Below are 57,671 nucleotides of genomic sequence, written 5' to 3'. Positions count from 1 at the left end.
CACGTTCATGCGGTCGGTATCGGTGACCTGTGCCTGAAAGCCGTTACTCTCCAGATGATCAACCCACTTCTGGCAGCAGCCGCAATTTGGGCTCTTGAACACCGAGATATCGGTTTCAGCCAGGGCAACGCCCGAGCCCACGGACAGGCTGATCATCAACATCAGCTTTGAAATCACACCCAAAAGTGTCGCGGCGGTGTTTTTGGCTTGTACAGTTAACATAAAAAAATCACTCATCAGATTACGGTTGTCGTAGGGTACGATTGTCTCAAACTGCTATTTTCACGGACTATCCCTTAATACGACATGAATACAGGGCGAGCTGCCTTTATAAAGCAGCCTCCAAACAGGGTCAACTCGTCAGTCGGACTTGTCCTGTGGTGACTCCCCCCCGGCTTTCGCCTCGCTGTTTTCGGAGTCAGGGTCCACAGACTCAGAGCTTTCTGACTCACTGTTAAAATCCAGAATAAAGATCTGCCAGAAGGCGATAAACAAGACCGCCACCAAGGGGCCGATGACAAAGCCATTCATACCGAACAGCGCAAATCCGCCCAGGGTCGACAACAGCACCAGATAATCCGGCAGCTTGGTATCCCTGCCCACCAAAATGGGGCGCAACAGGTTGTCCACCAAACCAATAATCCCGGCGCCAAAGGCTGTCAGGATCAATCCCTTCTCCCAGCTGCCCACGGCAAACAAATAGATCGCCACCGGCCCCCAGATAAGACTGGCCCCCACCACAGGGATCAGCGACAACAACACCATGACCGCCCCCCAGAAGACAGCGCCCTTGATGCCCAGCAAGGCAAAGATAATACCCCCCAGACTCCCCTGAATAATGGCCACCACCAGATTGCCCTTCACCGTCGCCCGGGTCACCTCGGCAAACTTGTTGAACAGATGCCGCTCCCGCTCGTCCCCCATCGGCAACGCCCGGATCAGCAGATCGATCAACATGGGGCCGTCGCGAAACAGGAAAAACACCAGATACAGCATCAGTGCCAGACTGACAAAGAACTGCAACATATTCTGCCCGATGGACAAGGTATTCTGCGCCGCCCAGCGACTCACCGTGCCAGCACTCTTGGTGAGTGTTTCCTTGATCAGCGACAGGTCGATATTAAAGCGGTCCAGAAACCCCTGCACAAACGGGAACCCCTCACGCACCTTGTCCAGATACTTCGCGGGGTCCAGCTCGCCGCTCTGCACCAGCTGATACACTTCCTGCCCCTCGCCCACCATGGCCTTGATCAGAAATAGCATCGGCGCCACACCGACCACAATGCATACCGCTAACGTCGCCAGCGCCGCCAGATTGCGGCTGTTCCAGCGGTCCTGCAGCAGCTGATACAACGGATAAAACAAAATGGTAATCACACACGCCCAAAACACCGGACTGAAAAACGGCTTGAGCAGAAAAAAGAACAGCACAGAGACAAGCACCAGCATCAGCAGAAAACTGCCCTGCTCCAAACGACTGTAACCTTGTGAGGCTGACATCAAATACTCCTTTTGCATCATCTGTTGGCGGTGCCGGGGACGGATCAATCGGCAGGGGCTATTTATATCACCTTAGCATTACTGTTGTGAGGTGTGATTTTTGTTGGCGAGGTGGGGAGGTCTAGTCGGAAATTGGGGTTACAGTCACTGATTATGTTGCCTTCTTCTTACGTACATCTTTTACCAGATAGGAATTGCCAGGGCCACGTTTGAGTTCAAACAAATCTATAGCCTTAATGAGGCTGCTTAAATTCTTATAACCGTAGTTTCTGGTATCAAAAGAAGTCTTATTTGATATATGTGAGCCAACAGGCCCTAAACCAGCCCACCCATTATCTTCAGCTGTTGCTTCGACTGCCTGACGCAGTAAATTGATCAGTTTGGTGTTGGACTTGATGTTTGTTATCTTTGCTTGGGTCGTTTCACCATTGTTAGACTCCTGATCCAAAAACAAAAACTTGGAGCATGCATTAACAAATGGCGAGGGAGTCTTGCGCTCACCGAATCCCAAGACCACCTTACCCTCTGCCAGGGCTCTAGTGACCATGGGTGTGAAATCACAATCGGATGATACAAAGCACATTACATCAATGTCCTTCGTATACATCACATCCATCGCATCAATGACAAGTGCAATGTCTGATGCATTTTTCCCTTTTGAGAGGTCGTATTGCTGTACTGGTTGGATAGCATACTCATGCAGCAGATCCTCCCAAGGTTTGATAGATGGCTTTTTCCAGTTGCCATAGGCTTTTCTGATTGTCACTACGCCATATTTAGCGACTTCACTAAGCACATCCTCAAACTTGTTTGCCGGTGCATTGTCTGCATCTATAAATAACGCAATTTTCTGTTTTGATTCGTCCATTTAATTTCTACCCCTCCTGGGCAGCAACAGCCACTCATGAATATTATGTGCGAACAGCTTAAGCGTTTCACGACTATTGGAGACTACTAATAAACGCCTCTGATTCAGCAATGGACTTTTCCATTTCTGCAATCAACTGGGCAACATTCGTTTCTATACTACTCAACTCACCTTGTAGTGAGTCAATGGCTCGCGCATTCAAATTATGTTTTAAATACAGGACCTGATCCTGAAAGGCCAGCAATACGGGTTGTGAACAAGCGGGATCAGATTAACATTTTGGCGACCAAAGCATTCTCCTAAAACATCGCTCATCTTAATGCATTGGCACTTAATCGAAGGATTAATCTCAAAAAAATATTCATACAAGTGTCATAATGCTTATCTGATCCCACTCATTATTAGGCAACATTTTCTCACTACACTAATTACGAATACCTTTTATCTCCCGCATATTTTAATTCGGCTCAATAAAAATAGAAAAACACAGACCAGTAATAAGAGTAAAAACTGAGAACCTCACACTCCACCAAAAGAATACGAACACTAATTTTTTCCTTTTTGATACATCATCAACAAATGCACTGTTAGGTAAGAGAAATAGAAAGGCTCCTTTGGCCAGCCACCAAGTCTTCTCGTTGTACTCTTTTGATATATGTCCTCTTAATGACTGATCTATAATTATACTTACGAAAAACAGTCCTATAGTTAAAAACCACAAAGCCCATATAATCTGCTCTAAAACATGCATCTAAATATTTTTCGCCCAACAGATTTTTCTACGTCACAACGACGCGTTTAAACACATCGCCCTGACATACATCCCCATGGAGAAAAGTAATCAGAGCCCTTTAATTTCTGCTCATCCCAGAGCAGCAACAGTCACTCTTAAAATATTATCTGCGACCTGTCGCAAGCGTTTCACGACTACTGGAGGCTACTGATAAACGCCTCTGATTCAGCAATGGACTTTTCCATTTCTGCAATCAGCTGAGCAACATTCGTTTCTATACTACCCAGCTCGCCTTGTAGTGAGTCAATGGCTCGCGCATTCAAATTATGCTTTAAATACAGGACTTGATCCTGAAAGGCCAGCAATACGGGCTGCATGCGTGCTTCTGCGCTACGCATCGCCTTGATGAGTTTTTGGTATTGCCTTTTGGTCTGGCCCAGCTTGGCTTGACTTTTTCTCTTGAGTTCAGCACTGCTGTACAGGTCAATTTCGTCTTCCCACTCATCGAACAATGCCTCTGACACATCTTCGACCGCATCAATACGCTCAGACACCCGTAAAGCGGCGGCTTTACTGTCTTCGTATTCGTCGTTCAGTTTATCGTAACGATCCGCCAGATCCTGGTCTTTAATGGTGATGATGGATTGGTATTGCTCCAGCGCGGATTCGAATTGCTCTTTGGCATCGGTTTGCGCATCCTGAGCCGACTCCACCCGATCGATCATGATGTCACGCTTGTGAACGCCCACCTTCTCCATCGCGCCATAATACATAGACTGGCAACCTGCCAGAACCACCACCAACAAAGAACCGAGAAACCAACGACTTATTGACATAGATTGTTACCTTTAGCAGTACTGGCCAAAAAACCACTCACCCAAAGGCCATTAAGGGCTAATGGCGATGCCGAGCAGTTTCGATACATTAGTAATAGTTTATAGTCCAAAAACGCGGATGTACTATCTTCCTATCAAAGGGTAGCGAATTGGGATCAAAAACGAAACCGGAAACTACCCGGGCCCGTTCTTTATTCGAGAAAAGGGAGTCAGAACCCTATTCTTCACTGGTTATACAAATGATTTACTCACAAGGTAATGAGGCCCTATTCCATCAATCATAAACTCATCAGATTTAATCTCGTAGCCCGCTTTGATATAGAATTCAATAGCGGAACTTCTAGCATTAGCCCAGACAAATGAAGCTCCTGACTGACTTGCGTATTCTTCTGCAGCACTCAAAAGCCTATTACCTACACCTTGACCTCGACAACTTTCACTTGTGGCCATTGCTCTAAGCTGAAAACAAGTGCCCCCGTCAATGAGTGGAGTCTTTTTAGAATAGACAGACACAATACCTACAACATTATTGTTGCTATCCACGGCTCCGAAATGCCGCGTACCCACTGAGTCATCGCCTTCAAATACACATTCTGAAATCGGCTTTCCAGAACGCAGCACTTTACTTCTGAGCTGTAAGGTATCTCTTGCGGGTATCTCTTTAATGATCACTGGATGTATTTTCCAAACCGTTGCCCATGCGGGCTCTCAATTTTGCAGTCAGGGCGAGCGAAAGCTTAGGCTAAAGTAATAGGTGCTCAAATGTTCACTGACCCCCACTTATTCCTCATTAGCACGTCATTGCGAGGAACGATAGTGCCAACAGTAGGGGCTTTAGGCCACGCGGCAACAAGGTGAATTACCCCAAGGGTAAGAGAGGGTAGCCTGGGCTATCCATTTATAGCACGGTGTAGCTTGCCAGGGTGTCCAACTGTAATGTCAAAGAGGACGGAGGGATTAACGTTTAACAAACTGCGATCTACCGCGCCTCACATCACCAACCAGCTTACCCAACTTTTCTTCAATCTGCTCGGCCTATTGGCTGATAATAATTCGCAACCTCACGGAATCCCCTTCAAATACTCTTCTCCTAAAAGGATGGTTAAAAATTAACCCCACCCTTCCTCTTTTACTTATCAATTACTCTCCCTGATTGAGCCCATGAATTTAATTAAGTCACGATGAAAATTAAAAAATCTTTCATTTACGGTTTATTAAAACGGACCTGCGAGATAAAAGCCCTGACCCCTTTAATTCTTATGTGTGTCTTTCATTGCTCGTATACTCAGTCTTTTTACCAGCGTAATGAGTATAAAAACCTTCATGAGCGGACTGTGAGAAACAATCCTGCCTTTGATTATACTGGCCTATCCACTCGATCAACATTTCAAGATTAGCGTCCTGAGCCTCTTTTGATTCATATTTATGAGGTTCCCAAGGTCGATTTTTCGCATTTCTAATGCATAGCTCAATTGGTAAATTGAGGTAAATAATTTCATTAGAATATGGAGCTGCAATTTCAAGCAGATCGGTATAGCAACCTTCTATAACCCAACTCTCGTGATTCGATATAAATTCCTTTATCGCCTTTCCAGACTCAGCCAGAGACTTCCTCTCTGGCGGATTCGTAGGCTGCCAAGCCAAAGTATCTAAATCCAGATGAGGCAAATCATCAGCAATTGATATTTCTCGGTACAGAGTTGACTTTCCAGATCCTGAATTTCCAAATATTAGAATTTTCTTCACGTCATACTCCATATGAACACATTGCTGTATGGGACGTCCCCCTTTTATTCTGACCTACCTGGTCATTACCGTTGGTTCAGATTTACACACAACATGATAAGGCATGTCAGAGGTATACGTTCTGGGCCGTCCGGGCATGGCAAGATCCTTTTGCTAATAATATCTGAAAATGAAAGTTACGTAATTAAACTGAACAGGCAAGACTGGTTAAAATTGAATCCCTCCGTCCTCTTTTACGCGTCATTGCGAGGAACGATAGTGACGCGGCAATCCATTTATAGCACGGTGTAACTTAATAGCTCTCAGCAAAGGCTCTGCCGCAGCAATCTCTTATCTCGAATTTTTTAACAGCCGATCCACCGAAGACGATATAAAAAAAATCTACGAATTCTGGGTAACAGGAACACCTCTGGAAAATGATTATTTTAAAGACCAAACCGAGGCTCAACCACAAGGCAAAGTCGGGCAAGCTCGACGGGAAAGCCTCTAAAAGGGCTCTGACCCCTTTAATTTTAATTTCTTTAATTTCAGGAGTGAAGACTGGCACTAGCAGAACAACTTACCGCCAATATAAGACCCACAAAAAATAGAGGAGTTGATACGCCCAGTACAATAAAAGTACCCCATGCTTGCGTATCCCCAACTCCGGCCCCCGACATACTAAACAACTTACTAAAGACTACAACTCCTGCAATGAACGGGACAACTAACATAACAACACCTAAGTAATGTAATGAGTATCTTACCGCCCCTTTTCCCGGCGGAAATTTACCGAAGGCCTTTGCAATCAAGAAAACCAAAGAACAAAAACCTAAAATTGGTGACATTACCATTAGACCGATCCACACCATAGACTCCTAACACCGCAGTTTGGGGCTGACATGGAGCGCCAGCGGAATGGCTGTCCCAGCCGAAGGCGACAACACTACCTTGTTATATCTATACAGAACAACCATGTGCTACTCCTTAATTACTAGCGATATAAGTATACCTGCTACAATACCTTCGATACCTGCGACTACCACACGAAGAAGCAATAGTGGATCATTAAGTGCTCCATAGGTGTACGCAAAAGATCCTTCATCAATTTTCCCTATAAGGCCAAATAGAAACCCATACGCAATCGCAATAATGATTTTTTTAGGGCTTATTAACCCTTGATAGATAGCAACAAAAATTCCTGCAGTAATTAGCTGCCCGAAAACATGATCAAGTTGAGATGCCCGCCCCTGCCGTAGAGCCTCGGTAATTTCATAATAAAGTGTTGGCCTTATCTTAAATTCACGAAAAATTGCTTCGAGTCCGAACCAGGAAGCAAAGTCGAGAGCCACCCACACTATTGCAATAATCAATGTTGCAACAACAAATCTTACGAAATTTTTCATTATCCATCCTTAGATATAACAGTTTAATAAACGACCTGATGCAAATCTACAAATAGCAGCTGGCTATAATTTTCGAAGGATAAATACAACTGGCAGGCAGGAAATATCCATATACATCAACTCCTTAAACTGTAGATACACTAACTATTTTTCTTGGAAAAAGCGACCCAATCTCGTAACCCCAATAATTGACAACAATTTTATTAGGTTAATACACCTGCAACCAACTGAATTTAAAATATTTTCATGGTCGTTTATCCCAATAACCGTCATCTGTCGTTAAATACGCAATTCTGAGTGGTTAAGGTTGTTACTCCATGCACAGAATACTGTGAGGGAATACATTGCCACCATCCAAAATTTCCACTGTGCTATCCACAATAAGCACTGTCCTGTTTGCGGGATGAGACAACGCACGGTAGAGCTTCGATCACTTATTGATCAGATAAGTGAATGGCTTTGTTAGCTCCGGAGGTGGGTTTTAAAGAGTCGGTTTCGGGGATCAGAGCGTCGGCCTTGCATATCAAACGCTCCGCATTGAAGCAAAAACTCTCGAAGGCCTTGCTAAAAGTTTCGACGGGCTCCCAAAAAGCTTCGATCACCTCGCTCAATTCTTCGGCGGGCTTGCAAAAACACTCGGCAGCCTCCAAAAATCACTCGATCACCTCGCAAAAAGTCTCGGCATCCTCCGAATGTTTGCTCGGCGGGCTATTCCGAAGACCCGCGTTCGAAGCTCTGAGTGAGGTGAGCCTCCTGAAATCACTCGCTGTCGAGAGCTTGAGCTGCGGCGTCCTCGCTTGGGAGAGGCCCTTCGACAAGCTCAGGATGATCGGGCTGGGTGGGGGCTGCGTGTTGCTCGTTGGGGAGAGGCCCTTCGACAGGCTCAGGGTGAACGGGGGGTTGTGGGTTGTCGAGCATTGGCCTTCGGCATAGCGTGGTCGCATAGGGCGTATCCATCAGCCTATCCTGCGTATCCGCTATCCCATACAGCGTATCCCCCAGCCTATACAGCGTATCCCCCAGCCTATACAACGTATCCCCTGCCCTATACAGCGTATCCCCCATTCCATACCGCGTATCCCCTGTTCCCTATAAAAGACTCGATCGTCCATTGCAGAGTCTCGATGTCGGTTGTGCGAGAGAGGATGTTCCATTCAAAAGACCCGGCATTGGGTCTTTTGAATCCCCTGACCCCATCCGTGAGACCCAATGTCGGGTTATGAAAGACTCGATGTCGCATTCGGAAGACCCGGTATTGCATTGCGCGTATGGGTGATCGGGTGTTTGGTATCCCACAATCCTCTGTGTGGGATCCGACGTTGAGTGTTTGATATGCGTTGTCGGGTGTTTGATATCCACTGCCGAGGGTTTGAGCTGGGTTATCCTTGTTTGGGAGAGGCCCTTCGACAGGCTCAGGGCGAGCGGGCTGGGTGGGAGCTGCATGTTGCTTGTTTGGGAGTGGCCCTTCGACGGGCTCAGGGTGAGCGGGCTGGGTGGGAGCTGCATGTTGCTTGTTTGGGAGTGGCCCTTCGACAGGCTCAGGGCGAGCGGTGGGGTGTGAATTGTGAGCTATTGCCCTTCGACAGGCGCAGGGTGATCGACGAGGTGATAGAGCGCGAGGCGATTGAGGTGACGGACAGGACGGGTTAACACTGAATCCCTCCGTCACCTTTTACTGTGGTCACCTTTACCGTGTTATTTTAATCGTCGCCTTTTATCCTTGATGGACGACTGTCCCAGCGGCTACACCGTCTTTTTGCATGCGGCTAATGGACATCATCCCCAGCAATCCCAGCAGTAAGATGGCCAGGGTTGCAGGCTCTGGGACTTCTGAAGTCGGTGGCGGCGCCTCTCGAGAAACCACTGAATACTTGCTCACAATCGTATTATCTTCGGATACGGCACCCCATCTTCGTGTTGTTGGAAGATCACAGTCAAATGGTCCACAGTAACTCACATACAAGTCGTCATTGGTGATATCGAGAAAATAATCAAACGGGGACGTGAAATCGCCTTTCTCGAATCTCAGAAAAAAACTGGTAATAGATACCTCTCCTGTCTCGTCAATGAATGCACCAACATAACCACTGGTGAAATAACTCATGCTGATATCAAGAGATGACGCTGCAGATGCAGGAAAGCGCCAGTCAATACTGGTAACGGTATTCAGATCAATGTCTCCAGGGCCGTAGGGCAATGGACCATACTCTGTATCATCAAAGTTTAACCTGAAAAACGCGGCTCCCCCCTCAAAAGATGCGGTAATGGAGTCAATAATAATCCCCGCTTTTGCCGGACCACTGATAACACACCCTACCCACAAAACACTTAACCATAGAAATTTTAGTCTCTTTGTTGCCGATGTTATTGGTTTCATACGTAACCACTCTCGATTGCTGTGAAAATTCAGTTACCTCTGAACAGTAAATTGAACTTACGCAACCACAAGCCAGTCATTGCCAATGATGAATTGCAGACACGCAAAATTTAAACAATCGATGGACAGGCAAGTTTCAGACCATGGTACTAACTAGAGCTGTGTTTAAAAGTTTTTACAACTGAAAGACATTAAGCAAAAGAATGCATATAGTTATTTTAAATTATTAATAAACACTGAGACTTAATGGGAGCCTGCATATAACTGTAAGTATGCAACCAATCGTACTGTCACAGCATAAACAATCGGAACCACACAAGTGTAAATAAAATTGACAATGCAAATGGCAGCTATGCATTAAACAGGCACGCCCTCTATTAATGATCATTAAATCAAGCATAAAAAAAGCCCGCTATTGTTAGCGGGCTTTTTTCATTCTGGCAAATATCCAGAGCATGCCAGTCTTGGGTTTATACGCCAAGGTTTAAACACGTAAGTTTACGCAGTTTGCTTTTCCTTTAGTGCTTCTACCAAGGCTTTACCCACGGCTCCGGCGCTGGCCGGGTTTTGACCCGTAATCACGCGACTGTCTTGAACTACGTATTCACCCCATGGTTGGGTTTTGCTGTAGTTTCTCGCGGTACGCGCCAAGGATTCTTCCAATAAGAAAGGGATTTTATCAATGGTGCCATAGTCCACTTCTTCTTCACGAGTGAAGCCTGTGACCTTGATTTTTGAAAGCAGTGGTTCGCCATCGCTCAGCTTCACGGGCAACAGACCCGCGGGGCCGTGACATACCGCTGACAACACACCACCGCCTTCGTAATGTTTGGCCGTTAGCCTGGCGACGTCATCGTTACTTGCCAGATCGGTCAGCAGACCAAAGCCACCGGGATAGAAGATGCCAGCGTAGTCATCGACGTTAATTTGGCTGACCGGGATCGTGTTGTTGATACGATTCTGGAAGGTCTCATCCGCAAGGATTTTGTTGTTGATCTCGTCCCCTTCCATGTCGGTGCCATACAGGGGGGCTTCACCACCTTTAATGGAGACAAGATCGTAGTCATGACCTGCGTTGATGATTTCGTGCAGGGCATGGGTTAGCTCGGGGGCGAAGGTACCGTTCGCTTCGTCCGTTTCGCCCAGTGTTGCGTGGTTGGTTACCAGAATGAGTATCTTGCTCATGAGAAACCTCCTTTCTCAGTGATATTTAAAGGCGCTGTAGGTGCTACAGCCGCTCTCGTTTCAAACACATGAGCAGTTTAGTTTATGGCTGAACTGATAATAATCCCTGAATTTATCAAATGACTATTGCTATACTGCAATAATTACCCATTGAGACCTCAACAAGGTAAAACCCGCACCATGAGCAACTTTGAAGGTATTCAGGAATTTGTAGCGGTTGCCGAAGCCCAGGGATTTTCGGCTGCAGCCAAGCAATTAGACGCATCCACCAGCCATGTGAGCCGTCAGGTTGCGCGCCTGGAAGAACGCCTGGGCGTGCAGTTATTGGCCCGCACCACTCGCAAGGTGAGCCTGACTGATGCCGGCGAGCGCTATTACACCCAATGCCGCGAGCTGATTGACGGTTTACTGCAAGCCGATGAATCGGTATCCGATGAGAGCATCAAGTTAACCGGCACATTAAAAGTGAGCGCTGCGGGCACCTTTGCGGAGCAGTTTATTGCACCGTGCCTGATGCAGTTTGCCAAATCTCACCCAGAGCTATCCATCGAAATGGATTTTAATAGCCGTATGGTGAATTTTGTGGAAGAAGGTTTTGACTTTGCGATTCGCTATGGCCGCTTGAAAGATTCTGGTTTGGTCGCGCGGCGTCTCGTGCAGCGCCATTTAATGGCGGCGGCCAGTCCGGAGTATCTCAATCAATTTGGCGAGCCCATGCACCCAAAGGAGTTAAAACACCACAAGTGCTTACTAACCAATAACGACCATTGGTTATTTGAAGAAAATCAGCAAAGCTTTGAGGTAAAAGTGGCGAGTGCCTGGCGTTCAAATAATGGCAATGTGGTTTTGCAAGCCTGTGAGCAAGGTATGGGGATAGCCTATATGCCAGCCAGTAGTTTTGAACAATCGATTAGTAACGGTAAGTTAAAACCGATTTTACGGGATTACTGGAGCCACGGTATTACCAGTTGGATCGTCTATCAAAATCGACGTTTTTTACCCATGCGTGCGCGACTGGCCATTGATTACTTATTGCAGCAATTTAAGGACTGGAAAGAATAAATTTTGGTCCCCAAAGCCTTTTCCTAAAATATCGCTCACCTTAATGTATTGGCATTTACTCGGAGAATTAATCGCAAAAAAATATTGATGCAAGTGTCATAATGTTTATCTGACCCCATTTATTTAATCCCTCTGTCACCTTATCCAATACACTCCTCCCATGGCTTTGGGCGGCTAAACAAATAGCCCTGAGCCTGATCACACCCCAATCGTCGCAGTAAATCCAGTTGGCCTTCTGTTTCCACGCCCTCGGCGACCACTGTCAAACGGAGGCTCTGCGCCATTTTGATAATCGCCTTGACGATTAAGTAATTATCCGATGCTTGGCACTCGCTTAAATCCCGAACAAACGACTTATCTATTTTGATGCAATCGATCGGAAAACTTTTCAAGTGCGTTAGCGAGGAGTAACCCGTCCCGAAATCATCGAGCACGATATCCACTCCCAGAGCTTTAAGGGCGCGAAGATTACGGGTGACCATATCCAGATTGGAAATCAGTGTCGACTCCGTCAATTCAACTTTGAACCTGGACAGTGACACTCCATTTTCTTCTGACAATCCTTTTAACCATTCAACCAGTGTCTTGGATTTCAACTGCTGGGCGGACAGGTTCAAGGCGAGTTTGAACTCTGCTGCATCACCCATATGGCGAAGAAACTCACAACAGCGACGAAAAACCTGTTCCGAGAGAGACTGGATCATGCCTGTCTCTTCCGCCAGCGGAATAAACTCTTCAGGGCTGACTGAGCCACGCTCAGGATCGAACCAACGGGCCAAGGCCTCATAGGCACACACACTGTGGCTGGAAAGATCGACAATCGGCTGAAAATAGGCGGTAAAGGACTCCGACAGGATCGCTTCTTTAATGCCTTTTTCCATATTCAATTTTAAGTGGTGGTAATCACCAATCGACTGATCATAAAAGCAGTAGCCTCCGTTTTTTTTGCGTTTGGCTTGATACATCGCCATATCCGCATTAGAGATTAATTCACTACTGCTGTCGGCATCTCTCGGGTAAAAGGCGATCCCGATACTGAGGCTGGAGCTCAGTTGCTTGCCGGATATATGGAAGGGGCGATCAACTTCAGCCAACAACTTTTCTGCCAGCACAGCCATATCTTCTTCATCACGAGTGACATCACTGATGACCAAAAACTCATCGCCACTCATGCGCCCCAAAGTATCACAAGCTCGAATCACACTGCTCAAACGCCTGGCAATTTCCACCAGCAGTTCATCCCCAACCGGATGGCCATAAGTGTCATTGATGGATTTGAACTCATTGACATCAATGCTTAGCAGTGCCGTGCGGCTGTGAGTTCTGTCATTGGCGAGCAGGCGTTGCTCAAGCCGTTCCAACAGCAATCGACGATTGGCAAGCTTGGTCAATGGATCATAGTAAGCCAGCTCCTGCAGTTTGCGTTCATGTTTCTTCTGCTGGCTGCTGTCACGGAATATTCCTAAATAGTGGCAGACCTCACCCTGCAAGTTGCGGATCACGTTAATCTTCAGGTTCTTAGGATAAACGTGACCGTTTTTATGACGATCCCAAACCTCTCCTTCCCAACCACCATCCTGATTGAGCATGTGCCACATACGCTGATAAAACGGCTTGGGGTGACGGCCGGACTTCATGAATCCGGTCGGCTGCCCCAGCGCCTCGACTCGCTCATATCCAGTCAACGACGTAAACGCGGCATTGACGTCCACAATGCGATTGTTTTCATCAGCCACGACGATTGCATCGGTCATCCCTTGAAACAACACGCTGCAGAACTGCAGTTGTTTGTAGACTTCATCGCACTCGGCAAGGTCTCGCCAGCGCACCAGAATCAGATCCCTGGTGCGGTATTTCAACGAAGTCAACTCTACCTCAACAGTAAAATCCAGGCCGTTGGCATTGCGATGCACCCAGTCAAATGTATGCCGCCCCCGCTCGCAGGCCAGGGTAATCATGTGCTCAGCTTTCACCTCAGACATCACACCATCAGGCTGCACCGGGGGCGACAAGTTGGCGGGATGCAGTCGACGAACCTTGGACTTGCGGTCAACTTTTAACAGATCCATCGCAGCTCGATTGCAAGCCACAAAGACATTATTTTCCAGTACAAGCATGGCTTGCGCAGAGTTCTCGAAGAGTACTCGATATAGCGAGAGATCCACTATAGCTCCTTAAGTCGTCAACATCCTTGCATCAATACCACATCAGCGAAGCGCCCCAATTGAGACCGTGTTCCACTTTGCTTGAGCATGACGAGTAACCCACCATGACAGCTGGGCGGGCAGAACAGTTTTTATTGTTGTTAGTTTTGTTAGTTGCCAACCATCTCTGCCACTCGCCTTACACATACAGAGAAAAAGCATGTATATGGTCAAGAACAAATACCAAGTTGGGCTTCCAGGATTATTGCTAATAGTCAAAAAAACATCTTGATTCCATAGCAGCTGGCGCATTAACCTTGCAAAAAGTGTGGTTATTAGAATATAAAGAAACTTCACTTTACGTCAACTGATTTTCTGAGTGCCTGACATACCGATCTAACCGCTCTGACAGTTACAGGCTGAGCATCAGGCAACTCACGGAAGAGGAATGTTACTGTGCCGGACACAAGACTCACATCCATATTAATCGCCATTCCCAATGACCAGCAGTGTCATTTACAGGATGTATTGCACCAACATTTTCCTGACATCCGCAGCGTTACATCAGCCTCAGAGCTATTGCTGGAGCTGTCTAACACAAAGGCAGAGCTGATCATATTGAGTCTGCAACTGGGTCGCGAAGAGATTCAACGGGTACTCCAATTATTGGATTCCCAGCGAGAGCTAATGCCCGACCACCTGATAGCCTGGGGCTGTCCCGCCAGCCCAGCGGAGAAATCAACACTCTACAGGTACGGTGTGGATGAGATTGTTGACAGCGATACTCCCACCACCACCTTTTTGGCTCGCATCCATGCACGCCTCCAACTCTCAACCACTTCCCTTTTGAACGCCTAAAGAGTCACTCCCCATGCGCAACAACCAACCCGTTACAGATCGAGAACAACCACTGGAGGCAACCCATAACCTGCTTTCCACAACCAATCCTTCTGGCACCATCACCTATGCCAACACAGACTTCTGTGAGATTGCCGGCTTTAGTCAGGAGGAATTGATAGGCCAACCTCACAACATGGTGCGTCACCCTGACATGCCCGCAGAAGCCTTTAAGATGCTGTGGCAGAGATTGAAGTCTGGGCGCTCCTGGATTGGCGCGGTAAAGAATCGCTGCAAAAACGGTGATTATTACTGGGTCAAAGCGTATGCCACCCCCATCAAAAACGGCAGCCAAACTGCAGAGTTTCAATCCGTTCGTACCCAACTCGACCCTCTCAGTAAAATGCGTGCCTCGCGCCTCTATCGAAAAATCAAAGCCGGCAAGCGCAATCCGATGGGACACAGAATCCGGTCCACCAGCCTGTTTGTTAAACTACAAATTCTTATGCTCGGGAGTCTGATACTTGTCAGTGCACCATTACTGATGTTCAGCCTTCAACCGTCAATCGCCTTGCTGTGGGCCAGCGCCATTGCCCTGATTAGTTGCGCTCTGCTGGCATGGCAACTCCATCCCTTGCACAAGGTAGTTCAACAGGCGCGAGAGGTTTCCGATGATCTTTTGGCCTGCTATGTATTCACTGGCAGGACGGACGATATTGGTCAATTGGCACTGGCGTTGGAATGTCTGAAAACCGAAAGCCAGGCACTGGTGGGTCGTATCAGTAATGACGCCCAGCGACTTGACGTCAGCAATGCCTCACTCAGCCAACAAATTCAGGACAGCAACCACAGCATCAATAGCCTCAATCAACAAAGCGAACAAGTCGCAGCAGCCATGCATGAGATGTCCATGACCATTCAGGAGATGTCACAGAATTGCAGTCACGCGGCAGAATCCGCTCAGCAGGCACTGGCAAACTCAAATCAGGGTAAACAACTGGTAGAACAAACGACACAGGGCATTGACGATCTGTCACACAAAATTCAGCAGGCTTCGTCCGCTGTGCAACAGCTGGCAAGTCGTTGCGACTCGATTGGCTCCATTGTCGATGTCATTGAATCGGTGGCCAAAGAAATTAATCTGCTGGCTCTCAACGCGGCCATAGAAGCCGCTCGAGCAGGAGAACACGGTAAAGGGTTTGCCGTAGTCGCGGATCAGGTGAGAGAACTGGCTCATCAAACACACAGCTCGACTCAGGAAATCACGGCGATGATAGGCAACCTTCAATCGTCCACTCAGGAAGCCGTTGACCATATGACACAAGCGGAAAGTACAACTCGCCACTGCGTCGAGCTAACCCATAGCACAGAAGCGGCTATCACCAACAGTCTAAGCGCCGCAGAAGACATCCATCATATCAGTCAGCAAATAGCCGCTGCCACCGAGCAGCAAAGCTCAGCTGCCAACGACATTAATAAAAGTATCAACGCAGTGGCCAGTTCGTCTCAGGATTTACGCAGTAACATCCATCAAACGGAATTGGCCACCACTGATGCAGCCTCGCTATCGACCAGCCTGCGCAGGCTGGCAGAACACTTTTTCAGCAGCAGTAGCAACAGCAGGCATGATTGATGATTTCATGTAGCACAGGTATCCATTCAGCCAATCCCTTATCCAATGAGTCATGACTCAGGCCATTTGTGCTTAAGAGAAAATAAAAACGGGCCATAAGGCCCGTTTTTACTGGATCTGATTGTCGCTATCCAACCGATGGATTACTCGGCATAGGCCTCAATCGGCAAGCAGCTGCACACCAGATTCCGATCACCGAAGACGTTGTCGATACGTCCGACCGGTGGCCAGTATTTGTTTTTGCGCAGGCTTTCCAGCGGGAAGCCGCCTTCGGATCGAGGATAGGCGTAAGTCCACTCATCGGCGGAAACCATTTCCACCGTGTGTGGTGCATTGACCAGTGGGCTGTTGGCCAGCTCTACGCTGCCGTTGCGAACCGCGTCGATCTCTTCGGCGATTTTCAGCAAGGCATCGCAGAAACGATCCAACTCGTACAGGCTTTCACTTTCGGTTGGCTCGATCATCAGGGTGCCGGCCACCGGGAAGGACATGGTCGGTGCGTGGAAGCCGTAGTCGATCAAACGCTTGGCCACGTCTTCTACGTCGACGCCGGTTTCGTCTTTGATGGGTCGCAGGTCAACGATACATTCGTGGGCGATCAGGTCGGCGTTACCGGTGTACAGAATCGGATAAGCCGCTGACAGACGCTTGGCCACGTAGTTGGCATTGAGGATGGCGATCTCGGTGGCAGATTGCAGACCGGAAGCGCCCATCATGGTGATGTACATCCAGGTGATTGGCAGGATACTGGCGCTGCCCAGATGAGCGGCAGAGACTGCACTCTTCTGGTTTTCCATGATGCGGTGACCCGGCAGGTAAGGTGCCAGATGGGATTTCACCGCTACAGGGCCAACACCGGGGCCGCCGCCACCGTGTGGAATACAGAAGGTTTTGTGCAGATTAAGGTGAGATACGTCACCGCCAAACTCACCGGGCTTACACAGGCCAACCATAGCGTTAAAGTTGGCGCCGTCCACGTAGACCTGACCACCGTGATCGTGAATCAGGGTGCAGATATCGCGGATGTTTTCTTCAAACACACCGTGGGTGGATGGGTAGGTGATCATGATGGCAGCCAGGTTGTCGCTGTGCAGCTCGGCTTTCGCACGCAGATCGTTCATGTCCACTTCGCCCTTGGCGTCACAAGCAGTCACGACCACCTTCATACCACACATTTGTGCGGACGCCGGGTTGGTCCCGTGAGCGGAGCTTGGGATCAGACAGATGTTGCGGTGCCCTTCGCCGCGGGACTCGTGGTAACCACGAATGGCCAGCAGGCCCGCGTACTCGCCCTGGGAACCGGCGTTGGGCTGGAACGAGATGTCGTCGTAGCCGGTGGCTTCGCACAGCATGCGGTTCAGCTGTTCATCCAGAATTCTGTAACCTTCCGCCTGATCCGCAGGTGCAAACGGGTGCATGGTGGAAAACTCTGGCCAGGTCACCGGAATCATTTCTGATGTGGCGTTCAGTTTCATGGTGCAGGAACCCAGCGGAATCATGGCACGGTCCAGCGCCAGATCCTTGTCCGCCAGACCGCGCAGGTAACGCAGCATTTCGGTTTCGGAGTGGTAGCTATTGAACACCGGATGGGTCAGGTAGTCGCTGCTGCGTTGTAATTCAGCCGGGATGACCAGCTCGGCTTCGTCGCCGTTGATGGCATCGATACCAAAGCTGGACAGAATGGCTTGCAGGTCTTCGGCTTCTACCGTCTCGTCGATGGACAGGCCAACGCGGGCGTCATCGATCACACGCAGGTTGAGGCCTTTGGCCAGAGCGCGCTCGTGAATGGCGGCGGTTTTATCACCGGTTTTTACGGTCAGGGTATCGAACCAGGTGGTGTTTTCCAGTTCAAAACCGGCGGCGGCCAGTTCGCTGGCAACGGTGCTGGTTTTGGCGTGGACGCTTTCGGCAATCGCCTTCAAACCCTGCGGGCCGTGGTAGACGGCGTACATGCTGGCCATTACGGCAAGCAGTACCTGAGCGGTACAGATATTGGAAGTCGCCTTCTCGCGGCGAATGTGCTGTTCGCGGGTTTGCAGTGCCAGACGCAACGCAGGGTTACCCTGACTGTCGATGGAGCTGCCCACCAGACGGCCTGGCAGCGAACGCTTGTAGGCTTCTTTGGTTGCCATATAGGCAGCGTGTGGACCACCGTAACCGAGAGGCACACCAAAACGCTGGGAAGAACCAATCGCCACATCCGCTCCCAGTTCACCCGGTGAGGTCAGCAGGGTCAGCGCCAGAATATCGGCCGCCATGGCCACCAGCCCCTTGTGGGCGTGAACGGCATCGATCACATCGCGGTAGTCATTAATCTGACCACTGACGCCCGGGTATTGCAGCAGCACACCAAACACATCGTCCGCTTGCAGATCGGTTTTGGGATCACCGACGATCACCTGAATGTTCAGAGGCTCGGCACGGGTCAGAATCACATCCAGAGTTTGCGGCATGCAGTCCTGATCCACAAAGAAGTTCATGGATTTGGATTTCGACATGCGCTGACACAGGGTCATGGCTTCTGCGGCGGCGGTGGCTTCATCCAGCATGGAGGCGTTGGCCAGTTCCATACCGGTGAGATCGCAGATCATGGTTTGGTAGTTCAACAGGGCTTCGAGACGGCCCTGGGAAATTTCAGGCTGGTACGGCGTGTACGCGGTGTACCAGGCAGGGTTTTCCATCACATTGCGAAGAATCACTTTTGGGGTGTGGGTGTTGTAGTAACCCTGGCCAATGAACGAGCGCAGCACCTGATTCTTTTCGGCCACGGCCTTCATCATTTTCAGAGCTTCGGTTTCACTGACCGCATCTTCCAGCGCCAGAGGATTGGGCAGACGAATGTTGCCGGGAATCACCGTACCAATGAAATCGGACAGGGTGTTGTAGCCCAGTGCATTGAGCATGGTTTGCTGATCATTGGCGTCGGGACCAATGTGGCGGGATTCGAAGTTGGCTGGGTTACTCATAGTCTCACTCGGTGTGTGTATGTGTAGGTGAATACGTTTAATAAATTCTGTTTGTCGCTGCGCGTCTAGATTCCGTCATTGAGTCTTTGTACTCCGTCATTGCGAGGAGCGAAGCGACGCGGCAATCCATTATTAGCACGCTGTAGCGTAGATCGTGCCAGACATGGATTGCTTCGCTATGCTCGCAATGACGGTTGGCGCCTGCGGCGGGTTTAACCTCGAGCGCCCGCGGCGGTTTTAACCCCTATAGTACCGCTGCGGCACAAACGGCATTTTAGCCACAGTCATCGGGCGGGGCTTGCCACGTACCAGCGCAGAAACCTTAGTGCCAATAATCGCGAATGGGGCGCTGACATAACCCATAGCAATCGGTGCATTCAACGAGGGAGCAAATCCGCCGCTGGTGACGCGTCCGATGATTTCACCATCTTCATCCACAATCTCGGCGCCTTCTCTGACCGGCGCTTTGCCGTCGATCAAAAAGCCTGCACGTATTTCCGCCACGCCATCGCGCTGCTTGGCGAACAACAGATCGGCGCCAACAAAGCCGCCTTCTTTGTCACCGCCGACGCGGCGGCTTTTGGCCACGGCCCAACCCAACGCAGCTTCTGCGGGGGAGCGTTCATCGTCCATATCATGGCCGTAGAGACACAGGCCAGCTTCCAGTCGTAGCGAGTCGCGCGCACCCAGACCGATCCACTTGACCTCGGGTGAGGCCAACAGGCTTGCTGCCAGCGCCTCGGCCTGAGCGGCGGGCACTGAAATTTCGAAACCGTCTTCGCCGGTGTAGCCGGAACGGGTGACATAGCACTCGATGCCATCAATGCTCATGTGCTTGCCGGTCATGAATACGAGGGACGCGCACTCCGGTGCCAGCTGCTGCAATACGGTAACCGCTTTGGGCCCCTGCAGGGCAACCAGAGCACGGTCGTCCAGCAGCTCCAGTGAAGTGGAGGCCGACAACAAGCCAGTGAAATGAGCAACATCCTTCTCTTTACAGGCAGCGTTAAAGACGACGAAGTAGGTTGTCTCGTCCCAGCAGGTGACGATCAGGTCATCGACGATACCGCCCTGTGCGTTGGGCATGAAGGTGTACACCTGATGACCGGGCTTCAGGGTGTCCAGATCCAGTGGCAGGATCGACTCCAGATCACTCTTGGCGGCTTCGCCTTTGATCAGCGCCTGCCCCATGTGGGACACATCGAACAACCCGGCGTGTTCACGGGTGTGTAAGTGCTCAGTTTTAATACCGTCCGGGTATTGCACCGGCATATCGTAACCGGCGAAAGGCACCATTTTGGCACCTGCATCGACGTGCATGGCATGGAAAGGAGTCTGCAGCAAATCAGTCATAGTCGGCCCTGTACTCAAAGTCTGTGCTGAAAGAGATTACCCAATTAGGAGTAATAAGGTTGCGAATGATACGACTCACCTTATAATCAGTAAAATTAATAGTGATTATCCAGCTATAAGATATTTTGATAGATTCATAGCGCGCGCATAGATCAACTATAGCCTCAAATTCCGGCCTCAAGGGGCTAGAAGCGATCTTGTGACTTCAACAACACGTGACTCTGAAAGCCGATGAAAAATCTGTCCACCGATGCCCTGAGGGCTTTTATTACTGTACTGGAACTGGGCGGCTTCACTCATGCCGGGGAATACCTGGGCCGGACGCAACCGGCCATCAGCATGCAAATCAAGAAACTGGAGCAGACCATCGGCAAAAGCTTGCTGATCCGGCGTGGCCAGTCAGTGGAACTGACCAAAGCCGGTGAGGCGTTTCGCCCCTATGCCCGCCAGATTCTGGCGCTGAACGACGAGGCCGTGGAGCTGTTCAGTCAGGAGATGCTGGCCGGTAAGGTCAGGCTGGGCATTCCCAGCGAGTTTGCCTCGACCCTGTTGCCGAAGATTGTGGGGCTGTTTTCCCAATCACACCCCAATGTTACGCTGGAAGTCACCAGTGATCTGAGCAAAAACCTGCTGCACGAGCGTCGGCGTCTGGAGTTTGACCTGATTCTCGGCCTGCACCCGGACCCCTCCTCGGTAAACAGCAATGACATTGTGCGGCTGGATGAACTGGTCTGGGTGACCAGCGCCGATCACGACACCCACCAGCAGGCACCCTGCCCGCTGATTGTGGCTCCGGAGGGTTGTATCTATCGGGCCAGAGCCGTGGAGCAATTGACCGAATCCGGCATTCCCTGGCGACTGGTCTACACCAATCCGGACCTTTCCGGCATACGCTCTGCGATTGAAGAAGGCCTTGGGGTCACGGTGCTGGCCAAAAGCACGGTGCCCGATAACCTGAAAGTTCTGAAAAGCAGCGACCGCTACCCGCCACTGGGCAAGATGGCCATCAGCCTGGTCAAGCCCCAGCCCTCTGGGGGGCAGGCGGTGGATCGGCTGGCCGAATATTTAGCAGCATCGCTGAATTAAAAAGCCTGGCGGCCTCGCTGAATTAGGGGCTATTAACATTCTTGTTCGTCATCACCGGAGCTGAGCCTCGACACCCGCTCGGCCAGATGCTCAAGCCGAAGACCGGGATCGCTCAGTGACAGGAGTGCAACCTTGTCCGGTGAGCTCAGGGGCAGAAGCTGGCAGAGCTGCCACCCCAGATCGCGACTGTTGCGGATTTCCGGCAAATTGAGCTGTGAGACGACCGGATGCTGCCGCAGCTGGGCAGCCAAATCCAGCAGTCCGTCGTAGTGATCCGGTATTGGCTCACAGGGCTCTTCGGGCAGCCAGTTCACCTCGGCCATCATCAGTTGATCCGCCTCGACACGGGTACTGCTCAGGGTAAACTTGCGGCAGCCCTGAATGGTAATCCCCAACAGCCCGTTTTCGAGCTGCTCCCAATCGACGATGCGCGCTTCAACCCCGAACTGGAAGACCTGCGGCGCGCGTCCCACCTCGCGCCCTTCACGAATCTGCACCACGCCAAAGCCCTCGTCATTTTTCATGCAACGGCTGACCAGCGACACATAGCGTGGCTCAAAGATTTGCAGGGTCATCTTCTGTTCGGGGAACAGTGGGTTCGACAGGGGAAACAGGGCTATTTCAGACATAGGGACAAGACTCTCTTCAAAAGACTCGCGTCAATCAGACGTTGTTCACAGTCATGACGATTTCAATTTGGCTTCAGGCAGGGTTCAGTTTACCCGAGCTAATCTGATTCCTATAGAGATTAGCTGACTGACAGCATTGATGGAGAGTGAGAATGAACACCGCAAAAACATCACCCGCAATCAAACCCTTATTACTGGCAACCGCACTGTGTGCCGGCCTGTTTGCCACCGTCTCATGGGCCGACCGATACCAAAACCATCAGGGCGATCAGTACCGACATGCCAGTTACGATAATGGCAATTACCGCTATATCAACGACGGCCACCACAGAGGCAAGCAGCGCACCGCCAAAGCCAAGGTCACGCGCGTGGATCCCATTTACCAAACCGTTAGCCGTGATATCCCGGAGCGTTCCTGCTGGACCGAAACCCACTATGAACATCGAGACAGTGGTTATCAATCCTACACGCCGGCCATTCTGGGCACCGTCATCGGCGGCGCAATCGGTAACGCGGTCGGACACAGCAATACCAACAAGAAAGTCGGCACTGTCGTAGGCGGTGTTTTGGGGGCGACCGTGGGTCGCGATCTGGGCAACCGCAATCGCGACCACAACTACACATCACGCCCGGTGAATCAGGAAGTCTGTGAAGTGAATTACCGCACCGAGTACGAGGACCGTATTGTCGGTTACGATGTCACCTATCGCTACCGTGGTGAAACCTACCACACGCGCGCACATCAGCATCCGGGCAAGCATATTGAGGTGGCGGTGAATGTCAGACCGCTGCGTTACTGAGTCGGGACGACGAATCCCATGACCGGTTCCATTCGGGGACGAACGACCTGCAAAATTGCGCGTCCCCGTGTAGACTGCCAGACAGTCGATCAAAACATGGAGTGAGCTCATGAAGACCAAGGCAACTTTTTGCCTGCAGAATAGCCTCAAATCCGTCAGCCGCTTGTGCCGTCCTTCGGCTCTGGCCCTGCTGACAGCCGTACTGTGTGTCAGCTTGTCGGCCACTGCGGCTCCGAAGGACTCTGAGCGCGGTCGGGAGTTCAAAAACCCCCAGCAGCCCCATAAAGCACAGCACAAAGTACAGCCAAATGTACAACAGAAAGCCCAATCGAAAGCACAACAGAAAACCCATGACATCAGCCCGCAGCAGGCCGTTTCCATTGCCCGGCAACGTCAGCCCGGCAAAGTCCTGAGTGTGAAACGCAGCAATGGCTACTACAAGGTCAAGATGCTGCATGAAGGTAAGGTTCGCTACGTCAAGGTCAATGCCAACTGAGCGTGAAACGCTGAACGCAGGATGACCATCCGATTTCAAAGGAGTTAACACATGCATTTGCTGATTGTTGAAGATGAAACCCAACTGCAATTGCAAATCCGCCAGCAAATGGAAGCGCTCAACTTCACGGTCGACAGCGCTTCTGATGGCCGCGAGGGTCTGTATTTCGGCGAAGAGTTCCGCTATGACCTGGCGATTATCGATCTGGGATTGCCGCAACTGGACGGCATCGAAGTGATCAAACGCATTCGGGCTGCCGGTAAAGATTTTCCCATTCTGATTCTCACCGCCCGGGGCGACTGGCAGGATAAGGTCGAAGGTCTGGAAGCCGGTGCCGATGACTATCTGACCAAACCCTTCCATCACGAAGAACTGCGGGCACGGGTGCAGGCACTGGTTCGCCGCTCCGCCGGTCAGGCCACCAACACCTGGACGTTCGGGCCTCTGTCAATCGACTACGAGAAGAAGCTGGTACAACTGAACGACAAAACCATCGAGTTAACCAGCTATGAATTCAACACACTGGAATACCTCGCCCGCCACCAGGGCAAAGTGATTTCAAAATCCGAGCTGACCGAGTACCTGTATGCCCAGGACTTTGACCGGGACAGCAACACCATCGAAGTGTTTGTCGGCCGCCTGCGCAAGAAGATTGAATCCGATCTGAAATTTATTCACACAGTGCGCGGTCAGGGTTATCGCTTTGAATACCAAGGCTAGGTTGAACACAAACGCTGATCACCCCCAATCCGGGGACGCGCCTCCCTCCGGTGAGCCCTACCCGCTGGCCAATCAGGTGCGGATACTCAACTCGCTGCAGGGACGCTTTATTATCGCAAGCCTCCTCTGTTTGCCGTTGTTTATCGGCGCCAGTGGCCTGCTGCTGGAACGGGCTTTTAAAGACAGCCTCATCACCAGCGAGCAGGAACAACTCAACAGCCAGATGTACATACTGCTCGGTGCCGCCGAAGTACAGAATGGCCAACTGTATCTTCCGGAACAGCTGCACGAGCCACGCTACAATGTGGTGGATTCCGGGCTCTATGCCACCGTCAGTACACCCTCCCTGTTGGCTCCGGAACAAATCACCAATTGGAAACAGCTATGGCAATCTGAATCCATCAGCATCCTGAACATCACCCTGCCTTACAACGCCATGAGTTTCAGAACGGACCAGCGGGTTATGGAGGCCGCCGGTGACTATTTCCGCCTGACCTATGATCTCACCTGGGTCGACGACGACCAGAACGTGCTCCCCTTGCGGTTTCAGGTCTACCACAGTCAACAGGCCTATAAACAGCAGGTTAAAAAGTATCGTCAACAGCTTTGGTACGGGCTGAGCTTTCTGGCCATGGGGCTGCTGACCATCCAGGTGATCATCATGCGCTGGGGGCTCATCCCGTTAAAACGTCTGGCCAAGGAACTGAAGCGACTGTCTGGCGGTGAACAATCGCGGCTGACCGGCGATTACCCTGACGAGATCACCCCGGTCACCGACAGCCTGAATGAGGTTCTCCACCACGAACAGCAACAGCGTGAACGATACCGCAACACGCTGGGGGATCTCGCCCACAGCCTGAAAACGCCTCTGGCCATCGTGCAGGGAGAGTTGCAAAACCCGCAAGTGAATACCCAGCTTGCCAAAGAACAACTGGAGCATATGGGCAACATCATCCGTCACCAACTCCAGCGTGCGGTATTGCAAACCAGTCAGAAGCGTCACACGCCCCAACCCATACTGCCCGTCGCTGAACGATTAACCAAAGCCATGGGCAAGGTGTATCAGGATAAAAACATTCACTTTGAACTCCATATCGCCAGCGACCTGCGCTACCCCATCGAAAACCAGGATCTGTTCGAATTACTGGGTAACCTGATTGAAAACGCCTGCAAATATGGACACGACCGGGTTGAGATTACCGCTCTGGACAAGAACAGGGATCTGTTGATAATGGTTGCCGATAACGGACCCGGGATCAAAGATCAGGAGCTGGATATTATTCTTCAGCGCGGCGCCCGGGCGGATACCGCGAAACCGGGTCAGGGCATTGGTCTGGCCGTTTCTACCGATATCGTCAGTGCCTATGGCGGCAGTATTCAGGTTGGTAACAGTACAGCTCTGGGCGGGGCTGAATTTCAGATTCAGTTGCCTCGCGATTAACGGGTTGGGTTATCCCCAATACCGGCAACTGGCCACAATTCATTACCCGTTTGGCGATTCCTGTCATGTGCTGTTTATAAAGCCCCTTTAGGATGACCTGCAAAACAAAGCGCTTAAGAACGAAGCTGTATATATGGATGAATCAATACCTACTTCACCCCGCAAAACTGATCGTTTTTCAAGCAAGATGTCGACAAAAAGATATCTGCCAAAAAGGTGACCAACCGTTCACCTTTTGTTCTTTAAATCATCTGTTTGAAAAGATAGGATCGAGCTACGCTATACAACAAACAGCAATTCAAAATAAAGTTTATAGCGCTGTCTCAACAATAAATCTAATGACACCAAAAAGAGCACCACTCATGAGTGATACTAGAATTCCTGGCGCAACCAACCGTGTTGCGATAACCAAAAGCACCCTTAAAACTTTGCCCCTCGCCATTGCCATTGCTGCTGTATCTCCCTTCAGCGCGTTACAGGTGAACGCCTCCTCGTTGATGGAAGAGGTGGTTGTAACCGCTCAGAAACGTGAAGAAAACCTCCAGAGTGTTCCCATTTCCATCTCGGCATTCAGCGGTGATGCCCTCAAGGAAATGGGTGCTGAATCCGTCAGCGATCTGGGCCGGGCCACCGCTGGCGTTTCGATGAACAACGAAAGCGTAACCCAGCCTGCCTACAACGTTCGCGGTATTCAGACGGACGACTTCACCGTAGGTTCCGACCCCGCCGTCGCGCTGTACGTGGATGGTGTGTACGCCGCTCGTGGTGCCGGTGCAGAGATTCCACTGGATGATGTTGAGCGTATCGAGATTCTGAAAGGTCCACAGGGAACCCTGTTCGGCCGTAACGCCACCGGTGGTGCCATCAACTACATTACCAAGAAGCCGTCTCTCGAAGGGCAGGAAGGTTCGGTAACCGGCAGTGTTGGCGACTACAGCCGCACCAAGCTGGACTTTACTTACAATACGCCCGTTTCTGAGACCGTGGCGATTCGCTTCGGCGGCTCGGTAAACCGTCGGGACGGTTATTTGGAAAATGCCAATGGCCGCGATCTGAATGACACAGACAGCCAATCTTTCCGCGCGTCCATTTTGTGGGAGCCCAATGACAAGGCTCAGCTACTCTGGCGCGGTGAATACAGTGATATGAGTCAGGGTTCCGGTACGGTATATACCACTACCGAGAGTGTCTATAACGCGGGCGTCTTCGATGAGCCCTATGACTTGTACGGCGATATCAGTACCGACGTGCAATCGCTGGAAGAACGCGATCTGTTTGGTACGTCACTGGAATTTAACTATTTCTTCGATAACGCCACCTTCACCTCTTTGACGGCCTGGCGCAGCATGAACGTCAACTTCATCAACGATGAAGATGGTTCTTCCGACCCCGGTCACTACTTCGCATCAGAAAACATTGACGATCAGGATCAGTTCAGTCAGGAATTCCGCCTCACCGGCGAAACGGATCGTCTGAAATGGACTCTGGGTGCCACCTATAGCCGCGAGCATGTGGATCACACCACCGATGCCATCGCCACGACCAGTATGCTGGAAAACTTCGCGATCTACACAGCCTTGCTGAACGATGTTGATGCCTATCAAGGTCTCGGGCTACCAGGCGCTGCTCTTGGACTGGACAGCAATTCCAACGATAAAGAAATCGCTGAAGTCGTGAATGGTGTACGTGCTATTGAGGATGCTTATGCGCAAACAGGCTTGTCCCTTGCCACCTTCCTCAATCAACTCACCGGGCTGCCTCTGAACTATTTACAGCCGCAAGTTGCAGGTAATATCAGTGAAGATCCTAATTGGGTGGAATCAGTCCATAACACCGGCACATACGAAAGTACGGCGATTTACGGCGATGCGACCTATTCGGTAACTGAAAACCTGAATATTACCGCTGGTCTTCGCTACACCTACGACGAGAAAGAATTTACCGTTAAGACAGGCTACAACCCTGGTAACTCTCTGTTTATTAATCCGTTGACCAGTCAACCCCAGCCACTGGGCCTGTTTTTCTACAACAACGGGATTGATGGTGGCAATGTAGCCCAGAAATACAGCGATGACTGGGGCGCACTGTCCGGCCGTTTTGTGATGGATTACACCTTTAACGACGGTTCCATGGTCTATGGTTCTGTTGCTACCGGTTTTAAATCCGGCGGCTTCAACAGCCTGAGTTTTGGCCCCGGTGTTGAGCCTTCTTTCGATCAGGAAGAAGTGACCAACTATGAGCTGGGCTATAAGGGCGAGTTCCTGGATGGCAAGATGCGCTTTAATGCTTCTGCCTACTATTATGAGTACGACAATAAGCAGGATCTGAACCTGATTGGTACCCCCATTCCAAGCTACAACATCACCACCCTCGATGCAGAAGGTAAAGGTGTGGACATGGAACTCTACTGGTCAGTTACCGATCAGTGGTTTGTCTCTGCCAACTACAGCTACATCAAAACCGAGATCACCGATTACGATGTCATTCTTGATGAAGACGACGATACCGGTAAATCTCTGGTTAACACTCCGGAAAACACGTTTTACGTGATGACGGAATACACCATTCCGTTTGATTCCACCGGTGAACTGGTACTGCGTGCAGACTACAGCTGGGTTGACGAAGCCGATGGTCAAGCTCGTGATCGACTGGATTCTTTCTATCGCGCCAACGCCCGCGCTACCTATAACAGTGCCAGCGATAACTGGTCGGCCTCGTTATGGGTTAACAACGTGACGGACGAGGAAGACATTCGTGACTTCGTTGGCCCCGGCGGCGCCATTGGCTCTTATACGGTGGCGCGTCGTCTGCCACGCATGTACGGCCTGGATTTGACCTATCGCTTCTAAGGGTCAAATTTGGATCCGACAAAAAAACCGGCCTCCCATGGCCGGTTTTTTTATGCGACTTTTCCTTAACGCTTTTACACCCCTTTGCGATGTCAGAGAGATGCAAATCCCATCAACGCATGGCTCATACCACCGCAACCACCCTGCGACCAGCCTCCATCCACCGGCAAAATAACCCCACTGACGTAAGCGGCCAGATCTGAGCTTAGGAACAGGCAGGCGTTGGCAATATCGGTAGTTTCGCCCATGCGCTTCATCGGTACCGATTCCACGGTAAGCTGACGCAACTCTTCCGTCGGCGCCAATCGATCCATGCCTTCCGTTTTATCAATGGGGCCCGGCACCACCGAATTGATGCGAATGCCCTCCGGCCCCCACTCCATGGCCAATGTGCGAGTCACCATATCGACCCCGGCTTTGGCAGCACAGACGTGGCTTTGCGCCATCATTGGCAGAAAAGCCTGTGGAGCCGAGATGTTGATGATGCTGGCACCCGGCTTTTTCAGGTATTGATACGCGCCTTTCATCACGTGGAAGGTGCCCAGCAGATCAATCTCCACCACCGCCTTGAAGGCATTGGTCGACATCCCTTTCGCGGTTGCCGGAAAGTTGCCTGCAGCACCTGACACCAAGACATCAAAGTCGCCAAAGGCCTCATGGACTTCGGCCAAGCCGGCTACAACAGCCTCCGGGCTGCGAACATCAGCGCAGAATCCCATCGCCTCTGCCCCCAACGCCTTGAGACTTGCCACTGTGTCATCCACCTTATCCTGCGACCGGCTCGCAACAGCCACTCTGGCGCCCTGACGGGCAAATTCTTCAGCGACACCGCGGTTAATACCGCTGGTACCTCCCACAACCACGACCGTTTTATTTGTAAAGTCCAGGGTTATAGCCATAACTCTCTCCTGATTTCACCTGATTATTGATTTTCGTTGTCATGTACTGTCGTCAAGGTGTTCCGCGTTTGAAAAGTCACGACGGTGTTGGAACATTCAACTCGAGATAAGGTAAGTGTAGTCGGCGAAGTGCCACTACGATTCGAGAGGGGTATTTGCCAGACGAACGGGTGGCGCTATTTACGACACTATTGATGGCACTATTGACGGCACTACGAATGACACTACGAATGGCACGAATTGCAACATTCTCACCAACCGGCTAGAATCTGCCAAACGCTCAAAAATCAATCACAATAATTCTTGCGTAGAAGAGGTTCGACCATGATGAATGTAAAATCTTCCCTGATTGCCATGGGTATCGCCCTGGCCCTGCCATTGACAGCGGCTCACGCAGACACCCGTTCCGACGCACAACAGGTACTGAACACTCTCCATGGCAGTGTAGCCAGCGCGGAGCTGGCTTTGTCCGTTGCCGGCGCCAACCAAGCCATCCGTGCAGTGCAGGCAGAGCAAGCCATCAATCAGCTCTCCGCCAGTGTCGCTCAGGCGGATCTGACCATTGCCCTGGTCAATGCTCACGACAGCATCAGTGGTGTCTCAGATGCGCAAATGTTGGCTGAGCTGAATGGTCTGTTGAACAATAACGCGGGTGAAAACCATCCCGAACTGATCAGTGCCGTCGTATCAGAACGCCCCACGTTGGCCGCCGACGTGCAGACCCTGGCGCTTAACGCCGGAATGCAGGAAGACATGGTGGCAAGCTCCATCATCAGCGGCATGAGCAATGCACAGGCGACTGCTGCGGGTCAGTAATCACAGCTGGATTAACTACCGACTCTAGAACCCCGTCATTGCGAGCGTAGCGCGGCGATCCATGTTTGGCACATTGTAACGTGCATTCTGCCACACGTAGATGGATTGCCGCGCTACGCTCGCAATGACGATGTAGATAGGGTGCACTCTAGCGACACCCTTGGGCTGATTACCTGCCAACGATTCCCGCCAAAATCAAAAAAGCGCCGAAAGGCGCTTTTTTGTGTCTGTAGTTCTATCACGAGAATCTACCGAAAGGGCATCAATCCCCGATCTTCCAACCGTTTGTGATCGGGTAGCGACGGTCGCGACCAAAGCCACGCTCAGTAATTCTCGGCCCGACAGGCGCCTGACGCCGCTTGTATTCGTTGACGTCCACTAAACGCAATACACGGTGCACCACATCCGGCTCAAAGCCTTCAGCGATGATTGCTGTGGCACTGCAGTCACGCTCAACATACAGCTCCAGAATGCGATCCAGATCCTCATAGGGAGGCAGGCTGTCTTCGTCTTTCTGATCCGGAGCAAGCTCCGCCGAAGGCGGACGCTCGATCACACTGACCGGGATCACTTCTTCAATGGTATTGCGATAGCGAGCCAATTCGAACACCAGAACTTTCGGCACATCCTTCAGTACATCAAACCCGCCGGCCATATCGCCGTACAGGGTCGAATAACCTACAGCCATTTCGCTCTTGTTGCCGGTCGTCAGCACCAAATAGCCTTTTTTATTGGAAATGGCCATCAACACGACACCGCGACAGCGAGCCTGCAGGTTCTCTTCGGTGGTGTCCCGCAAGGTTCCGGCAAACTCATCTTCAAGAGCCGTCATAAACGACTCAAACATGGGCTCGATGGAAATGGACTGATAGGCCACACCCAGACGCTGGGCCTCGTCCGCGGCATCGTTTTTACTCAGATCAGAGGTGTAACGAAACGGCATCATGATTGCTTCCACCCGGTCTTTGCCCAGGGCATCAACCGCAATGGCCAGGGTCAGGGCGGAATCAATCCCACCGGACAGCCCCAGTACAACACCTTTGAAACCGTTTTTATTGACGTAGTCCCGAACGCACAACACCAACGCCTCGTAGACACTGGCGAGACGCTCGGGCTCAGGGGTGACACTGCCATCGCGAACAGTACATTCACCGCCACTGACATCCATGGTTACCGGCAACAGCAACTCTTCGTAGCTGGGCGCCTGCACCCGGACCTCACCTTCGGCATCCACCACCATGGACGCCCCATCAAATATTAATTCATCCTGAGCGCCGACCTGGTTGACATACAGAATCGGCATCTGCCCCTCACGGGCACGCTCATGCAACAGCTTGCGTCGTTCATTGATTTTGCCGATATGGAAGGGGGAGGCATTGATGTTGAGCATTAATTGAGCACCGGCCTGTTTGGCTTGATGCATGGGCTCAACTTGCCAGATATCTTCACAGATCGTGACGGCCGCCTTGATGCCTTTTAAACGCACAATACAAGGGCTGTCACCAGAGACAAAATAACGTTTTTCGTCAAACACTTTATAATTTGGGAGATGCTGCTTGGCGTATTCGGCAGTAATTTCACCACCGTCAATCACACCAGCCATATTAAACACACGACCGGCCATCACCCTCGGATAACCAACAACCACAGCGGCTTGCAGTGATGCACTGCAAATTGACTCCAGAGCACGATCAATCCGAAGTTCGAGACTTTCACGCAACAGCAAGTCTTCAGGCGGATACCCCGTCAATGTCAGCTCAGGGAAAATAACGATGTCAGCGCTGTGCTCGGATTCAGCCTGACGGACAGTATCGATCACCAGCTCGGTATTTCCCTGAATGTCCCCGACTAAAGGGTTTACCTGGGCCATGACAATCTTTAGGGTTGGCATATTTTCTAACTCCGGAATGACTCTTTTTCACCAGCTTTTCCCAGCGGCCAACAGACCTGGCACACGCAAAAACTCACGCATGTCGGCCCAATTTGCCAGACCATTGACTGACAATGTGGCAGAATCTGTATTCTGCAAGCAGTTACCTGGGGTAGCCATCGGCGAGGATGGGCTATTTTCGGATAATCCAACGGATTAAGCAAAATAAACATGACAAACACACACGCTGACAGCGGTTACTCTGCTCCTGAAAGCTCTTCAAATGATATCAACTACCCTCTGCTGAAAATCTACACCTATTACCGGGTCGGATTGAGCTTGCTGCTGCTGTTGATGTTCTTTTCCCGTCTGGCTCCCAATATCCTCGGGGATCAAAATCCAGAGTTATTTTTGGCCACCTCCGCCACTTACGCATTGGTGAATGTCTTTACTCTGGCAATTCTCTGGCGCCGACGCTTTACCCCCACAAATGAGCAGATTTTTGTCATTCTCTTTATCGACATCGTTGCCCTGGTTCTGCTGATGCATGCCAGCGGGGGCCTGATCAGCGGACTTGGTTTCTTATTGCTGGTAACCGCCGCTACCGGTGGTATCTGCCTGAACACCCAGGCCAGTACAGCTCTCGCGGCTCTGAGTTCGCTGTTGGTGTTAACCCAGGCTCTTTACATGATGCAGACATCCACCAGTGATGAACGCAGTCTGTTTGCCGCAGGAACACTGGGCATTATCCTGTTCGCCTGCTCACTGTTGTTTAATTATCTGAGTGGGAAATTACGGGCAAGTGCGGCCGAGGCCACGGCCCAGGCAGAACATGCCGCCTATCTGCAGCGTCTGGCACAACTGATTGTCGAGCGAATGCAGACCGGCATTGTGGTGACGGACCCATCCGGCTCGGTGGATCTGATCAATCGATCGGCCACACAGCTGCTCAATTGGCCCCAGTTCGGCCAGTCCCTTCAGCTCAGCGATATCGCAGAGCTGGAAGATCAGCTAAATCAGTGGCAACAACACCCGCAGACCACGATTCCGAATTTAAAGCCCAGCACGACCAACGCCGAAGTCCGTTTGCGCTTTGCCGATCTCGCGACCGACAAGGACCATCCCGCCAAGACGCTGATTTTTGTAGAAGATGCCCGAAGTCTTAACCGCGAAGCCCAAAGTATCAAACTGGCTTCCCTCGGGCGTCTTACCGCCAGCATTGCCCACGAAATCCGCAATCCACTGGGAGCCATCAGCCACGCCGGACAACTTCTGGCCGAATCCCCCAATCTGGATCGCGCCGATCGCCGGTTGACTGAAATCATCGACACCAATGCACAACGGGTAAATCAAATTATTGAAAACGTACTGCAACTGTCTCGCAGGCGCCCCACCAAGCCCGAGCAAATCAATCTTAGCCAATGGCTGCAGAGTTTTATCAACGATTTTCAGGAAAACAGTCCTGATAGCGTCAAAATTGACCTGGACCTGCTTAAGAGTAATGTGCACACCCGTATTGATATCAGCCATCTGAGCCAGGTTTTGACCAACCTCGTCGACAATGGCCTGCGTTATAGTCAACAGGCAACCGGGCAGGCCCATGTCACACTCAAGCTGGGTATCGACACCATCACAGAACTGCCCTTCCTGCTGGTTATTGACGATGGCGACGGGATACCGGAAGATGGCCAATCGCATATTTTTGAACCTTTTTACACCACAGAAGCCACAGGCTCCGGGCTGGGACTTTATCTCTCCAGAGAATTGTGCGAAGCCAATCATGCGGCCATCAGCTATTGCCGCGACAGCGATAAGAAAAGCTGTTTCCGTATAGATTTTGCCCACCCGGACAGGATGTTTTAATTACCCATGAGTACGCCGAAGACCCAAGCCCTTATTATTGATGACGAACCGGATATTCGTGAATTGCTGGACATCACCCTGTCTCGGATGGGCATCGACGTCGATTGTGCGGCAACCGTCAAAGAAGGCATGGAATACCTGAGCAATAACAGCTACAGCGTTTGTTTAACGGATTTGCGCCTGCCTGATGGAGACGGCATTGAACTGGTCAAGTGGATGCAAAAGCATCACGCCAACCTGCCGGTTGCCGTATTCACAGCCCATGGCAACATGGACACCGCCATTGCCGCCCTGAAAGCCGGTGCATTTGATTTTATTTCTAAACCGGTTGAACTGGAGCACTTGCGCAGCCTCATTAATACAGCGCTGCGTCAAACCACGCATCAGGAAACCCACTCTGAAAACAGTCCTCCACTGCTTGGTAAAACTCAGAGCATCGACAGTCTCAGAAAAAAGATCCTCAAGGTTTCCCGCAGTCAGGCCCCCGTTTATATCAGTGGTGAATCCGGCACGGGTAAAGAGCTGGTAGCCCGTGCCATTCACTATCAAGGCGGGCGTTCCGACGGTCCCTTTATCCCGGTCAACTGTGGCGCCATTCCCAAAGACCTGATGGAAAGTGAGTTTTTCGGGCACAAAAAGGGCAGTTTCACCGGTGCATCCGGAGACAAACAAGGGCTGTTTCAAGCCGCGAACGGCGGCACATTATTTCTGGATGAAGTCGCCGACCTGCCACTGGATATGCAAGTGAAACTGTTGCGTGCAATTCAGGAAAAGGCCGTTCGACCTATTGGCTGCGACCACGAAATCCCGGTAGATATAAGGGTGCTGAGCGCCACCCACAAAGATCTGGCACAGGAAGTCCAGCGTGAACACTTCCGCAACGATCTCTATTACCGCATTAACGTGATCCAGATAAACATACCGCCCTTGAGAGACCGCCAGGAAGATATCGAACTGCTGGCCAATCACTTCCTGAAAAGCTTTGCCGAAGAAGCCGGGTTACCCACACCGACCTTGGCGAAAAACACCCTCGCGGCCCTCAAACAATACCCCTTCCCCGGAAACGTCAGAGAGCTGGAAAACATTCTCGAGCGCGCCTTCACCCTATGTGATGAAGACACCATTCAGCTTGAAGACCTGCAACTGCCTCGCGCCGAAACCCAACCGTCCACCAGTCTCACACAGCGAAACGACCACCCGACTGATGCCATCGATTCACTGGATGACTATCTCGAAGAAATCGAAAAAGAAGTGATTTGTGCAACTCTCGAGAAGACCAAATGGAACCGCACAGCCGCTGCGAAAAAACTGGGCATCACCTTCAGGTCATTTCGGTATCGATTGAAAAAGCTGGGGCTGGATGTGGATGAGGAGTGACTTTCAGTCTTCTGGCTGAAGACGTTGCACATCTAACACCGTAAACTTATCTGGACATGACATAATTCCAAGGAGGGAATTCCATGTCCGATCAACCAGGCCTGGTCTCTTGCTGTTCGGCAAACTACTTTGCACAGCAAAATTCGCGGGGATTTACGTTACTTGAGCTTTTGGTCAGTCTGACGATCATCAGCATCCTTTTGCTTTCAGCTCTGCCAGGCATGAGTCATTTACTAAACAAAAATGAAGCTGACAGCAGTATCAGTACAGTATTCAGAGCCTGGCAACATGCTCGCAGCCTTGCCGCCACCCGGTCACAACGAGTGCTGCTATGTGGTAGCGATGATGGTTTACATTGCAAAAAGCAATGGAAAGACCAGTTAATTTTATTTGTCGATAATAATAACAACTACCAACCAGATAACGATGAGACACTACAACGATATGAATTTAATCATTCACGTGGAAACCTGCAGACCAGAGTTGGATTTGGCAAAAACTACGTAATTATTGATCCTCTGGGAAAAGCTCCATTAACGGGAAGCTTTTTATTGTGTAATCCTGATGAACCATCACTGGAAAGGAAAATCAGCTGGAACATGGCTGGCAGACTCTACCTAACTGGCAACCACAGTCACCATAAAGGAAACTCAACCATCCACTGCCCCAGTTAACTGACGAAGGCACATTACTGCAATTACCAACAAGAAGCTGCATCAGTTCCCGTAGCCGACTTAACACCTAGATGAGTGATGGATAATGTTGTACAAGCGGTATCATCTGCCTGCGGCCCTCCGGCCACAGGCGTCGCTGTGAGAGTATAACAATTATATTTAACTGAACCGCCACCTACACAACTGCCAGTACCTGAATTCATATTCAGAGTTATCTGATAATACCCTTCAGGTGAAAGTAATTTATCCGAACCATCGCCACCAATTTCATCCACATCATTGGCGTAGCCACTGAATTGAAAAAATCTTTTTTCCTGCGCCAGTACTGCTGCAGACAAGGCTGCCTTTGCGTCTGCCCTGCGGGATTTTTTCACACTGTCTTGATAAGCAGGCACTGCGATCGACGCCAAGATCGAGATGATGACAACCACAATCATCAATTCGATCAACGTAAAGCCTTTCTGTAAATTATGAGTCATCTCGTTACTCTTTTATCATTTTTAAAAATCGCCATCCCAATCGACCTTGACCTCCCTCCAGGACTGGCGACCATAGGCAGCCGGTTCGCCCTGAAGGTTTGGATCACTCAAGACGCTTTTATCATCCACAGAAACGCCGCTACCCTGAGCATCATCGGAAACGCCTTGACCATCACCACCCAATAAAGCGAGCCCTTGATTGATACCTGTATCTGTCAGAACCAGATCCCCATCATTATGAGTGTAATTAGTGTTTACACCAACAGGTGCATAGGGTGAGGCCGTGCCAGTCTGGAAATGATAGGCATTTATACGTGAATAACCGATAGGAGAACACTGATCCATAGACGGCGCATATTCGCTGAATAACAAGGTTGTTCCCACTAGGTTTGACGCTCCGACCTGACGAGCTGCACCAGAGTTTGTAGGTGACAAAGTCAACTCACGATACCAACCTTCAGTTTTCAGAATCTCTGTTCGGAGCTCTTGCCAAGTGCCAACAGTCACGCCATTAACTACGACATCACTGCCGCCATCAGCACAAGGCGCTTCACATGATCTGACAGAATTCACTGTGGTAAAACTGGTCGCATCTTCTGTAAATACCTGAATGTCTGTGACATCCACCATATTATTTACACTTACCCCAGCGGCGGGATCTGGCTCAATAATGCCGTAATAATACTGAGTCTGTGTCGTAGTATTATCATCAGGGACCAAATAGCGTCCCGTACCGGCATAAATCCACTTATTTTGGAATGAATCCCTTTCAAGTCTTGGAGTCTCAACAACCGGATTATTGGTGTTGATGAGATTTGTCATACTGGAACCACTGATCGGACTAAAGGACAAATCCAAACGTTTCAGGGCTCCAGACTGGGTTCCAGCATTATCTTGTACAGCGCCAAAATACACAGCATCGTCCTGATAGTCACCATCCCAATCAATGGTCGCCAAATCCCCACCAAAACTGTTTGAATCAAAAGGAACGCTGGCAATAAATTCCATATCATTCAAATCGTAAAACAGCAGCCTGCCTGTATCGTTACTTACAGCGTTGGACAATGCATCGGGGCCTTTAGGGCCTGATGCGAACACCAGATACCAGTCATTATCACCAGGGTTCGAATAGCTCCCAGTATCACCTGGTGTTCTTCGTTTTACCACTACAGGTTTGGAAGTGGTAAACCCCCAGGTAATGGAATCAAAAGAAACAGATGCTGTCGCAGAAGTTCCTGTACTTGACTCAATATCCACCGTAGCTGAGGTGTAACCAGCCCCTTGATCAACAATATCAACTGAGGCAACAGAATAACCCAAGGTTGCAGATATTACCGCAGTGAAGCTGGTATCGGAACGTGTCACAGAATCGATCGAGATTGAAGAGTACCCACTACCCTCGTTATCGATTGTGACCGATGTGATAGCTCCACTGGCATCAACAGTGGCCACGGATGCGGATGCACCGGAGCCATCTCCAGAGAAAGCAATTACATCGCCAACAGAGTAGCCTACACCTCCATCGATAACATTTAACGCCTTCAGTTTGTCGCTATTTGATCCATTCCCTAAAGAATAACTAAAGGTTGCTTCCGAATCACTTTGCTCGGCAGTAACAGACAACTGGGTATAACCGGAACCGGTATCATTTATCGAAACCCCTGTAATTTCTCCTCCTGCTCCCACCGATGTTACGACTACAGAAGCACCCGCACCGTCACCGGATATCGACAGTGAATCTCCAACACTGTATCCCTTACCACCACTTTCAATAGTTAAAGACAACAAACTTCCAGTAGGAGCTAAGGTCGCTACAGCTTCAGCACCAACACCGTCACCAGACACTGTCACGGTTGGAGGGCTGGTGTAGCTGTCACCACCTTCAGTTAAAGACAATGACATCAGGTCAGCAGGTGGAGCCTGTAACTCGGCCAACAGTCTGGGCTCAGTCTCTGGATTGGTGATATCGAAAATGAGGTAAGAAGAACGAATCGTTACATTATCATTGTCGGCATCTGGTCCGGTTTCATCCGAGTTGGGATCAATTTCGAAATCCCCGCCGCCAAAGCGCATACCAACCACAAGAATGGTTCCCCAACCATTCGTATGATCGTCGTCATCAGGAAAGATGTTAACGTCATAAACCCGTGCAGAACCATCGACATAGTACACATGGCTGTAATCCGGGGATGTTAACCATTGCAGATGAGGCAAAACTGCCATCGGAACATAAGACCACAACTCCGCCCCCAGGGGATGTGCCGTTTCTGAGCCAGCACTGGATTGTGTTTGAAAGGAGTTGTCCGACGAACGATAAAAACCTGCGTTAAACGCGTGCAACATACCATCGTTGCCACCGACATAAATAACCTGACGACGATTCCTGTAGTCTATCCGATATTGGGTATAAGTATCGTCATTGTACAAAGAGTCAAAAGAAGCTCCCGGACTACTCACCGAAGCAGGTGCCGAATGAATCAGATCTCCGATTCGCCATACTTCTTCGGCACCATCACTATCGAAGTCTACAGATCTAGTACGGTAACCCGAGATGGAGTCATCGCCTCTAATATAATTAACGATATTATCGACTTCATCTTTGTTGGTAGATTTTAATCCAAAGTAACGATACAACTGATTAACATCCGGATCTAAAGCAGAAGTGTCAAAATCGACAACCTCATCCGGCTGGACAGTCCCATCCCCATCAACATCAATTCCAGTTTTTATAAAACGACCTGTATTAGCCGACGATGTATAAGTCCTTTGCGTTCTGGCTTGTGCATTAGAAAGCTTCGCCAACTCATCACGAGCGTTCCAGATAGCAACAAAATCTTCAAAATCAATCGTATCGACTAAAGTGAACGTATCACCACCATTGGCTGAGGAATAGCGGTTGACTTTGGTTTGCTGCTCACTCTGATCGTAGAAAAACTCTACCCGGTAATCCGTGGCGTACCCATCAAGGGTCTTATCACCATCTGTGTCTTCACGAAAATAGCCATTCTCATCCCGAAATAGTGCATGTAGCATTCCAGGCCAGGAAATATAGTCAGTTGCCGAGGCCTGATATTTTGGATAATAAGAACTTTGATAGATCGCACCGGACCCCGAGCCGGTATTGGCCACTACCGCTGCTGCGGAGCTACTCACCACATTGATCCCAATCTCATTAAATACCGCGTCAAGTGAGGCTTCTAATTGAAGAGGGTTCGTCACTGGAAAATAGTTATCGGGCAAACCGTCACCACCTGATACAAGTTCACCACTGACATTTTTAACATCCCACTCATCATTACTGTCGGGTACTCCGTCCCCATCGATGTCATTAAACTTGCCGTATTTAGCCGTATAGAACAGAGGATCTTTGAGCAAGGATGCCGTTGATGCACTAATGTCATACTCTTGACTTGACGGTGAGTTACTGATCACTTGACCGCTGGTTCCTGAATGAGCATGATACCCATCCATGTCAGTACCACTGATCACGTATCCGAATTGCATCGTATCAGGAGTTGACACACCGATAATTGTGGTCTTGACTATTACTTTCGTTGATGTGACAGAGACATCAATGACACCGTGCATATCCTGATCGAAGTCACCGCCTTGCTCACTATCTTCCCAATTCACATAATATTTTGCCGTTACTGTCCCGGACACTTCTTCAGGTAGACTGATTATTTTGAAGTCCACCAAGGCACAGTTGGTATTAGGATTGGTAGTTGCATTACGACAAGCCGGTAAAATTGTCACCACTGAATCGGAGGAAGGTACAGGCACTTCCATAACGGGAACAGAAGGGGCAAGGGAAACCGCGTATGTATTTACACCTTGTGTGCCTGGTAAATCTGGACGAATATCAGTTTGGTAGACATGGTAGGCAATACCGGCAGAGTGATAACCACCTTCAAGCCTTGGCGCATCCGGGCAAGTACCTTTTACCGCACCTAACCCTGATACAGTTTTCGCCGTACACAGCTGGTTTGTTTCTCCCCCTACAACCTCACCCACAAAATAATCATTTCCGGTGATGCCTTCCAGATCACCTACCTTATTAGTCAACGCTGCAGCCGTCTCAGTAGTCTGCAAATCAGTTACTCTATCCAACTGATCAGTATCATAAGAAGATGTACTGGCATTAAATGCGATAATGCTTAATTCCGAACATGCTGAATCACTATTAACTGGATCGTTCCAAGTAGCGGTAGTCAATCCGGAAATGATATCGGCATCGCTGGTATTGTATTCTGGAGATGCATCCTTACCAGCAAAATAGCGATAACATTCCAGCATTATTTCAGAAAAAGGATTCCCCCAGTTAGTACATTTACCATTATCAAATTCTGATTGCCCCCAAGGACAGGAATCATCATCGTTATACCGTCCATCAGTATCAGCCCCTGGACCAAATCTATATCGAGCCAACCTGAATTTATTTAAGGTATTAACAATACCACCATTAGCTGGAGTGCTTTTGAATGTTCCATCAGTGGTTACATTAACTTCGTCGGTAAAACTACTAACATTTTTTCGCAGCACGCCACCAGATTTATTCTTTGTATAGCTTCCCGTCAACAGACCAAACTCAATTTCTTCCTCATCGCCAAATTTTTGTAAAACACCTACCGGCTTCTGGTGTGTGCTTGTGGGATATGCTTTACAATTATCTTCTTCCAGTCCATTGACACACACAGACACCCTGACATTCAAATCTGCCACTTGAGCAGTAGCTTTGGAAGGACTGTCAGAGTAAGCATTAATACCTGATAAATCTGCTGTATTCTTATTTAGACCGTATGTACTATTAGTAATTTCATCCCGAAAACGGCACTGGAAACGTTCACCCGAAGCCCATAAAGAATAGTTGCCTCTGACAACCCTTAATAACGGTGGATGAACATTCGCGTCGATCTTTTGAGACTCTCCTGAGCTAACAACGGTGGTATTACAAAATGTCAAACCGCTGGACTGGGTCCCCAACCCCAGGTTTGCCGGGGTATAAGGCGTTAATCTCGCTATATCGTTACCATCGTAATATTTCGCAAAGCTGTGGGCATCATTTGTAAGAAAAGTACGTTCAAGCACTGTCAAAGAATCCGTATCCACTCTACGGAACCCGCCATAGAGCACCTTGCGAATCTGATCTATACGAGTCATGGATGCCCAGTTTAAAAAATTACCACTCCAGTTACCCGAACAGTATTTGGAACTTGATTCAGAAACAGGTTCAAACCGAGCATTGTTGTAGGTATAGCACTTGTAAGGGTCAAAATAACCCACATAATCGATTGAGTGTGTGTATGTGGTTTCGACTGTTCCATCAAAATCCAAATCGTCATAATCAGAATAGGATTTAAAATAAAGCTGGTGGTCATTGGACAATGCCAATAATACTTTTGAAGACCCTCCGACGCTCAAAATAGGTGGTTGAGATTCATAATCGCTAGCGGTCTGCTGTCCCCAAGCCAGTAGCGATGCAATCAGCAGAGTGAATCCCACCATCACGGCAGGCACATTAGCTTTCATGGATATATTGTTCATAATGCTCGCTCTGTTCATTATCAGTTCACTTTTTTGTACATGCTTTGCAGCATTACAACAGAGTTATTTGTCAAACCTTTCGCCAAAGCAGTAATACGGAACTGCGGCGCACAATTTTCATCACTGGCCACTTCACAGTCATTGGCCGCGGTTTTGTCCACATAGCACATGAATTCAATAATATAACGAGCATTCACTGTAGCACCCGGATTACTGGGGACAACCTGTACACTTTTTGAATCATTTTTCCATAAATTAGGCTCACCCGTAGCGCCACTCCACTTCCAGACTGAAGTTTCAGGCAATTCCATTCGATCTTTACAGGCAGCAAGATCTGTAGAGCTCAGAAAAGGATCACTGGGATTGTAAAATGCACATAGGCCATTATTACAAGCTGCACTGAAACAATTCGACCCGGTGCAACCATCAATAAAATTGGACTGATGAAGATTTGTATTGGAAATCCAATTTTCCGCAACGACTAAAGTCTCTTCTGCCACTTCCATAGCCACGGCTCGATCACGAAAAGCCGATGCCATTTTCATCTCACTGCTAGTCCCACTCATGGAAGCCAAACCCAAGATTGTCACCACCAACAGCATGACCAAACAAATGATCAGAACAACACCAGATTGCTTTTGCACAGAAACCATCAGATTCTCCGATTATTATTTGACCAGACCCAGATTCCGCAGCTGTACGGTGGAATTCACCTTCTGTCTGAGCAATCGATCATCATAGGTTATACCTTCGAATGTAAATTCGGTATTGCTGGCCCAAACCGGGGACAAAGAACGCATCAACAGACTAAGACGCACCGAAACAACCCGATCCCATTCGAGGGTGCCAACGCCCGTTATTTCATCAGCGTCTAAATAGCGATTTGCTTCTCCATCGAATAAGTTATCAGTATCAACCCCATACTTGACTTGCATGTTTTCAACGCCGACCAGAAGTTCCTCAGCCTCTGTATCCAAACTCCCCGTAGCTTCATCCGCTCGAAGTTTTACTCGATATAAAGCCGGTATCGTTGGATCGATGGATGAAGCACCGATATAAAAGGCCTGCCCTACAAATTCCATGACTGTCGAGCCTTTGTTAAAACACTTGCCAGTAAGGCTTGAAACATCACTGCACGTTCCATTGCCGCCCATATCCTTAGTGCAATTACCCGGAGATGTTGAATTGCCTGTGTTGGATATGAATTGATCAGCATTACTATTGGTATTTTGCTGTGAGTTCTGAAATACAGCTACTTGGCTACATTCAGGAGTTTGCACCACCATTATGGTGCCCTTTGGAACAGGATGAGACACAGCAATTTTCAATGTAGCTGCAGCATTACAATTCGTCGGAGACTCTGTCGTCGTGTAAGCATTATCACTATCTACCCGCCGAATGATGATCGCATCCGGAGCTGTTGCATTGCCAGTTGCCCACAATTCACCCGAAAATGCTGATGGAAAGTTAGCCTGGGTTTCACTGCCATCCCAACCTTCCACACCAAAGCCGTTATAAAATGTATCCGTCCCATTCACAACATTGGCTACGTTAGCGGAGGCTCCACACCCATTGAATCCCGCCATTTTCAATTCATAACCCAACTCATCCATGGCAAAACGAACATTCTCCTGGATATAGGCAATTTCATTGTTTAAACGAAACTTTGAACGGTTATCCAATAACAGCTGTACAACACCCGCCAAAACAATGGCAACCACTACCATAGACACCAGTAACTCAACCAGTGACAAGCCTTGCTGGCGAATACGCGAAATCGCAAAATGGGTTCTCATATTTTTATATCTGACTATCTAGTTGCAATTGAACCAGTCCATCTTTCACGCTGGCCTGTGAAGACTGAGCAGCAGACTGCCCACCCATATCATCATCAAAACGAACCTGAATGGTTACCGTATTCCCGTTAATTACTATCGCTCCGTCCCCTTGCGGAAGTTGATTAGCCAGATCATCCAGCCACTCCGATTGATCCCACTTAATCAGCTGTGCAGACGTACATCCGCTCGTCCCGCAATCGGTTGTAGCAGTAATCGTGTCACTATAAAGAAGGTTATAGTCGTCCCGCTTTTCTCGGTTTGCCCTGATACGCTCCACCATATCAGACGCAAGATAGGAAGCTTGACTATACAGGTGAGCACTGTTGCTTATACGAACTGCCTGATTCTGCAAGCTTGCCATACCCAGCAGGCCCACGCCCAATACAAACAAGCCAATCATAGCTTCCAGCAGCGCGTAACCGCTTTGCTTGCCATAGTCCATACAAAGATTCCTCAAGAGCAGGAGATGGCAACCGGGTCGCCATTAGCATCTACTTGAATGTAATAATCACCGGAGGCGGTCGGTCTTGAAGTAACACCCCGACCGGAACGCAGAAGCATGATCCCTCTTAGATGATCACCGGAGGGTGAACATACTTCAAAAAGTGGCGTGCCTGCAGCAGGCAGCTGCACTGCGCCTTTATTGCCAAACTGGACAAAAGCCACGCTGCCTTGAAGACCATAATTGGCAGAGATGCTCTGATTTACCCGCAGCACCTCATCATCGGTATTAACAACACCTGCTGCACCACTACTGTCATTATCAAGGAAAACAATCCAGCCCTGATTCCACTCTCCTGATGCGGCACAAGTTGCCCCGTCAGCACTGCGGCAAATGGATACTGTCGCATTTCGACTAATTGCTTCTTGCCTTGCAAACGCAATACTTCGCGCGAGCCCCTCCTGAGCAGACTCAACATTATTTTTCTCAATCATGCCCTGATAGGAAGGTACCGCGACGAGCAGCAGAATCGCCGCAATGGCTAACACAACCAGCAGTTCGATGAGGGTAAAACCAACGTTTATCTTTTTCATAGTGTCAGATATACCAAACGACGGTAAAAGAATCGCTCACAAAGGGATAAAAGCTCATGTTACCCGACGAGCGGACGAGTTATATAAAAAAGGCTGCTTATAATAAGCAGCCTTGTGATATTAGTCACACTTTCTAATGAGAGCGAATTTGGAGGGGCTTTTGCCTAACGCAGCTCTTTTGGCAAAGAGAAACGAACGTTCTCTTCAATACCGTGCAATTCGACGGCGGGAGTTGCACCGCAGTCCCGCAAACGCTGAATAACCGCCTGCACCAGGACTTCCGGAGCCGATGCACCGGCAGTGATCCCCACGGCCTTCTTGTCTTTCAGCCATTCCGGCTGTATGTCTTCGGCACCATCGATAAGGTATGAGGTAGCGCCGCAGCGTTCCGCCAGTTCCTTCAGGCGATTGGAGTTGGAGCTGTTGGGAGAACCAACCACCAGAACCAGATCATTTTCGAGAGCCAGCTGCTTGACCGCATCCTGACGGTTTTGGGTGGCATAACAGATATCGTCTTTACGCGGCCCGGCAATTTTTGGAAAACGCTCCCGCAGTGCATCAATGACCTTGGCAGTATCATCCATAGACAAGGTGGTCTGAGTGACAAAACTGAGCTTGTCCGGGTTTTTAACATCCAGTTTCGCCACATCCGCCTCGTTTTCTACTAGGTAGATTTCACCACCGTGGGAGTGATCATACTGTCCCATGGTACCTTCTACCTCGGGATGCCCCTGATGCCCAATCAAAACGCATTCAGACCCTTCCTGAGAAAAACGGGTGACCTCCATGTGTACTTTTGTGACCAGCGGACAGGTCGCATCGAACACTTTCAGACTGCGACGCTCAGCTTCTTTACGTACCGCCTGGGAAACGCCATGGGCACTGAAAATAACGATGACGTCATCCGGCACCTCTTCCAGCTCTTCAACAAAAATGGCACCCCGATCCCGCAGGCTGTCGACAACAAATTTGTTGTGTACCACTTCGTGCCGCACATAAATGGGCGCACCAAACACGTCCAGAGCGCGATTGACGATATCAATGGCGCGATCAACCCCGGCACAGAATCCACGGGGATTGGCTAGATTGATCTCTACTTCGGCTGCCATAGGATTCAGACCTCTGTTTGCACTTCCTGTACTGTTGTATTTAATCAATCCTTCGTTTAATTGATAACGGGGATTAATGGGTCACCGCCGGGGAAACCCCCAAAATCTCGACTTCAAAAAGAATATCCCGCCCTGCCAGCGGATGATTGAAGTCAATGGTTACCGTCTCATCATCAAAGGCGGCGACAATTCCGGGCAGTTCTGCTTTTTGGGCATCCGCAAACGACAGCATCAGGCCTTCGACCAGCTCTACACTGTCATCAAACTGGGAGCGGGGCATCACCTGCATATTGTTTGGGTTAGACTGCCCAAAGCCATCCTCAGGTTTAATCACAAAGGTGTTTTTCTCACCCGCTACCATGCCCGCCAAAGCTCGTTCGAAGCCTGGCAGCAAATTGCCGTCGCCCACAACAAATGTCGCTGGCTTACCGTTGAAATTGGAGTCAATGACATCCCCATTTTCGAGTTTTAAGGCAAAATGCAGGGTTACTTCAGTACCTTCATCAATGGCTAAATTCGTCATAGTCATACTTCATTTACATCTGTTTATCATTTTGATCCGGCCGACAATTCATCACCATTGGGTGAGCGGAACGAATCAATAATCAGCATCCCAGCGCCCACACAAATAGCGCTGTCTGCAATATTAAACGCTGGCCAGTAGTGGTGTTGGTAATGCACGACGATAAAATCCACTACATACCCGAGCACAACCCGGTCGTACAAATTACCGATCGCCCCACCAAGCACCAACGCCAATGCGGTCAACACCCAACGTTGCGCCGATTCAACCCGCGCCATCCACACAACCAGCACAACACTGACCGCAGCGGCAATGACGCCGAAAAACCAGCGCTGCCAGCCTCCCGCATCACTCAGAAAGCTGAACGCTGCGCCTTTGTTATGCAGTAAGGTCAGATTAAAAAAATCGGTAATCACCAACGGCTGACCGTAGGTAAAATTCGCACTGACCCAATTTTTGGTCAGCTGATCCAGTACAATCACCAGAACGGCCAGACCGTACCATTTCCACACCGATGTCTTTACCTTCATAAGCGTTATCTTCCCACCTTACATCGTTTGAAGAGTCAGCCTAATCAGGCAAATTGACGCTGTTCACCGTCACCAGCAACGTTTTCGACACAGCGACCACAAATGTCTTCATGCTCAGGTTGTGAACCGACGTCCTCACGCACATGCCAGCAACGTGCACATTTTTCGCCATCCGCCTTGGTCACCAAAACCGACAGGCCTTCCACTTCAGTAGTTTCAGCGCCGTCTACTACCGTGGTAGACACCTTGGCAGCAGAAGCAATTAACACAAAGCGCAACTCGTCCTGCAAGGCGCTCAATTGCTCAGCCAGCTCTCCGTCACAACACAGAGTAATGGCCGCTTCCAACGAACCACCAATCACCCCTTCACCACGCTTGGACTCGATTACTTTATTGACAGCGTCTTTGACCTCGGCAACAAAAGACCAGTACTCGCCAGACATCGCCACACCTTCCGGCAATCTCGGCAATTCATACCACTCTGCGATAAAGGCATTACCGGAACGGTCGCCCGGAATCTGCCCCCACAACTCATCGGCGGTAAAGCTCAGGATGGGGGTAATCCAGCGGGTGAACGCCTCAATGATATGGTAAAGCGCAGTCTGCGCTGACCGACGCGCCACACTGTCAGACTTGGTGGTGTACTGACGATCCTTGATGATATCCAGATAGAAACCACCCAGATCCACGACACAGTAGTTGTGCAACTTCTGGTAGATGCTGTGGAAGTTATAACTATTGTACGCCGCAATAATTTCTTCCTGCAGCTGTGCCGCACGCTCCATAGCATAACGATCCAGAGCCAGCATATCTTCTGGCTGCAGGGCATCGGAAGCAGGATCAAACCCATTCAGGTTGGACAGCAGGAAACGTGCGGTATTGCGGATACGACGATAGGAATCCGCAGTACGCTTGAGAATTTCATCAGAGACTTTCATCTCGCCACTGAAATCCGTTGCCGCCACCCACAGACGCAACACATCCGCACCCAGCTCATTCACCACTTTTTGTGGAGACATGACGTTGCCCAGTGACTTGGACATCTTGTGGCCCTTCTCGTCCACAGTAAAACCGTGGGTCAGAACCTGCCTGTAAGGCGGCACGCCATTCATGGCCATGGACGTTTTTAGAGAAGACTGGAACCAGCCGCGATGCTGGTCAGAGCCTTCCAGATACAAATCGGCCGGGAAACGCAGATAGTCACGCTTTTCCAAAACCGCGTAGTGGGTCACACCGGAATCAAACCAGACATCCAGCGTGTCAGTCACTTTGGAATACTGTTCGGCCTCATCACCCAACAGCTCTGCGGCATCCAGCTCAAACCAGGCATCCATCCCTTCCTGCTCAACTTTTTTCGCGACCTCTTCGATCAGGCGAGCGGTATCCGGATGCAGCTCCTGAGTCTCTTTATGGACAAACAACGCAATGGGAACACCCCAGGTGCGCTGACGGGAGATACACCAGTCCGGACTGGAATCGAGCATGCTGTCGATACGGGCACGACCCCAATCGGGAATCCACTGAACCCCTTCAACAGCGTTTTTCACATCACCCAGCAGGTTGTTTTTGGTCATACTGACAAACCACTGCGGCGTCGCTCGATAAATCAGAGGCGTTTTGGTCCGCCAGCAGTGCGGGTAACTGTGGGTCAATTTGGTTTGATGCAACAGTGCGCCGTGCTCTTCCAGAGTGGACAGAACTTTCTCGTCAACCTTATAGACATGATCGCCGGCAAACAGCTCGACACCATCGCGGTAAACACCGTTATCGTCGACATAATTCAAAGTACCGATGCCATATTTGGCGCCCACATTAAAATCGTCGACACCGTGATCCGGTGCAGTATGCACACAACCGGTACCGGCATCAGTGGTTACGTGGTCACCAAGCAGAACCGGAACCTGCTTATCATAAAATGGATGTTGCAACGCCAGACTTTCCAACGCCTGTCCCTGAACACGACCTACCACACGGTAGTCTTCAATGCCTGAGCGTGACAACACGGACTCATACAGCGCTTCAGCCATCAGCAGACGCTCATTACCCGCCTGCACCACGACGTAATCCAGGTCTGCATTCAGGCTGACCGCCTGACTGGATGGCAAGGTCCAGGGGGTCGTGGTCCAGATGACCACAGAAACATCACCGTCTCCACTCAGCTCCGGAATGGCCTGAGACAGGACATCCAGATCGGCTACCTTGTAGCGCACGTCGATTGAACTGGAAACCTTGTCCTGATATTCCACTTCGGCCTCGGCCAGGGCAGAACCACCCACGACACTCCAGTAGACCGGTTTGAAACCTTTGTGAAGATGTCCGTTTTCAACAATCTTGCCAAGTGCCCGGATAATATCGGCCTCAAAGCCATAATCCATGGTCAGATAGGGATTGTCCCACTCACCCAACACACCGAGACGGACGAAATCTTTCTTCTGCCCTTCGACCTGACGGGCAGCATAGTCACGACACTTCTGACGGAAGGTTTTGAAATCGACCTTGGCACCGGCTTTACCGACTTTTTTCTCAACGTTGTGCTCGATCGGCAGACCGTGACAATCCCAACCGGGAACATAAGGGGCATCAAAGCCGCTCATGGTTTTCGATTTGATGATAATGTCTTTCAGAATTTTGTTAACCGAGTGACCGATGTGAATATCACCATTGGCATACGGAGGGCCATCGTGAAGAATAAACTGATCCCGGCCGGCACGAGCAGCACGAATAGACTCGTAGAGTTTTCCATCCTGCCACTGTTTCAACATGCCAGGTTCGCGCTGAGCCAGATTGGCCTTCATGGCGAACCCTGTTTTGGGAAGATTTAACGTCGGTTTGTAATCGGTCATATTTCCAACAACTGTCGTTTGATGTTCGTTTGGCCGGCAGACACCAGCCATCTATTGATACATTGATTAATCAGGTAATCGACTAGCCAGCGAAAAACGCTTTCGCCTCATCAATGTCCCGATATATTTGCGCCTTCAAAAGATCCAGCGAATCAAATTTTTGCTCTTCGCGAAGCTTGTGCAAAAACTCGACGGTCATAATTTCGCCGTACAGCGAGCCCTTAAAATCCAGCAGGTGAACTTCCAGTATCGGCTTGATCTTTTCACCGATGGTCGGTCGCACTCCCACATTGGCCGCGCCGTTATAAGTACTGCCATCGGGCAAGGTGGCGCGAACTGCAAACACCCCCTGCAACGGTGAGCGGTAGCGATGCAGATGCACATTGGCGGTAGGAACTCCCAAAGTACGTCCCAATTGCTGCCCGTAGCCCACATGCCCACTGATGGTATAGGGCTTACCCAAAAGCTCTGCGGCCTTGTCAAAATTCCCCTGTTCCAGCTCTCTGCGAATCCGCGTGCTGCTGACCCGCTCGCCATCGACTTCAAAAGTGTCGGTATCACACACCTCAAAGCCGTATGTCTTCCCCGCCTTGCTGAGATAACCGTAGCCGCCGCTGCGGTCCATACCAAACCGGAAGTCATCGCCAACAATCAGGTATTTAACACCCAGCCCATCCACCAGGATTTGCTGCACAAATTGCTCTGCGGACAATGAACGCAACGTCTGGTTAAACTGCAGGCAACACACCCGATCGATACCCGCTTCATACAGGGCAAGTGCTTTTTCCCGCAGACGCATCAACCTTGCAGGCGCCTGCTCTCCAGAGAAGAACTCATGTGGCTGGGGTTCAAATACCACAGCCACCGAGGGCACCTCCAGCTCTGCAGCCTTGGCCGTCACCTGACGGATAATGGCCTGGTGTCCCAGATGCACCCCGTCAAAAGAGCCAATGGTCACTACACTGCCATGGTGAATGGGGCGCAGGTTGTGCATGCCGCGAATAAAATGCTGCTGAATCTGGGTCACTGGCTGGCTCAAATTGAATTCACTTTCCGGGGGGTGATCAGAAATGTTGCCGCCGGACGTAATTACCGCCACCGACCAACATTTAAGAACGACTCTCAATCGATCATAAATCAGCCAAACCCCGATATACAGACGCCGGAGTATACCTTAGATACATCCTCCGGGTTAAGTGGCTCGCCTTGCTGATAGATCCCCTTGAGAGAAAGGCTCCTCAGCGAAGAAACCCAACCTCAAAATCTCAAGAATCAGCTGGTCACCTGATTAATGAACACCGCGGATATGCCTGGGGCGCAAACCGGTAGCCAACAAGGCCACCCCATAGACCACCAGGCCGGCCACACAGAGCAGCGCCAGCGCCATAACCCGCTCTGTCCACAGCCATTCCGCCCAACCGTTCAGCCGGGTCATCAATATCAACAACACGGCTGCCATGGACAGATTGGCAAAGACCAGCTGCATCAGTGTTTTGCCCCACGGCGACACCGAACGGTAAACCCCTTCTTTAGCGAGCCCGCGCCACAACAACCCCATATTAATGAATGCAGACACGGAGGTGGCCAGCGCCAGGCCCACATGACCGATATTCCAGAGGAAATAGAAAGGCAACACAAACAGCAGGTTGAGCAACATATTGCTGACCATGGCAATAACCCCAATCTTAACGGGGGTTTTCATGTCCTGACGCGCATAAAAGCCAGGCGCCAACACCTTGATCAACATAAACGCCACCAACCCCACAGCATAAGCCTTCAGGCTGAGTGCCGACATGGCGATATCGGCGGGTGTGGTTTTACCGTACTGAAACAGCGTCATCAGAATAGGCTGCGACAGGATCACCAGCGCCACAGCGGCAGGCAGAGCAATCAGCAATACCAGCCTGACGGCCCAATCCAGCGTCTGGGCAAATTTTTGTGGATCTTCACTGGCGTGCTGACGGGACAGCCCCGGCAGGATCACAGTGGCAATGGCAATCGCAAACACTCCGAGAGGCAGCTCTGACAAGCGATCCGAGTAGTACAACCAGGACACACTGCCAGTCGGCAGGAACGAAGCCAGCACGGTATCCAGCAGCAAATTGATCTGACTCACCGACACACCAAAGATCGCCGGAGCCATCAGCTTCAGAATTCTGCGCACGCCTTCATCCTGCCAATCCACCTTGGGCCGGGGCATCAAGCCCAGCCGAGCCAAAAACGGCAGCTGGAACAGCAGCTGAATCACACCCGCAGCCAGCACCCCCCAGGCGAGCGCCATCACCGGGGGATCAAAGTAGGGGGCAGCCAATATCGCCGACGAGATCAACACAACATTCAACAGCACCGGCGTAAACGCCGGGATGGCAAAGCGGTCATAACTGTTGAGAATGGCTCCGGCGAAGCCGGTCATGGAAATCAGCAGCAGATAGGGGAAAGTCACGCGGATCATGTCCGACGCCAGAGGAAAACGAACCGGATCATCCAGAAAGCCAGGCGCAAACACCGCTGTGAGCACCGGTGCCCCAAGCATCGCCACCCCCGTGAGCATCACCAAAGTCAGCCCCAGGCACCCCGCCACCCGATCCAGCAACCCCCTTACGGCTGCTATGCTGCCCTGAGCCCGATATTCGGACAACACCGGAACAAACGCCTGTGCAAAAGCACCCTCGGCAAACAGACGACGCAGGAAGTTAGGGATCTTGAAGGCCACAAAGAAGGCATCAGCACCGGCCTCGGCACCAATAAAACGGGCAAAAACCACATCCCTGACCAGCCCCAAAACCCGCGACAGCATGGTCATCATTCCTACCAGTGCACTGGACCGCAATAACCCCGCTGCCGGCTTTACGTCTGCTGGTCCTACTTCCTGACTGTCTTCTGGCTTTGTCACTAACGCATCATCCTGCTTCTAGACACTCTGCTGGCATGGTCTCTTGCACTACCCTGCACAACAAACCCCACCGGAAACCTCGCCCCCACTGCTCCTTCAGGAGAGAGAACAAAAGAGACGCAGTGTACTGAATGCCCATCGTCAGAGCCAGAATCTGATCTGCGGGCTTCAGATTTTGCGGAGTTGACAATCCCCGCCAACAAGAATACTGTACAAAAAACCAGTTAAATCTAAAGCGACAAGAGAAAATCAACAGGAGCCCCACCATGGCTGTCATTGCCGTTTGGAAATGCGATAGAGACGGAAGTATGTTCGACAACAAAAAAGACGCCGAAGAACACGATAAAATGCTGGAGCTGGCTGCCAATATCACCAGCCTGATCGAGCAGGAAGTGCAAATAGACGAAGAACTCAGCGAAGCCATTGGCCTGCTTCTGGCCAAGCGCCGTGACGCACTGGCCAAAGCCTGCAAGGGCAAGCCGGAGATCCTGCTGGAAGACACCGACGACAGCAATAACGTGACACCCATTGCCGCAGGAACCAAGTAACGTGCCGCTGGCGCGATACTCCCCTCACACCTCAAAACCCGGAGGTTTTAATCGCCCACCCATGTTGACACAGGGCGATAAATAGGCATAATGTCGCGTCCTTGATTTGTACCCGAATTTTAACAGGAGCAATACGGTGGCCAATTCACCCCAAGCAAAAAAACGTGCGCGCCAAAACGAAAAGGCACGCAAGCACAACGCTAGCCTGCGCTCCATGGCGCGCACTTACCTGAAAAAAGTAATTGCAGCCATTGAAGCTGGTGATGCTGAACAAGCCAAAGCTGCTTACAATGCAGCAGTTCCAGTCATCGACCGCGTTGCTGACAAAGGCATTATTCACAAGAATAAAGCCGCTCGTCACAAGAGCCGTCTGAACGCCCAAATTAAGGCCCTGGCTGCTTAAGCCAGGCAATTTCGGGTCAGACACAAAAAAGCCGACTTCAGAGTCGGCTTTTTTGTGTCTGCAGAATACTGCAGGAGCCCCCCCCAAAAAACCGGGGACTCATGGAATGAAGACGCCTATGGCAGGGCTCGCCCCAGCACGTCGATCAAATGACGGGTCTGCTCTTCAGTACCAATGGTCATCCTCAAACCCAACTGCCCTTCGGCATTGGCTTTGGGACGCACCAGTATTTTCTCATCCCTCAAAGCCAGCTCAATAGCTTCAGGGTTCTGAGGAAAAACCCACAGGTAGTTGGCCGCACTGGGCCAAAACTCGACACCTCTCTGCTCCAGAAAAGCCTCCAGCAAGGGCTTGGACACCTCCATAACCTCTTTCACATACGCCAGCGTCAAATCACGACATTTGAGCCCCGCACTGACCGCGACCACCGCAAACTGATTAATATCGTAGGGTCCGCGCACATTCAGCAACGCATTGATATTATCGGCCACACTCAGCACATAACCCAGACGAATGGAGGGCAAGCCCCAGGTTTTGGAAAAAGTGCGGGTAATGAGGATATTAGGGCTCTCGTGCAGACGATCCGCCACGGTCACCTGACTGTACTCAAAATAGCATTCATCCACCAAAATCGCGGCGCCCGGCGCCGCCTTGGCAATGCGCACAATATCGTCCGGACTGACTATCGTGCCACAAGGGTTGTTCGGATTGGACACCACAACCACCCGCGTCTTGTCCGTCACCGAGGAAATAACCTCATCTACCGGATACCCGCCTTCACGGGTGTATTGCGGCTCAACCATGTGCAACCCTTCAAACTTTGCACACTGCGAATACATGGCAAAGCTGGGCCCCGGAATGATAATTTCGTCCCCCACCTGACAGGCCGAGCGAATGATCAAATCGATCCCATGATCAGAACCGTTGGTGATCATCACCTGATCCGCTCCAACACCTGCATAATCTGCTATCTGCTCAGCAATATCCCCATAGGAGGGATACATATGCAGACGACCACTATCAATCAACCCATGCAATGCTTCACGGATAGGTTCCACCACCTCAATGGTGCGCTCATTAAAATCCAGCAGGGTGTATTCCACCGGGTCACGCCCCTCCAAAGGAGGCTTGTAAGCCGACATGGCATCAATATGGTCTTTAAAAATACTCATAGAGGCAGACTCTTAAACGGAACGGAATAAAACAAAGGAAGAGTACCGAAAAGCACTACATCAAAATCAAACAACACCCACATCAAAGAACAACCAGATTGTCCCGATGGATCAGCTCCGGCTCGTCCACATAACCCAGACGGGATTCGATTTCCTCGCTGGGACGTCCAATAATACGTCGGGACTCCTGCACACTGTAATTCACCAGCCCGCGGGCAACTTCGCTACCCTCAGAATCCACACAGGACACCATATCACCGCGATTGAAATCGCCTTCTGCACTGCGTACACCCACCGGCAACAGGCTTTTACCCTGCTGCTTCAGAACACGCACAGCACCGTCATCCAGCACCAGACATCCCCTGACCTGCAACTGGCCCGCCAGCCAGCGCTTGCGGGCAGCCTGCGGACGCTGATCGGCCGTCAACAGGGTGCCCAGAGATTCACCCGCTCGCAGCCGGGTGACAACATTCTCGATACGCCCGCCGACAATGACCGTATGCGCCCCAGAGCGCGCTGCCAGACGAGCCGCACGCACCTTGGTAATCATGCCGCCACGACCCAGCTTGCCGCCATCACCCGCCTTGGCATCCAGGGTGACATCGTTTGCATCCGTCTCACCGATCAGTTGAGCATCCGGGTTTGAGCGGGGATCCGCCGTATACATGCCATCCTGATCCGTCAGTATCACCAGGACATCCGCCACCACCAGATTGGCCACCAGAGCCCCCAGGGTGTCGTTATCGCCAAACCGAATCTCATCCGTAACAACCGTATCGTTTTCATTGACGATCGGAATAATTCCAAGTCCCGTCAATGCTCGCAAGGTTGAGCGGGCATTGAGATAGCGCTGACGATTGGATAAATCATCATGATCCAGCAGCACCTGCGCGGTATTGAGACCGTATTTCTGAAATTCCTGCTCGTAAGTCTGCACCAGACGGGTCTGACCCACAGCGGCTGCAGCCTGCAGCTCATGAATGGCATCCGGTCGCTCGCTCCAACCCAAATGCGTCATCCCGGCTGCCACAGCACCAGAAGACACCAACACCAACTCAACGCCGGACTTTTGCAATTGGGCCAGCTGTTCAACCCAGCCCGCTATGGCCGGCGCATCCAGACCCTGACCATTGTTGGTCAATAACGCACTGCCAATTTTGACCACCCAGCGCTGGGCCGTGGGCAATTGTTCTCGAATACTCATCCTGACTGTTTCCTGCCCTCAAGCCTTAAGGCACATACTCAAAATCGACATCGTAATCGTCGTCATCAAAATCATCATCGTCTTTGGCAGCCTGACGCTGCGCCCGATGGCGTGCCCGCAACTCTTCAATACGCTCGCGAGCCTCGTCCTGCATGGCTTCCTGCATGGCGAACTCTGCTTCTGCCAGCTCCGGATCGGCCTTTTCAGCCTCCCAGCGCTCTTCCAGATAATCCAGAACCTGACCACACAACTCCTGAGTTCCCTGCTTGTTGATGGCAGAGATACGGAACACCGGCCCTTCCCAGCCCAGCTGATCGATCACGTCCTGACAGCGAGCCTCAACCTCATCCGGCGGCAACAAGTCCACCTTGTTCAGCAACAACCAGCGGTCACGCTTGGCCAGTGTCGGCGAAAACTCACCCAGCTCATCAATAATCGCCTGGGCATTACCGGCAGGACTGGAGCCATCAAACGGGGACATATCCACCAAATGCAGCAACACGCGACAGCGGGTCAAATGCTTGAGAAAACGAATTCCCAACCCTGCACCCTCGGCCGCCCCTTCAATAACACCGGGAATATCTGCCACCACAAAGCTGCGATGGGACTGAACCTTGACCACACCCAGGTTAGGCACCAGCGTGGTAAACGGATAATCCGCCACTTTTGGCTTGGCAGACGATACCGCCCGAATGAATGTGCTCTTGCCGGCATTGGGCAAGCCCAGCAGCCCTACGTCTGCCAGCACTTTCAATTCCAGCTTTAAATTTCGCTCTTCGCCTGGCTGACCCGGCTTGGTTTGCCGCGGAGCGCGATTCACCGAGGATTTGAAACGCGCATTGCCGATGCCGTGGAATCCTCCGCGAGCCACCATCAACCGCTGACCTGCTTCAGTCAAATCACCCAGCTTTTCTTCAGTGTCCGTATCCAGCACCGTGGTTCCCACAGGCACCTTCAGAATCAGGTCAGCGCCTTTTGCGCCGGTACAGTTGGCACCGCGTCCGGACTGACCGTGCTCGGCGCGATACTTGGGCTGATAACGATAATCCACCAGGGTATTCAGCTCACTATCCGCTTCCAGATAGACACTGCCGCCATCGCCGCCGTCACCACCGTCCGGGCCACCCTTGGCTACAAACTTTTCCCGCCAGAAGCTCATGCAGCCGTTGCCACCATTACCCGCGGCCACATAAATTGGCGCTTCATCAACAAATTTCATGAGACTTCTCCGGTACTCGACTGGGATACACCCAGTATACAGCCAATATGAGATGACATTCGCGCCACCCACCCCGAAAGCCCGCACCTCACGGTACCCGCCTTCGGAATAAAAAATTCACGTTTTCAAAACGCAAAAGCCCCATCATGGATGACGGGGCTTTTGTTAAGGCAGGAGGCTACACCC

Annotated in this window: 48 protein-coding genes (1 of these 48 only partly in view); 16 read left to right on the top strand and 32 right to left on the bottom strand. The window is 50.5% G+C overall.

Annotated elements, in window-relative coordinates; genetic code table 11:
* The 9 genes from KOI40_RS12865 to KOI40_RS12825 form a co-directional block, all read right to left on the bottom strand.
* Positions 1-222, bottom strand: partial view of a DUF411 domain-containing protein gene (locus tag KOI40_RS12865; RefSeq protein ID WP_233710249.1) — the start only. 294 nt of this gene lie to the left of the window's left edge; only the first 222 of its 516 coding nucleotides appear in the window; its start codon is at positions 220-222; its stop codon lies off the left edge, out of view.
* A gap of 138 nt (positions 223-360) precedes the next feature.
* Positions 361-1,500 (bottom strand): AI-2E family transporter, encoded by a 1,140-nt coding sequence (locus tag KOI40_RS12860; RefSeq protein ID WP_216097931.1) that lies wholly within the window; start codon positions 1,498-1,500, stop codon positions 361-363.
* Between the two features lie 151 nt (positions 1,501-1,651).
* Entirely contained in the window at positions 1,652-2,368 is a 717-nt protein-coding gene (locus tag KOI40_RS12855) for an NYN domain-containing protein (RefSeq protein WP_216097930.1), read from the bottom strand.
* Between the two features lie 73 nt (positions 2,369-2,441).
* Positions 2,442-2,612 carry a DUF2959 family protein gene (locus KOI40_RS12850; protein WP_216097929.1) on the bottom strand — a complete coding sequence of 57 codons (171 nt, stop codon included), beginning with the start codon at positions 2,610-2,612 and terminating at the stop codon, positions 2,442-2,444.
* 683 nt (positions 2,613-3,295) lie between these two features.
* On the bottom strand, positions 3,296-3,937 hold the full coding sequence (locus tag KOI40_RS12845; RefSeq protein ID WP_216097928.1) for a DUF2959 domain-containing protein: 642 nt from the start codon (positions 3,935-3,937) through the stop codon (positions 3,296-3,298).
* Between the two features lie 231 nt (positions 3,938-4,168).
* Complete coding sequence (locus tag KOI40_RS12840; RefSeq protein ID WP_216097927.1) at positions 4,169-4,609, bottom strand: GNAT family N-acetyltransferase; 441 nt, start codon at positions 4,607-4,609, stop codon at positions 4,169-4,171.
* 585 nt (positions 4,610-5,194) lie between these two features.
* Positions 5,195-5,683 (bottom strand): AAA family ATPase, encoded by a 489-nt coding sequence (locus KOI40_RS12835; RefSeq protein WP_216097926.1) that lies wholly within the window; start codon positions 5,681-5,683, stop codon positions 5,195-5,197.
* Between the two features lie 959 nt (positions 5,684-6,642).
* The gene (locus KOI40_RS12830) at positions 6,643-7,068 is read right to left on the bottom strand and encodes a hypothetical protein (protein WP_216097925.1); all 426 of its coding nucleotides are present in this window, start codon (positions 7,066-7,068) and stop codon (positions 6,643-6,645) included.
* 759 nt (positions 7,069-7,827) lie between these two features.
* The gene (locus KOI40_RS12825; protein ID WP_216097924.1) at positions 7,828-8,025 is read right to left on the bottom strand and encodes a hypothetical protein; all 198 of its coding nucleotides are present in this window, start codon (positions 8,023-8,025) and stop codon (positions 7,828-7,830) included.
* A 366-nt stretch (positions 8,026-8,391) separates the two neighbouring features.
* Here KOI40_RS12825 and KOI40_RS12820 point away from each other — a divergent pair, with 366 nt between their 5' ends.
* Positions 8,392-8,718, top strand: a complete 327-nt coding sequence (locus tag KOI40_RS12820) for a hypothetical protein (protein WP_216097923.1) — start codon at positions 8,392-8,394, stop codon at positions 8,716-8,718.
* A gap of 64 nt (positions 8,719-8,782) precedes the next feature.
* On the opposite strand, the gene KOI40_RS12815 is transcribed toward KOI40_RS12820, so the two are convergent.
* Positions 8,783-9,445 carry a PEP-CTERM sorting domain-containing protein gene (locus tag KOI40_RS12815; protein WP_216097922.1) on the bottom strand — a complete coding sequence of 221 codons (663 nt, stop codon included), beginning with the start codon at positions 9,443-9,445 and terminating at the stop codon, positions 8,783-8,785.
* A gap of 498 nt (positions 9,446-9,943) precedes the next feature.
* Positions 9,944-10,630, bottom strand: coding sequence for a type 1 glutamine amidotransferase domain-containing protein (locus tag KOI40_RS12810; RefSeq protein ID WP_216097921.1), 687 nt, complete (start codon positions 10,628-10,630; stop codon positions 9,944-9,946).
* A 180-nt stretch (positions 10,631-10,810) separates the two neighbouring features.
* Between KOI40_RS12810 and KOI40_RS12805 the strand changes: the two genes are divergently transcribed.
* A complete protein-coding gene (locus KOI40_RS12805) occupies positions 10,811-11,692 on the top strand; it encodes a LysR family transcriptional regulator (RefSeq protein WP_216097920.1) in 882 nt (293 codons plus the stop codon).
* A 140-nt stretch (positions 11,693-11,832) separates the two neighbouring features.
* Here KOI40_RS12805 and KOI40_RS18900 read toward each other — a convergent pair whose 3' ends face one another.
* On the bottom strand, positions 11,833-13,857 hold the full coding sequence (locus KOI40_RS18900) for a putative bifunctional diguanylate cyclase/phosphodiesterase (RefSeq protein WP_216097919.1): 2,025 nt from the start codon (positions 13,855-13,857) through the stop codon (positions 11,833-11,835).
* 435 nt (positions 13,858-14,292) lie between these two features.
* Here KOI40_RS18900 and KOI40_RS12795 point away from each other — a divergent pair, with 435 nt between their 5' ends.
* Positions 14,293-14,694, top strand: a complete 402-nt coding sequence (locus KOI40_RS12795; protein ID WP_216097918.1) for a hypothetical protein — start codon at positions 14,293-14,295, stop codon at positions 14,692-14,694.
* A 13-nt stretch (positions 14,695-14,707) separates the two neighbouring features.
* The gene (locus KOI40_RS12790; RefSeq protein ID WP_216097917.1) at positions 14,708-16,306 is read left to right on the top strand and encodes a methyl-accepting chemotaxis protein; all 1,599 of its coding nucleotides are present in this window, start codon (positions 14,708-14,710) and stop codon (positions 16,304-16,306) included.
* Positions 16,307-16,449: 143 nt separating this feature from the next.
* Here the strand turns inward: KOI40_RS12790 and gcvP are convergent, their stop codons facing one another.
* Together gcvP and gcvT are read right to left on the bottom strand one after the other, a co-directional pair.
* Positions 16,450-19,272: an aminomethyl-transferring glycine dehydrogenase gene (gene gcvP, locus KOI40_RS12785; RefSeq protein WP_216097916.1), complete on the bottom strand. Its 2,823-nt coding sequence runs from the start codon at positions 19,270-19,272 to the stop codon at positions 16,450-16,452.
* A gap of 237 nt (positions 19,273-19,509) precedes the next feature.
* Positions 19,510-20,625, bottom strand: coding sequence for a glycine cleavage system aminomethyltransferase GcvT (gcvT, locus tag KOI40_RS12780; RefSeq protein ID WP_216097915.1), 1,116 nt, complete (start codon positions 20,623-20,625; stop codon positions 19,510-19,512).
* A gap of 231 nt (positions 20,626-20,856) precedes the next feature.
* Here gcvT and KOI40_RS12775 point away from each other — a divergent pair, with 231 nt between their 5' ends.
* Entirely contained in the window at positions 20,857-21,711 is an 855-nt protein-coding gene (locus KOI40_RS12775) for a LysR family transcriptional regulator (RefSeq protein WP_216097914.1), read from the top strand.
* Positions 21,712-21,743: 32 nt separating this feature from the next.
* Here KOI40_RS12775 and KOI40_RS12770 read toward each other — a convergent pair whose 3' ends face one another.
* Positions 21,744-22,340 carry an LON peptidase substrate-binding domain-containing protein gene (locus KOI40_RS12770; RefSeq protein WP_216097913.1) on the bottom strand — a complete coding sequence of 199 codons (597 nt, stop codon included), beginning with the start codon at positions 22,338-22,340 and terminating at the stop codon, positions 21,744-21,746.
* A gap of 152 nt (positions 22,341-22,492) precedes the next feature.
* On the opposite strand from KOI40_RS12770, the gene KOI40_RS12765 reads away from it, so the two are divergent.
* From KOI40_RS12765 to KOI40_RS12745, 5 genes are all read left to right on the top strand, one after another.
* A complete protein-coding gene (locus KOI40_RS12765; protein ID WP_216097912.1) occupies positions 22,493-23,140 on the top strand; it encodes a glycine zipper 2TM domain-containing protein in 648 nt (215 codons plus the stop codon).
* Between the two features lie 109 nt (positions 23,141-23,249).
* Complete coding sequence (locus KOI40_RS12760) at positions 23,250-23,636, top strand: PepSY domain-containing protein (protein WP_216097911.1); 387 nt, start codon at positions 23,250-23,252, stop codon at positions 23,634-23,636.
* Between the two features lie 51 nt (positions 23,637-23,687).
* Positions 23,688-24,356 carry a response regulator transcription factor gene (locus KOI40_RS12755; RefSeq protein WP_216097910.1) on the top strand — a complete coding sequence of 223 codons (669 nt, stop codon included), beginning with the start codon at positions 23,688-23,690 and terminating at the stop codon, positions 24,354-24,356.
* Entirely contained in the window at positions 24,340-25,797 is a 1,458-nt protein-coding gene (locus KOI40_RS12750; protein ID WP_216097909.1) for an ATP-binding protein, read from the top strand. The genes KOI40_RS12755 and KOI40_RS12750 overlap by 17 nt, the downstream gene beginning before the upstream one ends.
* Before the next feature lie 362 nt (positions 25,798-26,159).
* Positions 26,160-28,646 carry a TonB-dependent receptor gene (locus tag KOI40_RS12745; protein WP_216097908.1) on the top strand — a complete coding sequence of 829 codons (2,487 nt, stop codon included), beginning with the start codon at positions 26,160-26,162 and terminating at the stop codon, positions 28,644-28,646.
* A gap of 92 nt (positions 28,647-28,738) precedes the next feature.
* Here the strand turns inward: KOI40_RS12745 and KOI40_RS12740 are convergent, their stop codons facing one another.
* Positions 28,739-29,545 (bottom strand): SDR family oxidoreductase, encoded by an 807-nt coding sequence (locus KOI40_RS12740; protein WP_216097907.1) that lies wholly within the window; start codon positions 29,543-29,545, stop codon positions 28,739-28,741.
* A gap of 324 nt (positions 29,546-29,869) precedes the next feature.
* Here KOI40_RS12740 and KOI40_RS12735 point away from each other — a divergent pair, with 324 nt between their 5' ends.
* A complete protein-coding gene (locus KOI40_RS12735; protein WP_216097906.1) occupies positions 29,870-30,361 on the top strand; it encodes a hypothetical protein in 492 nt (163 codons plus the stop codon).
* A 262-nt stretch (positions 30,362-30,623) separates the two neighbouring features.
* Here KOI40_RS12735 and KOI40_RS12730 read toward each other — a convergent pair whose 3' ends face one another.
* Positions 30,624-32,252: an NAD+ synthase gene (locus tag KOI40_RS12730; protein WP_216097905.1), complete on the bottom strand. Its 1,629-nt coding sequence runs from the start codon at positions 32,250-32,252 to the stop codon at positions 30,624-30,626.
* 210 nt (positions 32,253-32,462) lie between these two features.
* On the opposite strand from KOI40_RS12730, the gene KOI40_RS12725 reads away from it, so the two are divergent.
* From KOI40_RS12725 to KOI40_RS12715, 3 genes are all read left to right on the top strand, one after another.
* Positions 32,463-34,094 carry a two-component system sensor histidine kinase NtrB gene (locus KOI40_RS12725; RefSeq protein WP_216097904.1) on the top strand — a complete coding sequence of 544 codons (1,632 nt, stop codon included), beginning with the start codon at positions 32,463-32,465 and terminating at the stop codon, positions 34,092-34,094.
* Positions 34,095-34,100: 6 nt separating this feature from the next.
* Positions 34,101-35,471: a sigma-54-dependent transcriptional regulator gene (locus tag KOI40_RS12720; RefSeq protein WP_216097903.1), complete on the top strand. Its 1,371-nt coding sequence runs from the start codon at positions 34,101-34,103 to the stop codon at positions 35,469-35,471.
* Between the two features lie 83 nt (positions 35,472-35,554).
* A complete protein-coding gene (locus KOI40_RS12715) occupies positions 35,555-36,145 on the top strand; it encodes a GspH/FimT family pseudopilin (protein ID WP_216097902.1) in 591 nt (196 codons plus the stop codon).
* Between the two features lie 23 nt (positions 36,146-36,168).
* Here the strand turns inward: KOI40_RS12715 and KOI40_RS12710 are convergent, their stop codons facing one another.
* The 12 genes from KOI40_RS12710 to murJ form a co-directional block, all read right to left on the bottom strand.
* Positions 36,169-36,624, bottom strand: coding sequence for a type IV pilin protein (locus tag KOI40_RS12710; RefSeq protein WP_216097901.1), 456 nt, complete (start codon positions 36,622-36,624; stop codon positions 36,169-36,171).
* 21 nt (positions 36,625-36,645) lie between these two features.
* A complete protein-coding gene (locus KOI40_RS12705) occupies positions 36,646-42,168 on the bottom strand; it encodes a hypothetical protein (protein WP_216097900.1) in 5,523 nt (1,840 codons plus the stop codon).
* A 20-nt stretch (positions 42,169-42,188) separates the two neighbouring features.
* Complete coding sequence (locus KOI40_RS12700) at positions 42,189-42,821, bottom strand: pilus assembly PilX family protein (protein ID WP_216097899.1); 633 nt, start codon at positions 42,819-42,821, stop codon at positions 42,189-42,191.
* 15 nt (positions 42,822-42,836) lie between these two features.
* Positions 42,837-43,964, bottom strand: coding sequence for a PilW family protein (locus KOI40_RS12695; protein ID WP_216097898.1), 1,128 nt, complete (start codon positions 43,962-43,964; stop codon positions 42,837-42,839).
* 4 nt (positions 43,965-43,968) lie between these two features.
* A complete protein-coding gene (gene pilV / locus KOI40_RS12690) occupies positions 43,969-44,448 on the bottom strand; it encodes a type IV pilus modification protein PilV (protein WP_216097897.1) in 480 nt (159 codons plus the stop codon).
* Between the two features lie 11 nt (positions 44,449-44,459).
* Positions 44,460-45,041 carry a GspH/FimT family pseudopilin gene (locus KOI40_RS12685; protein WP_216097896.1) on the bottom strand — a complete coding sequence of 194 codons (582 nt, stop codon included), beginning with the start codon at positions 45,039-45,041 and terminating at the stop codon, positions 44,460-44,462.
* Positions 45,042-45,205: 164 nt separating this feature from the next.
* Positions 45,206-46,150: a 4-hydroxy-3-methylbut-2-enyl diphosphate reductase gene (ispH, locus tag KOI40_RS12680; RefSeq protein ID WP_216097895.1), complete on the bottom strand. Its 945-nt coding sequence runs from the start codon at positions 46,148-46,150 to the stop codon at positions 45,206-45,208.
* A gap of 73 nt (positions 46,151-46,223) precedes the next feature.
* A complete protein-coding gene (locus KOI40_RS12675) occupies positions 46,224-46,673 on the bottom strand; it encodes an FKBP-type peptidyl-prolyl cis-trans isomerase (protein ID WP_216097894.1) in 450 nt (149 codons plus the stop codon).
* A gap of 26 nt (positions 46,674-46,699) precedes the next feature.
* A complete protein-coding gene (gene lspA, locus KOI40_RS12670; protein WP_216097893.1) occupies positions 46,700-47,203 on the bottom strand; it encodes a signal peptidase II in 504 nt (167 codons plus the stop codon).
* Positions 47,204-47,247: 44 nt separating this feature from the next.
* Positions 47,248-50,046: an isoleucine--tRNA ligase gene (gene ileS / locus KOI40_RS12665; protein ID WP_216097892.1), complete on the bottom strand. Its 2,799-nt coding sequence runs from the start codon at positions 50,044-50,046 to the stop codon at positions 47,248-47,250.
* Positions 50,047-50,128: 82 nt separating this feature from the next.
* Positions 50,129-51,040: a bifunctional riboflavin kinase/FAD synthetase gene (gene ribF, locus KOI40_RS12660; protein ID WP_216097981.1), complete on the bottom strand. Its 912-nt coding sequence runs from the start codon at positions 51,038-51,040 to the stop codon at positions 50,129-50,131.
* Between the two features lie 294 nt (positions 51,041-51,334).
* The gene (gene murJ, locus KOI40_RS12655) at positions 51,335-52,939 is read right to left on the bottom strand and encodes a murein biosynthesis integral membrane protein MurJ (RefSeq protein ID WP_369413185.1); all 1,605 of its coding nucleotides are present in this window, start codon (positions 52,937-52,939) and stop codon (positions 51,335-51,337) included.
* Positions 52,940-53,205: 266 nt separating this feature from the next.
* Here murJ and KOI40_RS12650 point away from each other — a divergent pair, with 266 nt between their 5' ends.
* On the top strand, positions 53,206-53,487 hold the full coding sequence (locus KOI40_RS12650; RefSeq protein ID WP_216097891.1) for a YebG family protein: 282 nt from the start codon (positions 53,206-53,208) through the stop codon (positions 53,485-53,487).
* Positions 53,488-53,623: 136 nt separating this feature from the next.
* Positions 53,624-53,890 (top strand): 30S ribosomal protein S20, encoded by a 267-nt coding sequence (gene rpsT / locus KOI40_RS12645; protein WP_216097890.1) that lies wholly within the window; start codon positions 53,624-53,626, stop codon positions 53,888-53,890.
* A 116-nt stretch (positions 53,891-54,006) separates the two neighbouring features.
* Here the strand turns inward: rpsT and KOI40_RS12640 are convergent, their stop codons facing one another.
* The 3 genes from KOI40_RS12640 to cgtA all read right to left on the bottom strand — a co-directional run bounded on the left by KOI40_RS12640 (position 54,007) and on the right by cgtA (position 57,485).
* A complete protein-coding gene (locus KOI40_RS12640; protein ID WP_216097889.1) occupies positions 54,007-55,062 on the bottom strand; it encodes a pyridoxal phosphate-dependent aminotransferase in 1,056 nt (351 codons plus the stop codon).
* Between the two features lie 82 nt (positions 55,063-55,144).
* Positions 55,145-56,266: a glutamate 5-kinase gene (proB, locus tag KOI40_RS12635; RefSeq protein ID WP_216097888.1), complete on the bottom strand. Its 1,122-nt coding sequence runs from the start codon at positions 56,264-56,266 to the stop codon at positions 55,145-55,147.
* A 25-nt stretch (positions 56,267-56,291) separates the two neighbouring features.
* Positions 56,292-57,485: an Obg family GTPase CgtA gene (gene cgtA, locus KOI40_RS12630; protein WP_216097887.1), complete on the bottom strand. Its 1,194-nt coding sequence runs from the start codon at positions 57,483-57,485 to the stop codon at positions 56,292-56,294.
* Positions 57,486-57,671 lie beyond the last annotated feature (186 nt).

The organism is Pseudomaricurvus albidus (genome assembly GCF_018863235.1).
Lineage (GTDB): Bacteria > Pseudomonadota > Gammaproteobacteria > Pseudomonadales > Cellvibrionaceae > Pseudomaricurvus > Pseudomaricurvus albidus.
Note: the sequence above shows the minus strand (reverse complement) of the source record. Positions and strands in the feature narration are given on the sequence as shown.

Coding starts and splice junctions, on each gene's coding strand:
- KOI40_RS12860 (WP_216097931.1), bottom strand. CDS start 1,500: ATGTCAGCCTCACAAGGTTACAGTCGTTTGGAGCAGGGCAGTTTTCTG.
- KOI40_RS12855 (WP_216097930.1), bottom strand. CDS start 2,368: ATGGACGAATCAAAACAGAAAATTGCGTTATTTATAGATGCAGACAAT.
- KOI40_RS12845 (WP_216097928.1), bottom strand. CDS start 3,937: ATGTCAATAAGTCGTTGGTTTCTCGGTTCTTTGTTGGTGGTGGTTCTG.
- KOI40_RS12830 (WP_216097925.1), bottom strand. CDS start 7,068: ATGAAAAATTTCGTAAGATTTGTTGTTGCAACATTGATTATTGCAATA.
- KOI40_RS12825 (WP_216097924.1), bottom strand. CDS start 8,025: ATGGATACGCCCTATGCGACCACGCTATGCCGAAGGCCAATGCTCGAC.
- KOI40_RS12815 (WP_216097922.1), bottom strand. CDS start 9,445: ATGAAACCAATAACATCGGCAACAAAGAGACTAAAATTTCTATGGTTA.
- KOI40_RS12810 (WP_216097921.1), bottom strand. CDS start 10,630: ATGAGCAAGATACTCATTCTGGTAACCAACCACGCAACACTGGGCGAA.
- KOI40_RS12805 (WP_216097920.1), top strand. CDS start 10,811: ATGAGCAACTTTGAAGGTATTCAGGAATTTGTAGCGGTTGCCGAAGCC.
- KOI40_RS12790 (WP_216097917.1), top strand. CDS start 14,708: ATGCGCAACAACCAACCCGTTACAGATCGAGAACAACCACTGGAGGCA.
- gcvP (WP_216097916.1), bottom strand. CDS start 19,272: ATGAGTAACCCAGCCAACTTCGAATCCCGCCACATTGGTCCCGACGCC.
- gcvT (WP_216097915.1), bottom strand. CDS start 20,625: ATGACTGATTTGCTGCAGACTCCTTTCCATGCCATGCACGTCGATGCA.
- KOI40_RS12775 (WP_216097914.1), top strand. CDS start 20,857: ATGAAAAATCTGTCCACCGATGCCCTGAGGGCTTTTATTACTGTACTG.
- KOI40_RS12770 (WP_216097913.1), bottom strand. CDS start 22,340: ATGTCTGAAATAGCCCTGTTTCCCCTGTCGAACCCACTGTTCCCCGAA.
- KOI40_RS12765 (WP_216097912.1), top strand. CDS start 22,493: ATGAACACCGCAAAAACATCACCCGCAATCAAACCCTTATTACTGGCA.
- KOI40_RS12760 (WP_216097911.1), top strand. CDS start 23,250: ATGAAGACCAAGGCAACTTTTTGCCTGCAGAATAGCCTCAAATCCGTC.
- KOI40_RS12755 (WP_216097910.1), top strand. CDS start 23,688: ATGCATTTGCTGATTGTTGAAGATGAAACCCAACTGCAATTGCAAATC.
- KOI40_RS12745 (WP_216097908.1), top strand. CDS start 26,160: ATGAGTGATACTAGAATTCCTGGCGCAACCAACCGTGTTGCGATAACC.
- KOI40_RS12740 (WP_216097907.1), bottom strand. CDS start 29,545: ATGGCTATAACCCTGGACTTTACAAATAAAACGGTCGTGGTTGTGGGA.
- KOI40_RS12735 (WP_216097906.1), top strand. CDS start 29,870: ATGATGAATGTAAAATCTTCCCTGATTGCCATGGGTATCGCCCTGGCC.
- KOI40_RS12730 (WP_216097905.1), bottom strand. CDS start 32,252: ATGCCAACCCTAAAGATTGTCATGGCCCAGGTAAACCCTTTAGTCGGG.
- KOI40_RS12725 (WP_216097904.1), top strand. CDS start 32,463: ATGACAAACACACACGCTGACAGCGGTTACTCTGCTCCTGAAAGCTCT.
- KOI40_RS12720 (WP_216097903.1), top strand. CDS start 34,101: ATGAGTACGCCGAAGACCCAAGCCCTTATTATTGATGACGAACCGGAT.
- KOI40_RS12715 (WP_216097902.1), top strand. CDS start 35,555: ATGTCCGATCAACCAGGCCTGGTCTCTTGCTGTTCGGCAAACTACTTT.
- KOI40_RS12710 (WP_216097901.1), bottom strand. CDS start 36,624: ATGACTCATAATTTACAGAAAGGCTTTACGTTGATCGAATTGATGATT.
- KOI40_RS12705 (WP_216097900.1), bottom strand. CDS start 42,168: ATGAACAATATATCCATGAAAGCTAATGTGCCTGCCGTGATGGTGGGA.
- KOI40_RS12700 (WP_216097899.1), bottom strand. CDS start 42,821: ATGGTTTCTGTGCAAAAGCAATCTGGTGTTGTTCTGATCATTTGTTTG.
- KOI40_RS12695 (WP_216097898.1), bottom strand. CDS start 43,964: ATGAGAACCCATTTTGCGATTTCGCGTATTCGCCAGCAAGGCTTGTCA.
- pilV (WP_216097897.1), bottom strand. CDS start 44,448: ATGGACTATGGCAAGCAAAGCGGTTACGCGCTGCTGGAAGCTATGATT.
- KOI40_RS12685 (WP_216097896.1), bottom strand. CDS start 45,041: ATGAAAAAGATAAACGTTGGTTTTACCCTCATCGAACTGCTGGTTGTG.
- ispH (WP_216097895.1), bottom strand. CDS start 46,150: ATGGCAGCCGAAGTAGAGATCAATCTAGCCAATCCCCGTGGATTCTGT.
- KOI40_RS12675 (WP_216097894.1), bottom strand. CDS start 46,673: ATGACGAATTTAGCCATTGATGAAGGTACTGAAGTAACCCTGCATTTT.
- lspA (WP_216097893.1), bottom strand. CDS start 47,203: ATGAAGGTAAAGACATCGGTGTGGAAATGGTACGGTCTGGCCGTTCTG.
- ileS (WP_216097892.1), bottom strand. CDS start 50,046: ATGACCGATTACAAACCGACGTTAAATCTTCCCAAAACAGGGTTCGCC.
- ribF (WP_216097981.1), bottom strand. CDS start 51,040: ATGCACAACCTGCGCCCCATTCACCATGGCAGTGTAGTGACCATTGGC.
- KOI40_RS12650 (WP_216097891.1), top strand. CDS start 53,206: ATGGCTGTCATTGCCGTTTGGAAATGCGATAGAGACGGAAGTATGTTC.
- KOI40_RS12640 (WP_216097889.1), bottom strand. CDS start 55,062: ATGAGTATTTTTAAAGACCATATTGATGCCATGTCGGCTTACAAGCCT.
- proB (WP_216097888.1), bottom strand. CDS start 56,266: ATGAGTATTCGAGAACAATTGCCCACGGCCCAGCGCTGGGTGGTCAAA.
- cgtA (WP_216097887.1), bottom strand. CDS start 57,485: ATGAAATTTGTTGATGAAGCGCCAATTTATGTGGCCGCGGGTAATGGT.